Annotated in this window: 47 protein-coding genes, 1 tRNA gene and 3 pseudogenes (1 of these 51 only partly in view); 18 read left to right on the top strand and 33 right to left on the bottom strand. The window is 71.2% G+C overall.

Annotated elements, in window-relative coordinates:
- The 7 genes in view from rplV to rpsJ are tightly spaced (at most 50 nt apart) and all read right to left on the bottom strand, a layout consistent with a single transcriptional unit that may run on beyond the window.
- Positions 1-327, bottom strand: partial view of a 50S ribosomal protein L22 gene (gene rplV / locus V5O46_RS16990; RefSeq protein WP_006130776.1) — the 5' portion only. It extends 21 nt beyond the left edge of the window; only the first 327 of its 348 coding nucleotides appear in the window; its start codon is at positions 325-327; the stop codon falls past the left edge of the window.
- Between the two features lie 44 nt (positions 328-371).
- A complete protein-coding gene (gene rpsS, locus V5O46_RS16985) occupies positions 372-653 on the bottom strand; it encodes a 30S ribosomal protein S19 (protein WP_053759516.1) in 282 nt (93 codons plus the stop codon).
- Between the two features lie 12 nt (positions 654-665).
- Positions 666-1,502 carry a 50S ribosomal protein L2 gene (gene rplB / locus V5O46_RS16980; protein WP_018543909.1) on the bottom strand — a complete coding sequence of 279 codons (837 nt, stop codon included), beginning with the start codon at positions 1,500-1,502 and terminating at the stop codon, positions 666-668.
- 50 nt (positions 1,503-1,552) lie between these two features.
- Positions 1,553-1,972 carry a 50S ribosomal protein L23 gene (rplW, locus tag V5O46_RS16975; protein ID WP_332885449.1) on the bottom strand — a complete coding sequence of 140 codons (420 nt, stop codon included), beginning with the start codon at positions 1,970-1,972 and terminating at the stop codon, positions 1,553-1,555.
- Complete coding sequence (rplD, locus tag V5O46_RS16970) at positions 1,972-2,628, bottom strand: 50S ribosomal protein L4 (RefSeq protein WP_332885448.1); 657 nt, start codon at positions 2,626-2,628, stop codon at positions 1,972-1,974. Before rplD ends, rplW begins: the two co-directional genes overlap by 1 nt.
- An 8-nt stretch (positions 2,629-2,636) precedes the next feature.
- Positions 2,637-3,281: a 50S ribosomal protein L3 gene (gene rplC / locus V5O46_RS16965; protein WP_332885447.1), complete on the bottom strand. Its 645-nt coding sequence runs from the start codon at positions 3,279-3,281 to the stop codon at positions 2,637-2,639.
- 17 nt (positions 3,282-3,298) lie between these two features.
- Positions 3,299-3,607 (bottom strand): 30S ribosomal protein S10, encoded by a 309-nt coding sequence (rpsJ, locus tag V5O46_RS16960; protein ID WP_003948644.1) that lies wholly within the window; start codon positions 3,605-3,607, stop codon positions 3,299-3,301.
- A 642-nt stretch (positions 3,608-4,249) separates the two neighbouring features.
- Between rpsJ and V5O46_RS31950 the strand changes: the two are divergent.
- A pseudogene (locus tag V5O46_RS31950) lies at positions 4,250-4,351 on the top strand (zinc-binding dehydrogenase); the annotation flags it as partial.
- 61 nt (positions 4,352-4,412) lie between these two features.
- On the opposite strand, the pseudogene V5O46_RS16955 reads toward V5O46_RS31950, so the two are convergent.
- Positions 4,413-4,926: pseudogene (locus tag V5O46_RS16955) on the bottom strand (hypothetical protein).
- A 125-nt stretch (positions 4,927-5,051) separates the two neighbouring features.
- Positions 5,052-6,437 carry an NADP-specific glutamate dehydrogenase gene (gene gdhA, locus V5O46_RS16950; protein ID WP_408649009.1) on the bottom strand — a complete coding sequence of 462 codons (1,386 nt, stop codon included), beginning with the start codon at positions 6,435-6,437 and terminating at the stop codon, positions 5,052-5,054.
- Between the two features lie 430 nt (positions 6,438-6,867).
- On the opposite strand from gdhA, the gene V5O46_RS16945 reads away from it, so the two are divergent.
- The 3 genes from V5O46_RS16945 to V5O46_RS16935 all read left to right on the top strand — a co-directional run bounded on the left by V5O46_RS16945 (position 6,868) and on the right by V5O46_RS16935 (position 11,498).
- Complete coding sequence (locus V5O46_RS16945; RefSeq protein ID WP_332885446.1) at positions 6,868-8,670, top strand: NlpC/P60 family protein; 1,803 nt, start codon at positions 6,868-6,870, stop codon at positions 8,668-8,670.
- Between the two features lie 90 nt (positions 8,671-8,760).
- The gene (locus V5O46_RS16940) at positions 8,761-9,708 is read left to right on the top strand and encodes a LysR family transcriptional regulator (RefSeq protein WP_332885445.1); all 948 of its coding nucleotides are present in this window, start codon (positions 8,761-8,763) and stop codon (positions 9,706-9,708) included.
- Between the two features lie 383 nt (positions 9,709-10,091).
- Positions 10,092-11,498 (top strand): carbohydrate-binding protein, encoded by a 1,407-nt coding sequence (locus V5O46_RS16935; RefSeq protein ID WP_332885444.1) that lies wholly within the window; start codon positions 10,092-10,094, stop codon positions 11,496-11,498.
- A 115-nt stretch (positions 11,499-11,613) separates the two neighbouring features.
- Here the strand turns inward: V5O46_RS16935 and V5O46_RS16930 are convergent, their stop codons facing one another.
- The gene (locus V5O46_RS16930) at positions 11,614-11,847 is read right to left on the bottom strand and encodes a hypothetical protein (RefSeq protein WP_332885443.1); all 234 of its coding nucleotides are present in this window, start codon (positions 11,845-11,847) and stop codon (positions 11,614-11,616) included.
- A 35-nt stretch (positions 11,848-11,882) separates the two neighbouring features.
- Here V5O46_RS16930 and V5O46_RS31945 point away from each other — a divergent pair, with 35 nt between their 5' ends.
- Entirely contained in the window at positions 11,883-12,161 is a 279-nt protein-coding gene (locus V5O46_RS31945) for a DUF5959 family protein (RefSeq protein ID WP_408649008.1), read from the top strand.
- Here V5O46_RS31945 and V5O46_RS16925 read toward each other — a convergent pair.
- Positions 12,128-12,700, bottom strand: a complete 573-nt coding sequence (locus V5O46_RS16925; RefSeq protein ID WP_332885442.1) for a YcxB family protein — start codon at positions 12,698-12,700, stop codon at positions 12,128-12,130. The genes V5O46_RS31945 and V5O46_RS16925 overlap by 34 nt on opposite strands.
- A gap of 389 nt (positions 12,701-13,089) precedes the next feature.
- Between V5O46_RS16925 and V5O46_RS16920 the strand changes: the two genes are divergently transcribed.
- Together V5O46_RS16920 and V5O46_RS16915 are read left to right on the top strand one after the other, a co-directional pair.
- Positions 13,090-13,362 (top strand): hypothetical protein, encoded by a 273-nt coding sequence (locus tag V5O46_RS16920; protein WP_332885441.1) that lies wholly within the window; start codon positions 13,090-13,092, stop codon positions 13,360-13,362.
- Positions 13,363-13,590: 228 nt separating this feature from the next.
- Entirely contained in the window at positions 13,591-14,490 is a 900-nt protein-coding gene (locus tag V5O46_RS16915) for an NAD-dependent protein deacetylase (protein WP_332885440.1), read from the top strand.
- 94 nt (positions 14,491-14,584) lie between these two features.
- On the opposite strand, the gene V5O46_RS16910 is transcribed toward V5O46_RS16915, so the two are convergent.
- The 4 genes from V5O46_RS16910 to V5O46_RS16895 all read right to left on the bottom strand — a co-directional run bounded on the left by V5O46_RS16910 (position 14,585) and on the right by V5O46_RS16895 (position 21,666).
- Entirely contained in the window at positions 14,585-16,867 is a 2,283-nt protein-coding gene (locus V5O46_RS16910) for a bifunctional serine/threonine-protein kinase/ABC transporter substrate-binding protein (RefSeq protein ID WP_332885439.1), read from the bottom strand.
- Entirely contained in the window at positions 16,867-19,344 is a 2,478-nt protein-coding gene (locus V5O46_RS16905; RefSeq protein ID WP_332885438.1) for a bifunctional serine/threonine-protein kinase/ABC transporter substrate-binding protein, read from the bottom strand. The genes V5O46_RS16910 and V5O46_RS16905 overlap by 1 nt, the downstream gene beginning before the upstream one ends.
- Entirely contained in the window at positions 19,344-20,189 is an 846-nt protein-coding gene (locus V5O46_RS16900) for a hypothetical protein (RefSeq protein ID WP_332885437.1), read from the bottom strand. The genes V5O46_RS16905 and V5O46_RS16900 overlap by 1 nt, the downstream gene beginning before the upstream one ends.
- Before the next feature lie 235 nt (positions 20,190-20,424).
- Complete coding sequence (locus tag V5O46_RS16895) at positions 20,425-21,666, bottom strand: hypothetical protein (protein ID WP_332885436.1); 1,242 nt, start codon at positions 21,664-21,666, stop codon at positions 20,425-20,427.
- A 263-nt stretch (positions 21,667-21,929) separates the two neighbouring features.
- On the opposite strand from V5O46_RS16895, the gene V5O46_RS16890 reads away from it, so the two are divergent.
- Positions 21,930-22,244: an FG-GAP repeat protein gene (locus tag V5O46_RS16890; RefSeq protein ID WP_332885435.1), complete on the top strand. Its 315-nt coding sequence runs from the start codon at positions 21,930-21,932 to the stop codon at positions 22,242-22,244.
- A 208-nt stretch (positions 22,245-22,452) separates the two neighbouring features.
- Here V5O46_RS16890 and V5O46_RS16885 read toward each other — a convergent pair.
- The 5 genes and pseudogenes from V5O46_RS16885 to rpsL form a co-directional block, all read right to left on the bottom strand.
- Positions 22,453-23,086: pseudogene (locus V5O46_RS16885) on the bottom strand (hypothetical protein).
- 177 nt (positions 23,087-23,263) lie between these two features.
- Positions 23,264-24,457, bottom strand: a complete 1,194-nt coding sequence (tuf, locus tag V5O46_RS16880; protein WP_332885434.1) for an elongation factor Tu — start codon at positions 24,455-24,457, stop codon at positions 23,264-23,266.
- 158 nt (positions 24,458-24,615) lie between these two features.
- The gene (fusA, locus tag V5O46_RS16875) at positions 24,616-26,742 is read right to left on the bottom strand and encodes an elongation factor G (RefSeq protein WP_332885433.1); all 2,127 of its coding nucleotides are present in this window, start codon (positions 26,740-26,742) and stop codon (positions 24,616-24,618) included.
- 39 nt (positions 26,743-26,781) lie between these two features.
- On the bottom strand, positions 26,782-27,252 hold the full coding sequence (rpsG, locus tag V5O46_RS16870) for a 30S ribosomal protein S7 (RefSeq protein WP_003998848.1): 471 nt from the start codon (positions 27,250-27,252) through the stop codon (positions 26,782-26,784).
- A 2-nt stretch (positions 27,253-27,254) separates the two neighbouring features.
- On the bottom strand, positions 27,255-27,626 hold the full coding sequence (gene rpsL, locus V5O46_RS16865) for a 30S ribosomal protein S12 (protein WP_003948652.1): 372 nt from the start codon (positions 27,624-27,626) through the stop codon (positions 27,255-27,257).
- 441 nt (positions 27,627-28,067) lie between these two features.
- On the opposite strand from rpsL, the gene V5O46_RS16860 reads away from it, so the two are divergent.
- The 7 genes from V5O46_RS16860 (at position 28,068) to V5O46_RS16830 (ending at position 37,778) form a co-directional block, all read left to right on the top strand.
- A complete protein-coding gene (locus V5O46_RS16860; RefSeq protein ID WP_332885432.1) occupies positions 28,068-28,826 on the top strand; it encodes a Crp/Fnr family transcriptional regulator in 759 nt (252 codons plus the stop codon).
- 296 nt (positions 28,827-29,122) lie between these two features.
- Positions 29,123-30,019: a hypothetical protein gene (locus V5O46_RS16855; protein ID WP_408649007.1), complete on the top strand. Its 897-nt coding sequence runs from the start codon at positions 29,123-29,125 to the stop codon at positions 30,017-30,019.
- On the top strand, positions 30,016-32,280 hold the full coding sequence (locus tag V5O46_RS16850; protein WP_332885430.1) for a hypothetical protein: 2,265 nt from the start codon (positions 30,016-30,018) through the stop codon (positions 32,278-32,280). Before V5O46_RS16855 ends, V5O46_RS16850 begins: the two co-directional genes overlap by 4 nt.
- Before the next feature lie 24 nt (positions 32,281-32,304).
- The gene (locus tag V5O46_RS16845) at positions 32,305-34,497 is read left to right on the top strand and encodes a DUF4670 domain-containing protein (protein WP_332885429.1); all 2,193 of its coding nucleotides are present in this window, start codon (positions 32,305-32,307) and stop codon (positions 34,495-34,497) included.
- Positions 34,494-35,039: a Pycsar system effector family protein gene (locus tag V5O46_RS16840; RefSeq protein WP_332885428.1), complete on the top strand. Its 546-nt coding sequence runs from the start codon at positions 34,494-34,496 to the stop codon at positions 35,037-35,039. The genes V5O46_RS16845 and V5O46_RS16840 overlap by 4 nt, the downstream gene beginning before the upstream one ends.
- 49 nt (positions 35,040-35,088) lie before the next feature.
- Complete coding sequence (locus V5O46_RS16835) at positions 35,089-36,633, top strand: M48 family metalloprotease (RefSeq protein ID WP_332885427.1); 1,545 nt, start codon at positions 35,089-35,091, stop codon at positions 36,631-36,633.
- Positions 36,634-36,773: 140 nt separating this feature from the next.
- On the top strand, positions 36,774-37,778 hold the full coding sequence (locus V5O46_RS16830; RefSeq protein WP_332885426.1) for a hypothetical protein: 1,005 nt from the start codon (positions 36,774-36,776) through the stop codon (positions 37,776-37,778).
- A 43-nt stretch (positions 37,779-37,821) separates the two neighbouring features.
- Here the strand turns inward: V5O46_RS16830 and V5O46_RS16825 are convergent, their stop codons facing one another.
- The 11 genes from V5O46_RS16825 to V5O46_RS16775 all read right to left on the bottom strand — a co-directional run bounded on the left by V5O46_RS16825 (position 37,822) and on the right by V5O46_RS16775 (position 51,767).
- Positions 37,822-38,343: a DUF1707 and DUF4190 domain-containing protein gene (locus V5O46_RS16825; RefSeq protein WP_408649006.1), complete on the bottom strand. Its 522-nt coding sequence runs from the start codon at positions 38,341-38,343 to the stop codon at positions 37,822-37,824.
- A gap of 98 nt (positions 38,344-38,441) precedes the next feature.
- A complete protein-coding gene (locus V5O46_RS16820; RefSeq protein ID WP_332885425.1) occupies positions 38,442-42,356 on the bottom strand; it encodes a DNA-directed RNA polymerase subunit beta' in 3,915 nt (1,304 codons plus the stop codon).
- A gap of 93 nt (positions 42,357-42,449) precedes the next feature.
- On the bottom strand, positions 42,450-45,935 hold the full coding sequence (gene rpoB / locus V5O46_RS16815; RefSeq protein WP_332885424.1) for a DNA-directed RNA polymerase subunit beta: 3,486 nt from the start codon (positions 45,933-45,935) through the stop codon (positions 42,450-42,452).
- Between the two features lie 616 nt (positions 45,936-46,551).
- The gene (rplL, locus tag V5O46_RS16810; RefSeq protein ID WP_332885423.1) at positions 46,552-46,938 is read right to left on the bottom strand and encodes a 50S ribosomal protein L7/L12; all 387 of its coding nucleotides are present in this window, start codon (positions 46,936-46,938) and stop codon (positions 46,552-46,554) included.
- Between the two features lie 116 nt (positions 46,939-47,054).
- Positions 47,055-47,585, bottom strand: coding sequence for a 50S ribosomal protein L10 (gene rplJ, locus V5O46_RS16805; protein ID WP_332885422.1), 531 nt, complete (start codon positions 47,583-47,585; stop codon positions 47,055-47,057).
- Between the two features lie 305 nt (positions 47,586-47,890).
- The gene (locus V5O46_RS16800; RefSeq protein WP_332885421.1) at positions 47,891-48,730 is read right to left on the bottom strand and encodes a LolA-like protein; all 840 of its coding nucleotides are present in this window, start codon (positions 48,728-48,730) and stop codon (positions 47,891-47,893) included.
- 185 nt (positions 48,731-48,915) lie between these two features.
- A complete protein-coding gene (gene rplA / locus V5O46_RS16795) occupies positions 48,916-49,641 on the bottom strand; it encodes a 50S ribosomal protein L1 (RefSeq protein WP_332885420.1) in 726 nt (241 codons plus the stop codon).
- Positions 49,642-49,745: 104 nt separating this feature from the next.
- Positions 49,746-50,180, bottom strand: a complete 435-nt coding sequence (gene rplK, locus V5O46_RS16790) for a 50S ribosomal protein L11 (protein WP_006130605.1) — start codon at positions 50,178-50,180, stop codon at positions 49,746-49,748.
- A gap of 180 nt (positions 50,181-50,360) precedes the next feature.
- Positions 50,361-51,218, bottom strand: a complete 858-nt coding sequence (nusG, locus tag V5O46_RS16785; RefSeq protein WP_332885419.1) for a transcription termination/antitermination protein NusG — start codon at positions 51,216-51,218, stop codon at positions 50,361-50,363.
- 80 nt (positions 51,219-51,298) lie between these two features.
- Positions 51,299-51,586 carry a preprotein translocase subunit SecE gene (secE, locus tag V5O46_RS16780; protein WP_332885418.1) on the bottom strand — a complete coding sequence of 96 codons (288 nt, stop codon included), beginning with the start codon at positions 51,584-51,586 and terminating at the stop codon, positions 51,299-51,301.
- A 108-nt stretch (positions 51,587-51,694) separates the two neighbouring features.
- A tRNA-Trp gene (locus tag V5O46_RS16775) sits at positions 51,695-51,767 on the bottom strand.
- Between the two features lie 291 nt (positions 51,768-52,058).
- Between V5O46_RS16775 and V5O46_RS16770 the strand changes: the two genes are divergently transcribed.
- Both V5O46_RS16770 and V5O46_RS16765 read left to right on the top strand, forming a co-directional pair.
- Positions 52,059-53,285: a pyridoxal phosphate-dependent aminotransferase gene (locus V5O46_RS16770; protein ID WP_332885417.1), complete on the top strand. Its 1,227-nt coding sequence runs from the start codon at positions 52,059-52,061 to the stop codon at positions 53,283-53,285.
- A gap of 219 nt (positions 53,286-53,504) precedes the next feature.
- Positions 53,505-54,545, top strand: coding sequence for an adenosine deaminase (locus tag V5O46_RS16765; protein WP_332885416.1), 1,041 nt, complete (start codon positions 53,505-53,507; stop codon positions 54,543-54,545).
- Positions 54,546-54,927: 382 nt separating this feature from the next.
- On the opposite strand, the gene V5O46_RS16760 is transcribed toward V5O46_RS16765, so the two are convergent.
- Complete coding sequence (locus V5O46_RS16760; RefSeq protein WP_332885415.1) at positions 54,928-55,527, bottom strand: TetR/AcrR family transcriptional regulator; 600 nt, start codon at positions 55,525-55,527, stop codon at positions 54,928-54,930.
- A gap of 102 nt (positions 55,528-55,629) precedes the next feature.
- On the opposite strand from V5O46_RS16760, the gene V5O46_RS16755 reads away from it, so the two are divergent.
- The gene (locus V5O46_RS16755) at positions 55,630-56,262 is read left to right on the top strand and encodes an NAD(P)-dependent oxidoreductase (RefSeq protein ID WP_332885414.1); all 633 of its coding nucleotides are present in this window, start codon (positions 55,630-55,632) and stop codon (positions 56,260-56,262) included.
- Positions 56,263-56,289: 27 nt separating this feature from the next.
- On the opposite strand, the gene V5O46_RS16750 is transcribed toward V5O46_RS16755, so the two are convergent.
- Entirely contained in the window at positions 56,290-57,345 is a 1,056-nt protein-coding gene (locus tag V5O46_RS16750) for a UDP-N-acetylmuramate dehydrogenase (RefSeq protein WP_332885413.1), read from the bottom strand.
- Between the last annotated feature and the right edge of the window lie 54 nt (positions 57,346-57,399).

Here is a 57,399-nt window from a genome sequence, read left to right as displayed (position 1 = left end):
GCTGACGACCACGGTGATGTGGCTGGTCCGCTTGCGGATCCGGTAGGCGCGGCCCTGGGCACGCGGACGGAACCGCTTCAGGGTCGGGCCCTCGTCGACGTAGGCCTCGGAGATGAAGAGGCTGTCGACATCGGTGTGGTCGTAGTTGTGCGCGGCGTTGGCGATGGCGCTGTCCAGCACCTTGCCGACCGGCACGCTCGCGGCCTGCGGGGCGAAACGCAGGACCGCCTGAGCCTCCGTGGCGTCCATGCCACGGATGAGGTCCACCACGCGGCGGGCCTTCATGGGCGTGACGCGGATGTACCGCGCCTGGGCCCTGGCTTCCATGGTCGTCCCTTCGATGTTTGTCATGGTCATTCGCACCCCGCCGACTAGCGGCGCTTCGACTTCCGGTCGTCCTTGACGTGGCCCCGGAAAGTGCGGGTCGGCGAGAACTCGCCGAGCTTGTGGCCGACCATCGACTCGGTGACAAACACCGGGATGTGGGTCTTGCCGTTGTGCACCGCGAGCGTGTGGCCGAGCATGGCCGGCACGATCATGGAGCGTCGGGACCAGGTCTTGATGACGTTCTTGGTGCCGGCTTCGTTCTGTGCGTCCACCTTCTTCATCAGGTGGTCGTCGACGAAGGGCCCCTTCTTCAAGCTACGAGGCATCTCAACCCGTCCTTAGCGCTTCTTGTTCGTCTTGCGGCGGCGGACGATGTACTTGTTCGACGCCTTCTTGGGCGAACGAGTACGGCCTTCCTTCTTGCCCCACGGGGACACGGGGTGGCGGCCACCGGAGGTCCGGCCCTCACCACCGCCGTGCGGGTGGTCGACCGGGTTCATGACCACACCACGGACGGTCGGGCGAACGCCCAGCCACCGCTTGCGGCCCGCCTTGCCCCAGTTGATGTTGCTCTGCTCGGCGTTGCCGACCTCGCCGACGGTGGCGCGGCAGCGGACGTCGACCAGACGGATCTCGCCGGACGGCATGCGCAGGTGGGCGTAGGCGCCCTCCTTCGCGAGCAGCTGCACGGAGGCACCGGCGGACCGGGCGAACTTGGCACCGCCACCGGGACGGAGCTCGATCGCGTGGATCGTGGTACCGACCGGGATGTTGCGGAGGGCCAGGTTGTTGCCCGGCTTGATGTCGGCCCCGGGACCGTTCTCGACGCGGTCGCCCTGCTGCAGGTTGCGCGGGGCGAGGATGTAGCGCTTCTCGCCGTCGGCGTAGTGCAGCAGCGCGATGCGCGCGGTGCGGTTGGGGTCGTACTCGATGTGCGCGACCTTCGCCGGCACGCCGTCCTTGTCGTGACGACGGAAGTCGATCACTCGGTAGGCGCGCTTGTGTCCGCCACCCTGGTGGCGAACGGTCACACGACCGGCGTTGTTACGGCCGCCCTTGCTGTGCAGCGGGCGAACCAGCGACTTCTCCGGCGTGGACCGCGTGACCTCGACGAAGTCGGCGACGCTGGCGCCACGACGGCCCGGCGTAGTCGGCTTGTACTTGCGGATTCCCATTGTCTCTCAGTCCTCGGAAATTACCCGATTATCTGGACGCTCCGACCCGCTTACGCGGTCGGACCGCCGAAGATGTCGATACGGTCGCCCTCGGCGAGGGTCACGATCGCGCGCTTGGTGGCGGCACGCTGGCCGAAGCCCGTGCGGGTCCGCTTGCGCTTGCCCTGGCGGTTGATCGTGTTGACCCCGGTGACCTTGACCGAGAAGACCGCCTGCACGGCCTCCTTGATCTGGGTCTTGTTGGCCCGCGGGTCGACGACGAACGTGTACTTGTTCTCGTCGAGCAGCGCGTAGCTCTTCTCGGACACGACCGGCTTCAGCAGCACGTCACGGGGGTCCGTGTACGCCTTGCTGGCCGGGGTGACGACGGTGTTCTTGCCCTCGGCGGCGTGACGGCGCGCCTTGGCGACGCGCGCGGCCTTGGCGGCCTTCGCGGCCTTGGAGGCGATAGCGGGGTGACGGATGGCCATCAGACCTCGCTCCCTTCGGTGTCTTCAGCCTTCGGGCCGGACACGAAGGACTCGAAGGCGGCCTTGGTGAAGACCACGTCGTCCGAGACGAGAACGTCGTACGTGTTCAGCTGGCCCGGCTCCAGGATGTGGACCTGGGGCAGGTTGCGGGCGGACAGCCACGCGGCCTCGTCGGCGCGGTCGACGACCAGGAGCAGGTTCTTGCGCTCACTGATCTTGCCGAACAGCGTCCTGGCGGCCTTCGTCGACGGGTTCTCACCCTCGACGACGCCGGAGACGACGTGGATGCGGTTGTGACGCGCCCGGTCGGTGAGGGCGTGCCGCAGGGCGGCGGCCTTCATCTTCTTCGGGGTGCGCTGCGAGTAGTCGCGCGGCACGGGACCGTGCACGACGCCACCACCGGCGAACTGCGGCGCGCGGGTCGAACCCTGACGGGCGCGGCCGGTGCCCTTCTGGCGGTACGGCTTCTTGCCACCGCCGCGGACCTCGCCGCGCGTCTTGGTCTTGTGGGTGCCCTGGCGGGCAGCGGCCAGCTGCGCGACGACGACCTGGTGGATCAGCGGGACGCTGACCTTCTCGACGTCGAAGATCTCCGCGGGGAGCTCGACGGTACCGGCCTTGTCGCCTGCCGGCGAAAGGATGTCAACAGTGCTCATCGGTTACCTCAGGCCCCCTTGGCCGCGGTGCGGACCAGGACGAGGCCGCCGTTCGGACCGGGAACCGCGCCCTTGATGAGCAGCAGACCCTTCTCCGCGTCAACGGCGTGGACGGTCAGGTTCTGGGTGGTGACCCGCTCGTTGCCCATGCGACCCGCCATGCGGAGGCCCTTGAACACACGGCCCGGGGTGGCGCAGCCGCCGATGGAACCGGGCGAGCGGTGCTTGCGCTGGGTACCGTGCCCGGCGCCGAGGCCACCGAAGTTGTGGCGCTTCATGACACCGGCGAAGCCCTTGCCCTTGCTCTTGCCGGTGACGTCGACCTTCACGCCGGCCTCGAACACCTCGGCGGTGACTTCCTGGCCCAGCGTGTACTCGGAGGCGTCCGACGTGCGGATCTCGACGAGGTGACGACGGGGGGTGACGTCGGCCTTGGCGAAGTGACCCTTGAGGGGCTTGTTCACCTTGCGCGGGTCGATCTCGCCGAAGGCGATCTGGACGGACTCGTAGCCGTCGACGTCGTTGGTACGGACCTGGGTCACGACATTGGGCCCGGCCTTGACGACGGTGACCGGAACAACGCGGTTGTTCTCGTCCCACACCTGCGTCATGCCGAGCTTCTCGCCCAGGATGCCCTTGATCTGCTTGGTCATCTCTCAGATCACCGGCCTCAGAGCTTGATCTCGATGTCGACGCCGGCCGGGAGGTCGAGTCGCATCAGAGAGTCAACGGTCTTGGGGGTCGGGTCGAGGATGTCGATCAGGCGCTTGTGCGTACGCATCTCGAAGTGCTCGCGCGAGTCCTTGTACTTGTGCGGCGACTTGATGACGCAGTACACGTTCTTCTCAGTGGGCAGCGGCACCGGGCCCGCGACCGACGCACCAGTGCGGGTCACCGTCTCGACGATCTTCTTCGCCGAGGAGTCGATGACCTCGTGGTCGTAGGCCTTGAGCCGGATGCGGATCTTCTGTCCCGCCATGGCTACTTCGTAGTCCTGTCTCTCTAACGCTCTGGGACCCGGCGTTCACTGCCCCTGTCCTCCGACCCACGCGGTCGGGCGTGTCGCACTCTCGCTGACACGGATGCCCCTTGTTCGAACATCCCTGCGGTGGGAGTGCGGGCCCTTCCGGAACCGCGGACCGGGGGCGAGAGGCCCACCGGGCGCCTGGCCGGTGCCGCGCTCACGCTTCCCGGAAGATTCCCGTACGTCCGCCCCTGAGCAGGGACGACGAGTACTGTGGGACTCGCTTCCGGTCCTCCCGGCGGGAGGCGCGCAGCATCAACACTCGACCGAGCAACTCGGACAGTCTGCCATAGGGGGCGGCGGGGGCGCCAATCGGGCGGAAGAGATTACCCGAGGGTGGTACGGGTGAAAACGAGCACCCGTCACGGAAGCCCCCGGAAAGCGCCGACAGCAGTCAGTCCCGAAGATGTGACAGTGCGAAGTCGATCAAGTCGTCGATCTCCGGTCTCCCCTGGTTGGCCGTCCTGCCCGACCCACTCGGCGATGTACGGGACTCCGTGCCACTCGACACGCCACACCTCGCCGTGCCGGTTCTCGAACTCGACGAAGCTCCCCGAGCCGCCCTCCAGCGAGCGGAACCCCTCGATCAGCCGCTTCCGCTCCGTGACCGACGGCACGTTCCCGCTCGCGGAGGCCCGAGCGGCGCACGAACGCGCCTCCCGAGGGCACGTCCGGGGCGAGATCGTGCTCACCGTCGCACGGCCGGTACTACGGAGACCACGGGGCGTGTCCCCCGACGACGGCCGGAGGGCCGTTCCCCTCAGCCCGTGAAGCGGAACGTCGACGCGATGGCGTCGAAGACGTCGATGGCGTCGAAGAAGGACTCCGCCAGGTCCAGCACCTGGCTGCTGCCCGCCACCGGGCGACCCTGCCCTCCTGGCCGGGGACCGGGACGCAGGTCTGCATCAGGACCGCGAGCGGCCGGCGACGGCGGCCGGGTCGGTCGCCAGCGGCTCGCCGGCGGCGGTACGCCCGCCCACCGGGGAGACGGTCACCGAGCCGGTGACCGGGGTGTCGCCGCCGAAGTTCTCGGCCATGCAGCCGCAGTACAGCGCACCCGGCTTCCGGACGTCGGCCGCGGCCTTCCGGAGGAAGGAGACCTACGCGTCCCGGTGCCGGGGCAGTTCCGGGTGCTACCGCACCCGCTCGTCCACCACGCGCCGGATCGAGTCGTCCCGCGACTCCGGCCGCACGTCGGACTCCCACCACGCCTGGGGCTCCTTGATCCGGAAGCCGCCGCGGTCGACGGTCGACGTCCCGGGGTAGCGGGCCATGGCGTCCGCGGCCTCCCTGTTCGATCGGTCAGGTGTTCCGCCATGGTGCCGTCCCGCCGCGCGCACGCCCCGGGCCGCCGTCCCGCCGTGCCCACGCCCCGGGCCGCCGTCCCGTCGGCCGAAGCTCAGATGACCCCCTGCGCCAGCATCGCCTCCGCCACCCGTTCGAAGCCCGCGATGTTCGCGCCCGTGACGTAGTCGCCGGGGGTGCCGTAGCGGGCGGCGGTCTCGCGGCAGGTGGTGTGGATGTCGGTCATCACGCGGGCGAGTTCGTCCTCGACGCGGGTGGCCGGCCAGGCGGTGCGGGAGGCGTTCTGGGTCATCTCCAGGGCGCTGACCGCGACGCCGCCCGCGTTGGCCGCCTTCGCCGGACCGAAGGCGACCCCCGCCTGCTGGAACAGGTGCACGGCGGCCGGGGTGGTCGGCATGTTCGCGCCCTCGGAGACCGCCTTCACGCCGTTGCGGATCAGGGCGGCGGCGTCGTTCTCGTCGAGTTCGTTCTGCGTCGCGGACGGCAGCGCGATGTCGGCCGGGACCTCCCAGACCCGGCCGCCCGGCACGAAGCGGGCCGAGCCGCCGCGCCGTTCTGCGTATGTGCCGACCCGCCCCCGCTCCACCTCCTTGACCTGCCTCAGCAGCTCCAGGTCGATGCCCTTCTCGTCGATCACATAGCCGGAGGAGTCCGAGCAGGTCAGGGCGTTCGCACCGAGCGCGGTCAGCTTCTCGACGGTGTGGATCGCCACGTTCCCGGCGCCCGACACCACGGCCGTCTGCCCCTCCAGGTCCTCCCCGCGCTCCCGCAGCATCGCCGCCGTGAAGAGGACGTTGCCGTACCCCGTCGCCTCCGGGCGGATCAGCGAGCCGCCCCAGCCCTGCCCCTTGCCGGTGAGTACGCCCGCCTCCCAGCGGTTGGTGATCCGGCGGTACTGGCCGAAGAGGTAGCCGATCTCCCGGCCGCCGACGCCGATGTCACCCGCCGGTACGTCGGTGTGCTCGCCGATGTGGCGGTGCAGTTCCGTCATGAAGGACTGGCAGAAGCGCATGACCTCCGCGTCGCTGCGCCCCCGCGGGTCGAAGTCGCTGCCGCCCTTGCCGCCGCCGATGCCGAGGCCGGTCAGCGCGTTCTTGAAGACCTGCTCGAAGCCCAGGAACTTCACGATCCCGAGGTTCACCGACGGGTGGAAGCGCAGGCCGCCCTTGTACGGGCCGAGCGCGCTGTTGAACTCGACGCGGAAGCCCCGGTTGACGTGCACCGTCCCCCGGTCGTCCTGCCACGGCACCCGGAAGATGATCTGCCGCTCCGGCTCGCAGAGCCGCTCGATCAGCCCCGGCTCCGCGTACTCCGGCCGCGCCGCCAGCACCGGCCCCAGCGTGTCCAGCACCTCGGCCACCGCCTGGTGGAACTCCGGCTGTGCGGGGTTGCGCTGCTCGATCTCCGTGCGGAGCTGCTCCAGGCGGCCGGGGTCGGCGGTCGGTGCGGGCTGCGCGGTCGTCTCGGTTCGCGTCGTCACAGGCTCGGACTCCCTCTCGTCTGGCACGACTGCAGGTACGGCCGACCCCCCACGGGTGTTCAGGATCCCGGCCGGCGAGTCGGTCGGTGCGAGGCTCGCCCGCACACCGTAACCAGCAGACGTACGGGACGAACGTCTCGCCCCACCGCCGAACCGTCCGGGAACTCCAGCACCTCGATCCCGCTGTCCCGGCCGGGATGCGCCTCACACCACCGCAACCCACGTTCTGACGTTGCGGTGCCGTCGGTGCCTCACCAAGGAAAGAACCCGGGGAGAAGAGAACCGCACCGAGCCCCGTCCCTCCCGCCCGAGGCCTGCCGTCACCCGGGCAGGTGAACATCAGAGGCTCGGCTGGACTTTCGAGTCCCCACCCCTCAGAGGGTCCGACCCGGCTTCCCGGCCGGTCCGGGCAGGCCTGATCATGACAGGCATGTCCAACACCTCCCGGCGCAGCCTGCTCGCCGTCCTCGCGGCCTCGGCCGCCACGATCCCGCTCGGCGGCGGTACGGCCGCCGCCTCGCCCGCGCGCGGCACCGCATCCGCGGCGCAGGGCGCCGCACGGGCCGCCGTCACCCCGGCGGGCGCCTCGGTCGCCCCGCTGCCGCCCCCGGCCGCCGGGATGAGCACGGCGCGCTCCGCCGTGACGCTCGCGCCGCTGAACGCCGATCACTTCAGCGGCCTGACGCTGACGTCCCCGCTCACGGCCACCGTGCTGCCGGGCACACCCGACCGTACCGAGATAACCTCCGGCGGCAGACGGGTCGCGCTGCTGACGCACGGGGCACGGACCGTGCTGCTGCCCGGGCCGGCGCGGACGTTCACGGAGAACAAGAAGCCCTTCGTGGACGACTTCCAGCGCACCCTGCCCGATCCGTCACTGCCTGCCGACGAGCGCAAGTACTGGGGAACCTCCCCGGGTGGCGGCAGCTGGTCGACACTGGGGCCGGTGGACACCGACTACTCGGTGGAGCCGGGCACCGGGATCATCAACCTCACCACCGACTACGCCAGTCGGCACGCCAGTGTGCGGGACGGTGAGATCACCGACGTCGATGTGCGGTCGGTGGCGCGGTTCGACAAGGTGCCGACGGGCGACGCCTGTTCCTACGGCCTCAGTTTCGGCTACCAGAACACGCACAACAACTACCGGGCCCGGCTGTCCTTCACGACCTCCGGCTCGGTGCAGTTCCGCGTGGAGAAGGAGGTCGACGACAAGGTCACCCAGCTCGACACGGCCGTCACCCTCGCCGACGACGTGCCCGCGGGCACCGACTGGACGATCCGGGTGCGCCGGGAGGGGACGCGGATCCGGGCCAAGGCCTGGCGGTCCGCGGACACCGAGCCGTCCGGGTGGGCCTTCGACGTCACCGACACCACCTTCGGCAAGGGCCGGGTCGGGCTGCGCGCGCTCGCCAACAGCGGCTGCAGCAACCTGCCGGTCAAGCTGAGCGTCAGCCGCTTCCAGGTGGACGCGGGCAACTGGGCCGAGCCGCCGGCCGTCACCCACTCCGACTGGGTAAGGGTGCTGCCCGAGCCCTTCGACGGCACCTGGACGCCGGAACTGGAGGGCATCGTCCGCGGCTGGGCCGGTTCCACCTCCCCGGACGTCCTCGCGTACGCCGCGATGTTCCTCGGCGGGGCGGCGCCGGTGGTCGCCGGATCCGGACCGGCCGAGGGCAAGCAGGTCATGGGCGAGGCGGGGTACGGCTACCTGAACCCCGAGGGCTACCGCTACGAGGGCGCCGACTTCCACGAGTACATGCACACCGGCTGGACCTTCCCGGACGGCGACCACACCGGGCCGTCCAGCAAGCAGGTCGGCAACCTGGACTGCTCGGGCTACACCCGCATGGTGTACGGCTACCACATGGGCGTTCCGCTCGCCGCGGGCGAGGACACCTCCGGGACGGTGCTGCCGCGCAGGTCCCGGGACATGGCCGAGTACGCACCGGGCGTGCGCATCGACCGCACCGACGGCACCGCGCCGCCCGCCGCGGCACAGCTCCAGCCCGGTGACCTGGTCCTGTTCAACGCCGACTCGGGCGACGACCAGGAGACGGCCACGGTGGACCACGTCGGCATCTACCTCGGCCGGGACGGCGACGGACTGCGCCGGTTCCTGTCCAGCCGCAAGACCGTCAACGGGCCGACCATGTCCGACCTGGGGGGCAACTCGCTGCTCGACGGCACCGGCACCTACGCGCGGACGCTGCACACGGTGCACCGGATCTGAGACCGGCGGGGGCGGGAGCAGCCGTACGTCGTCCGCACTGGTCTGTACCAACCTCTTGCCCCCGTCCCTCCCCCGCCGCAAGCTCGGCTCATGGAGCTGGAGTTGCGGCATCTCAGGACGGTCCGGGCCATCGCCGACGCCGGGAGTCTCACCAGGGCGGCGACGGCGCTCGGACTTGCACAGCCCGCGTTGAGCGCACAGCTCAAGCGGATCGAACGGGCCCTGGGGGGTGAGTTGTTCGAGCGCGGACGGCACGGGGTACGGGCAACGGCACTCGGCGAGCTGGTACTGGAGCGCACCCGGATCGTGCTGCCCGCGGTGACCGAACTGCAGCAGGAGGCGGTGCGGTTCGCCCGCTCCCCGGGGGCCACCGCCTCCCTGCGGCTGGGCGGCACCCACGGTCCGCTGCTGGGCGCCCTGGTGGACCGGCTGGCGGACGTGGCGCCCGAGGTCCGGGTGACGACCTGCACCTCCTGGTCCGAGCGGCAGCTGGCCGGCCTGCTCGCCGAGGGCCGGCTGGACTTCGCCCTCGCCGGGACCTGCGGGTCGGCGGCCCCGCCCGGCGCGGAGGGGCTGGTCTGGCGCGAGGTCGCGGTGGACCCGGTGTTCGTGATGCTGCCGGAGGGGCATGCGCTGGCCGACGCCCACGAGATCGGACTGACCGAGCTGGCGGAGGAGGAGTGGGCGTGCGTACCCGGGGACGGGTGCTTCGGGGACTGCTTCGCCGCCTCGTGCGCCCGTGCCGGGTTCACACCGCGCCGCATGTACGAGACGGACGTGACGTCGCTGGTGCATCTGGTGCAGGTGGGGCGTGCGGTCGGGCTGTGCCGGGCTACGTACCCGACCACCCCGGGGATCGTCAGCCGGCCGCTGCGGGGCACACCGCTGTCCTGGCGGCATCTGCTGGGCCGGCACGCGGTTTCGCAGGACGCGGACACTTCCGCCACAGTGTTGGCGCAGGCCCGCATGGCGCACGCGGGCGTGGCGGCGCGCAGCGACAGCTACACCGAGTGGCTGGCGGCGCGGCGGGTTCCCTGAGGCGGGTTCCGGGGGCGGCGCGTCCCCGGACGGACGGGATGCCATGTCGGCGCGTCCCCGGACGGAGGGCTCCGGGACGGGCGCGGCTCCGGAACGGGCACGGCTCCGGGACGGGCGCGGCTCCGGGACAGACCGGATCCTGTGACGGACGCGGAACCAGGACGGACGGGTCCGGGATGGACGGGTCCGGGGCAGACGCGGATCCGGGGCAGACGCGGATCCAGGACGGACGCGGATCCAGGACGGACGCAGGCCCAGGACGGCGCGCGTTCCATAACACCGGCCAGAGGGCCAACCGACGTCTTATGCACGCCCGTTGATCCTCCCTACGGTTTCGGCACTCCCCACCGGGCGAGACCAGACCGAGACCGAGGAGATCCCCCATGCTCCCCAAGCTCCCCAAGTTCCCCGTGCTCCAACGGCACAGCCGGGCCAGAGCCGCGGGTGCTGCCGCCGCGGCAAGCGCCGCCCTGCTCGTGGCCGGGCTCAGCGGCTCCGCGAGCGCCGGGACCGCCGTCGCCCCCGCCCCCTCCACCCCCCTTTCCGCCGCCGAGACGCTCCGCACCGACGCCGCTCCCCCGGCCCTGCTCCGCGCCATGGAGCGTGATCTCGGCCTGGACCGGCGGCAGGCCGAACGCCGCCTGGCCAACGAGGCGGAGGCCGGGGCCACCGCGGGCCGCCTGAGCACCGCGCTCGGCGGCGACTACGCGGGCGCCTGGGTGCGCGGCGCCGACTCCGGCACCCTCACCGTGGCGACCACGGACGCCGCAGACGTACGCACCATCGAGGCGCGGGGCGCGAAGGCCGCGGTCGTCCGCCACTCCCTCGCCGACCTGGACGCCGCCAAGGCCCGCCTGGACCGGGCGGCGCAGCGGCAGGGCGCCACCGACGCGCCCGTCTGGTACGTCGACGTGCGCAGCAACTCCATCGTCATGCAGGCGATACGCCCGTCCGCCGCCCGCACCCTGCTGGACGCGGCCGGAGTCGACGCTGCCCTCACCCGGATCGAGAAGACCACCGAGCGACCGCGGGCGCTGTACGACCTGCGCGGCGGCGAGGCGTACTACATCAACAACAGCGGGCGCTGCTCGATCGGCTTCCCCGTCACCCGCGGCAGCCAGCAGGGCTACGCCACCGCCGGGCACTGCGGCCGGACCGGGGCGAGCACCAGCGGCGCCAACCGTGTCGCCCAGGGCACCTTCCAGGGCTCGATCTTCCCGGGCCGCGACATGGCCTGGGTGGCGACCAACTCCCAGTGGACGGCGACTCCGTACGTCCGTGGCGCGGGCGGGCAGAACGTCCAGGTCACCGGGTCCACCCAGGCGCCGGTCGGGTCGTCCGTGTGCCGGTCCGGCTCCACCACCGGCTGGCACTGCGGCACCATCCAGCAGCACAACACCAGTGTCACCTACCCCGAGGGCACCATCACCGGCGTCACCCGCACCACGGTGTGCGCCGAGCCGGGTGACTCCGGCGGCTCGTACATCTCCGGCAGCCAGGCGCAGGGCGTCACCTCGGGCGGCTCGGGCAACTGCAGCAGTGGCGGCACGACGTTCTACCAGCCGATCAATCCGCTGCTCCAGAACTACGGCCTCACCCTGAAGACCACCACGGACCCGGGCGACCCGGGCGACCCCGGTGACCCGGGCGGCACCTGGGCGGCCGGCACCGTCTACCAGGCGGGCGACACGGTGACGTACGGCGGCGCCACCTACCGCTGCATCCAGGGCCACCAGGCCCAGACCGGCTGGGAGCCCCCGAACGTCCCGGCCCTGTGGCAGCGGATGTGAGCAACTGACTGCTGACCTACTGAGCTACTGACCTACTGAGTCTGACCTACGGGGGTCGTGGGAGCGGGTCCGGGTGCCGAGCGGGGCACCCGGGCCCGCGCACGTCGTCCCCGGATCAGGCGTGGTCCCGGCTCGCGTACGCGCGGAACACCCGCTCCTCGTGCGGCCCGAAGGCGAGGTCGTAGACGAGCAGGACGCCGGTGCGGCGGTCCCGGCCCTCCGCCGCGTCCCTCAGCTGGACGTCGATACGCCGGTCCCGGAGGGTTCCGACGACCGCGGGAACCACCGCGACAGCGAGCACGGCGAGAGCGATGACGACCTGGGCGACTGTGTCAAGGGTGCTGTTCATGCACTCAGAGTCGCCGCGCGCCGCCCCGCACGGCAGTGGCAGGACCGACACGCCACATCAAATTCCTGCCAGCTCCAGCCCTCAGCTCCCAGCCCTCAGCTCCCAGCCCGCGGATCGCCGTCACACCCGCGGAGATCAGCGACAGCGGATGCACGGGAGTGAGCGTCCAGGACGTCACCGCCTCGCAGGTCTACGTCACCGTGCCGGTTGCCGCACCCGCCGACTGGATCGAGCGCCACCGTGCGCTCCTCACCGCGGTCGGAAGCCGCTTCCTCCTGCGTCACCCCGCGACTGAGCCCGCCCGTCCGGAATGAGAGCGGGGGTCAATGTGCCGCGCGACCACCGTGCGCAGTCCGTCGACATCGGCCCCGTCGCGCAGCCCGCGTTTCGGCAGCAGGGCCATGCCGCCCACCGTTTCGTCGACGACCAGGACGAAGAGGTTGTCCGTCTCGATGCAGTGGCGGAACGACGTCCAGGGCATCCGGGTCTCGGCGACCGCCGTGGCGCCGTGTACGCCGTCGCCGTCCGCCCGCATGAGGTACTCGCCCTGGGAACGCGCGTGCCTGGTCATCTGCCGCACCCGGTACAGCTGGTGCACACACCCACCCACGAGGATCCCCAGCACCGGGCACAGGCACGCCACCACCAGCACGCTCACGCCCCTGGGCGCGTCGAGCACCAGGAGGGCCGCGAGAACGGCGGCGAGGACCAGCCCGGCGATCAGGGGGAGACGCCACCAGGGCGCACCCATGCGGGCACGTCCGCGCAGGGCCTCCGCGATGTCGGCCCGGGTCGGCACATAGGCCAGCTCGACGGCGGCTGGTCCCGGCGCCGGGCGCTCCTCGTTCTCCATGGGGCGGGATCGTAGTGGCGCACGGTGGGTCCACCGGAAGGGGGTGGTCGAACGCATTCCCATCTGTTGCCATGACGTGTCCTGCCAGATCTGGGGCCCGGCGAGAGGTTCACGGCCATGACGGGTCCGCTGCCGGTGACGCGGCTCGTGCAGCCAGCGGCTCGCCGTGCTGGAGTGCGCGGCCCGGTCGTCCGGGACCGCCACCAGGGTGCGGGACCCGCGGGTGGACGGACGGTTCTGGTACCCGCGCTTCCCTCACCTGCCGCGCGTCGTCCCGCACCAGGTCGTGCCGGCGTGGCCGGAGTTCCGCCTCGACGGCCTGTCCGCGTCCGACCATCCGACTGCGCCCTGGCTGACCGTGTCGGAGCCCCTTCGACGGCCTGGCGAGGATGGGCGGCGGCAGCGGCGGCGGCTTCACCAACGCCGACGGGGAGACCCTCCCCGAGGCGCTTTCCGGGACCGCGATCGACTGGGACGGCGCCACGGCCTGCCCGGCCACGGGCGGCGCCCCGTGCGACCTCTCGGCATACGTTCTTGCGGACCTCGGACATTTCGACTCGCACGACGAACACGTCCCTCGGCACGGCCAGACGCTCTGCGGGACGGGGCGGCCCGTCGCCGAGCCGTTCCCGGGGCGGCGGTCGGCAGGCGCCAAGGCCTGATCGGGCGGCGGGCGGACAGGCGGAGCGGTTGGCAGGGCAGCAGCCGATGCGGACGGCGGGCCGACGGGCGATGCAGGCAGGACCGACGGGCGATGCGGTCGGCGGGCCGACGGGCGATGCAGGCGGCGAAGCGGAAGTCGATGCAGCGGCGAGGCCGTCCGGACGCGCACCGGGACGGCCGACCGGCGCGCACGACGACGGGCCCGCCCCGGCCCGTACCCTGACGGCATGCGCATGCGCCCCACGCTGAGCTGGACGCCCGCCGAGGACCTGCCGCCGGGCAGCACGGACCCGGAGCCGGTCGCCGCCGCGCTGAGGACCGGCGGCGTGCTGGTGCTCAGCGGAGCGGGCATCTCCACGGAATCGGGCATCCCCGACTACCGGGGCGAGGGCGGGAGCCTGGGCCGGCACACCCCGATGACCTACCAGGACTTCATCGCCGACGCTCAGGCCCGCCGTCGGTACTGGGCGCGCAGCCACCTCGGCTGGCGCACCTTCGGCCGTGCCCGTCCCAACTCCGGGCACCGGGCCGTGGCGGCGTTCGGGCGGCACGGGCTGCTCTCGGGCGTGATCACCCAGAACGTGGACGGCCTGCATCAGGCCGGCGGCAGCAGGGACGTCGTGGAACTGCACGGGAGCCTGGAGCGGGTCGTGTGCCTCTCCTGCGGCGCCCTGAGCCCGCGCCGCACACTCGCACTGCGGCTGGCTGAGGCCAACTCGGGCTTCGCGCCGGTCGCCGCGGGGATCAACCCGGACGGGGACGCCGACCTCACCGATGCGCAGGTCGGGGACTTCCGCGTGCTGCCCTGCACGGACTGCGGGGGCGCGCTCAAACCGGATGTGGTGTTCTTCGGCGAAGCCGTACCGCCGCAGCGGGTCGCGCACTGCCGAGAACTGGTCCACGCGGCGACGTCGCTGCTGGTGCTGGGGTCCTCGCTCACGGTGATGTCCGGGCTCCGGTTCGTCCGCCTGGCGGCTCAGCTCGGCAGACCGGTGCTCATCGTCAACCGGGACCCGACCCGCGGCGACACCCTCGCCGCCACCCGGGTCGCGCTGCCCCTGGGAGCCGCCCTCACCACCGTGGCCGACCGTCTCGGCGTCCCGGTCGACGGCCGGGCGGAGGCCTGAGCGGCGCCGACGGGGCCGCGGTCCGCTGCCCCGGACGTGCGAGGTCACCCGGACGAACCGGTCACCGACGAGCCGGTCACCCCGGACGGGATAGTCACCCCGCGCTCCCCACCGCCCGCCCCCTGTAGACGAAGGCCCCCCTGTCCATCGCGAACAGGTACAGCCCGTCCGTGTTGTAGGCCGCCACCCCGGCGTCGTAGCCCAGCGACTTGGTGATGCCCTCGTACCGGGACTCCCTCAACTGCCGGACGAGGCCGCCGCGTTCGACTCCCGCTCCGCCGCCCAGGTCCGTGACGGCCTGTGCGAGGAACAGCGCGGCGTCGTAGGCCTCGGCCGCGTACCAGGGCGGGTCGGCGCCGTCGAAGCGTTCGCGGTGGGCCGCGGTGAAGGCAGCCGTGGAGTCCTCGCCCAGCGGGTCCAGGAACGGCGTCGCGAACACCCAGCCCTGCGCGTCCTGCCCGGCCAGCTCCGGGAAGGCGGGCGCCATGGCGTGGTGGGTGCCCAGCCGGGCTCCCGTGAAACCGCCCGAGCCGAGGGCACGGGCCAGGTGCGCCGTACGCTCCGTGCCGCCGACGAAAACCACCGCGTCCGCGCCACTGTCCACGACCCGCTCGGCGAGGGCGGCGAAGCCCCGGGCATCGGTGTCCGCCGCGACGGTCCGCACCTCCGTGCGGACCCGCTCGCCCAGCGCCCTGGCCGTACCTCTGCACATGGACCAGCCGGCGTCGCCCTGCGCGGCGTCGGCGAGCAGCACCGTGTGCCGGGTCCGCACGGTGCGGGACAGGTGGGCGGTGAGCGGAGCGGCGAGGGCGTCGTCGACGGGGCGCGTGGCCACGAACACGCGATGGGTGTGCAGGGTCCGTGCCGGAGAGCGCCCCAGGGACACCGACACCATGGCGAGCAGGGCCTGCTGATACCGGTCGACCACGGCCGCCGCGCAGTCGTCGTCGCTGGGCCCGAGCACGGCGAGTACCCGGTCGTCGGCAGCGAGCTCGGCCGCGACGGCCCGCGCACGGTCCGGTTCACCACCGTCGTCGCGGACCAGCAGATCGAGCTGGAAGCTCCACGAGGTACCGGAGTTGATCTCGTCCACCGCGATGCGGGTGCCCCGCTCCTGAGCTCTGCCGAGCGTTCCGCGGTCGCCGGAGAGGTCGGCGTGCAGCGCCACGGTGAACCGCTCCCGACGGGCGCCCGGGGAGGTCGCCGGCGGGTTCCGCCGCTCCCGGACCCACCATGCCGTACCACCCCCTGCCGCTGCGAGGGCGGCAGCCGCCGACGCCCAGCGGAGCAGATGCCGCCGGGAGGGCCCGGGGAGCGGTCCCGAGCCCGCTGCCGTCAGCGTCACGGCGCCGTCCTCCGGACCGGGGCCGGGCACCCGAGAACCGGTGCCGGACACCTCAGGAGCCGTGCCGCCGGACACCTCAGGAGCCGTGCCGCCGGACGCCGGGGCCCTGGGGCCGGAGCCGGCCGCGTCCAGCTCCGTCGGCTGGGCGGCGGGGATGGCCAGGGCCGCCGCCGAGCGTTGGGCGATCAGGCGCACCACGGCCTCGGGCACCCAGTCCGCCGTCCGCGGTGTCCCGTCGAGGGCGGCGCCCACCTCGGCCGCGTCGGGTCGGCCCTCCGGGTCCTTGTCCAGGCAGGCGCGGAGCAGCTCCACGAGACTCGCGGGAACACCCGTCAGGTCTGGCTCCTCGTACGCGGTGCGCACCAGGACCGCGGCCGGGGAGCCGTCACCGAACGGCCGGTTGCCGGTGACGGCGAAGGCGAGCAGGCATCCCAGCGAGAACACGTCGCTGGGCGGCCCGATCTCCGCCCCTGTGCCCCGCGCCTGCTCCGGGGAGAGGAAGCCCGGCGAACCGACGACGGTGCCCGTTCCGGTGAGCGCGGTGTCCGCCGGTTCGCGGGCGATGCCGAAGTCGATGAGGCGGGGGCCGTCCAGAGCGAGCAGCACGTTGCCGGGCTTGACGTCGCGGTGGACCAGCCCTGCGGCGTGGACCGCGTCCAGGGCTTCGGCGAGCCGCACGCCGAGCACCGCCGCCGACGCCCGCGGCAGCGGGCCGCACGACTCCACCGCCTCGGCGACGGACGGCCCGGGGACGTACGCGGTGGCCAGCCACGGCGTTCGCTCCTCGGTCCCGGCGCCGAGCAGCGGCGCCACCCACGGGCTGCGCACCCGGTCCGCCGCCCGGACCTCGCGCCGGAAGCGGGCCCGGAACGCGGCGTCGCCGGCGTGGGCGGCGCGGACGACCTTGACGGCCGCCAGGGCTCCCCCGGAGGTGCGCCCCAGGTAGACCACTCCCATGCCGCCGGCTCCGAGCCGGCACAGCAGCCGGTGGGGGCCGACCCGGGACGGGTCGGAAGGGAGCAGCGGCTGCATCAGCCCGACACCACGTGCTCAGCGGGCCCGGTGTAGCGGAAGCGCCCGTCCTCGACCCTCCACAGGTGCACGCCCTTGCCGTCGACGGTGCGCGCCCCGTTCTCCCTCGAGAAGCTCATGGTCTGCGTGATGCCCTGGTAGGTGGCGGCGCGGAGCGCGGTCGTGAGGTTCTTGCGGTTCCTGCGGCGGTCCGGCAGTCCTGTGAGGGCGTGCAGGACGAGTCCGGCCGCGTCGTACGCCTCCGCCGCGAACGGGTCCGGCGCGGCGTCGAACCGGGCAGTGTGAGCGGCGGCGAACTTCCTCGCGCCCGGGTGGGCAGCCGCGTCGAGCACGGGTGCCGCGATCACCCAGCCTTCGGCCGCCTCCCCCGCGGCGTCCAGGAACCGGGGGTCGAGCAGCCCGTGAGCGCCCGCCCTGGCACCGGTGAAGCCGCGGCCGTGCAGGGTGCGGGCGAGGCCGGCGCCACGCTCGGGGGGCCCGGCGAAGACCACGGAGTCGGCGCCGCCACCGAGCAGGGCGTCGACCGTCGGTCCGAAGTCCTCGCGCAGGGCGCTCATCACCTCGGGCACGTAGGGGTGGCCGTCCTGGTTGAGGATCCTGCTCAGGGTGCCGGCGATCTCCCAGGCGTGGTCCCCCGCGGCCCGGTCGTTGACGATGCCGATGGAACGGGAGCGCGCCGTGCCGCGCAGGTGGGCGCTCAGGAAGAACGGCAGAAGGGAGTCGTGCGGTCTGGCCTGTACGAGGGAACGGGATCCGAGGCCGAGGAGTTTGACGGCGCCCGCCGAGACCGTGACCAGCGGCATCAGGGCACTGTCGTGCACCGGCAGCGCTGCCTCGGCCGTGGCGTCGGTGGTGGGTCCGAGCACCGCGACGACATCGGGATCGGCGACGAGTTCCCTGGCCGCCTTCGCGGCCCGCTGCGGGTCGCCGCCGTCGTCGCGGACGTCCAGCGAGAGGGTGAAGGGGGCGTCCCGGCGGGCGTTGAACTCCTCGACGGCCAGCCGCACGCCCCGCTCCTGGGCGACTCCGATCCGCTTCGCTTCCCCCGACAGGTCCGCCTGCAGGCCGATCGCGCGGGTGGGACCGGCGTCACCGCCCGGTGTCCGGCTCGACGAGTCGTCACCCCACCACCAGGCCGCGGAGACGGCTCCACCGGCCGCGAGGGCGGCCACGCCCCCGGCCAGCAGCAGGAACCGGCGGCGCCCCGGCAGCCCACCAGACGCCTCCTTCGGGCGCTCGTCCTCCGGGCCCGGTGTTTCGTCCTCCGGGCCCGGTACTTCGCGACCTCTGCCCGGAACCTCGCCATCCGCGGCCGGTACCTCGTCACCCCTGCCCGGTGCTTCACCGCCCATTCCCGGCACTTCGCCGCCCGCGCCCGGTGCTCCACCATCCGGGCCCGTTGTATCGTCCTGCGCCGTGGCGTCGCCGTCCCGTGCCGCGCCCGCGGGGCCGGGCTGCCGCGCCCGCACGGCTGCGTCGGCATCGAGTCGGGTCGGTTCGATGTCCGGCAGCACCGCCCCCTCCACCGACCGGGCCGCGACCAGCCGGGTCACCGCATCGGGCAGCCAGGACGGACCGACCCGCGCCGCGGGGTCCGCCGCACCGCCCGCGCCCGGGGCGGACATGCCGTCCGCGCGCGGGCCGGAACCGCCCTCGTCGCCGGCCTCCGATGCCACGCCCGGCATCCGCACCAGATCCGCGGCCGAGGGGCGGAGCGCCGGATCCTTCTCCAGGCACGATCGGAGCAGCGGTGCGAGTTCCTCCGGTACGCCGTCGAGGTCGGCACTCTCGTGCACGGCGCGGAACAGCAGGGCGTCCACCGGCCCGGTGCCGAAGGGCGGTCGCCCCGTGAGGGCGTACGCCAGGACGCAGCCCAGCGCGAAGACGTCGCTCGGCGGCCCGACCGAGGTCCGGTCGACGCCCTCGACCTGCTCGGGAGCGAGGAATCCCGGGGTCCCGACCACCACGCCCGTCGCGGTGAGCGCGGTGTCCCCGGGCTCGCGGGCGATGCCGAAGTCGATGAGACGGGGGCCGTCCAGAGCGAGCAGCACATTGCCGGGCTTGACGTCCCGGTGCACCAGTCCGGCGGCGTGCACGTCCCGCAACGCCTCGGCGAGCCGGCGACCCAGCACACGCGCCGAGCGAGCGGGCAGCGGCCCGTGCACGGCGACGGCCTCCGCGAGGGACGGACCGGCGACGAAAGCAGTGGCCAGCCAGGGAGCCGGGGCCTCCGGGTCCGCGGCCACGAGCGGCACCACCCACGGGTTGTCGACCCGGCGCAGCGTGTCCACCTCACGGCGGAAGCGCTCCCGGAAGCCGGGTTCCTGCGCGTACTCGGCGTGCACCACCTTGAGTGCCACCAGCGCTCCCCCGGTGGAGCGCGCCAGATGGACCACGCCCATACCGCCCGCGCCGAGGCGGCCGAGAAGCCGGTGACCCGCGATCGACGACGGATCGGTGGGGTGCAGAGGCTCCATCAGCTCTCGCCCTCCAGGCGGTCGATGACCCGCGTGCGCATGCCCACGGTGCCGCGTGTCGAGACGGTGGTCGGATCCGGCGCGTCCGCACCCTGGGCTCCCCGGACCGAGACCGCCACCGTCACCGTCCCGTACCGGTCCATCAGCCACTGGTAGGGGTACTCGAGGACGGTCTCGCCGCGCTGCCTGACGTAGGTGCCCATCTCGAAGACGGAGTCGTCCGCGTATCTCTGGTCGCCGCCGGCCGGGCGGCCCACCGAGTTCAGGTCGGTGATCCGCTCACCCGTGCGGATCTCCTGCTGCGGGCAGCGCATCACCTCCTCCAGGGTGGTGTTCAGCCGGTCGTCGGCACTCTCCTGCGTCGCATGGACGGTGACGACGGCGGTCACTCGCAGGGTGTCCCCGCCCTCCCCTACCGGGAGCTCGCTGTAGCGGGAGACGGCCGCGAGCACACCGCCCGGCAGCGGCTCCCTGGTCCAGCTGCAGGTGCTGTCCAGCACGGCCCAGGTGTCCGGAGCGCTCTCGGCGGGGTCCTGGGCGACGAATCCGTCCCCCCAGTCACGGGGCAGGAAGGCGACCGCGCGGGCCAGACTCAGCGCCTCCGCCCGGGTACGCGGGACCTTGTCCGGATCGGGCTCGAACGTGGACGGCCCCGAAGAGGCGAGCGCGGTCGCGGCGGGCGACGGCGATGCCGACGGCGGGGCGCCCCCGGCGGAAGAGCGTCCTCCGGCGCGTCCGTCCTCTTGCGCGCCCCCCTGCGGCGCGGTCGAACATCCCGCCGTCAGCAGGCAGGCCGCGAGCAGCGCCACCACGCGGCGCCGCCCCCTGATACAAGTCCTGGCCACCCTGCATCCCCCAATGCTGGTGTCGTCCCCACCGCCCCACGGGACGGCCGGCGCACCACCGGCCGTCCCCGGGGACATTACCGGCGGTGCGCGAGGCAGCGCGCGGCGTTGTGGAAAACCGGGTCCGGGAAGGGGGACGGGCTCACCCGGACGGACGGTTCCGCACCGGCCCGGCCGACTGGCCGGCTGACAGGCTGACCGGCCGGGCCCGACAGGCTGACCGGCCGCTCGCCGGCTAGGTCCGCGTGACCTTCCCGCACCCTTGGTGCTCCACGTCCGCGAGCGACTGCCTGCGGTCGTACGGGTCCTTGGCCGGGCCGGTGGGCGGGGCACCGGTCGGGTCCGCGCCGGGGAAGACGGGGTGCAGATAGCCGTCGTAGACGTCGCACTCGTTGTTGAACGTGTCGACCACGTACTCCTCGACGATCAGCTTGCCCTGCGTGGCGATCCACTTGCGCGGGTCGGCCAGGGTCAGCGTCAGGCCACGGCGGACGACGGTGCGCGCCACCCGGTCGTCGTCTCCGCCGGCCCGCACCAGCGGATAGACGAAGGAGTAGTCCGCGTGCACCTTCACCTCGCCCGGCCGGCCCGCCGCGAAGCTCATGTGGCCACGCACTCTGACCACGTCGCCCGCGAGCTGCACCTGCTTCGGGTCGAAGCGGCTGAACAGCCCCACGGGATCGTCGTTCCGGGTCGGATCGCGCAGCGACCGGCGCAACTGGGTCAGCATGGCCGGCGCCTTGGGGTCGAGAAGCTCCAGCGCCCGGTCCGGCTGTCCGCCGCCGATCACCTCGGGGTCCAGGTTGGCGGCGACCAGGAACTCCTTCGTCCGGCGCAGCGCCAACTTCACGTCCGCCTCGGTCAGCCCGGCGACCGCCTTCGCCTCCGGCAGCTCGATGGCGTCGGCGCCGTCGGCCCAACGCGCGGCGGGCGAACCGCGGAACGGGTGAGCAAGGGTGGGCAGCACCGCGTCGACCTCGCCGGGGGCGGCCGTGGGCAGCGCGGTCTCGGCGGGCAGCGGCGATGCGCCGTCGGCGGCAGCCTCCGTCTCCGGGCCGGGTATCCGGTCCAGCAGCAGCGAGGGGCGTACGGCGACCACGGCCAACGCCAGGGCCAGCGACACCCCGACGACCGCACCGATCCGGCGGCGGCGGGAGGCGGTGCCGTTCATCTCCTGCCACGCCGGGCCGGTCCGCCATCCCGGTGGAGTGCCGGGCGGAGGCCCCTGCGCCTTCCGCTTCCGCCGCGGCCACCTGCCAGGACTCCGGGAACCCTGCGCGCGCCGCGCCGCCTCGTCCTGCTCCCGCAGCCGCGCCGCCACCATCCGGGCGCGCGCCGAGGGCTCCTTGGGCGCCGGGGCGCCCCCGCCTCCGGTGGACTCCCGGAGAAAGGCGTCCAGCTGCTCGTCGGATATCGAGGAGGACGCCTCACGGGACGCGTCGTCATCAGGGCGCTCGGGCGGCGGGACGGTACTCACGCTCTCACTCTCTTCGACGGTCCGCGACTCTCGGCGCCCAGTGTTTCCTTCGCCCTGTGGCGGCGCACAGCACCGTTCGCGATTCGTGATCGAACCGCTGCGGCCTCGAGGCACCGGCACCGGCACCGGCACCGGCACCGCAGGTCCGAGCCGTTCCGTCGGCGCGCGGGCGTGGACGGTCGGCGACGCACTGGGCGAAACCGCCGATCCGGCAGACCCGGGGCGGCACGTCACCCGAGACGGGTGCCGCCGGGTGGGAGACCGTGCCCGGCAACACCGTGGCCGAACGCGCCGGGGCCGGCGCGGTCTTCGTGGCCGACGGCACCTCGACCGGTCCGGCGAGCAGCTCGGTCCCGACCGGCCGGGAGGCGCCTGCGTCGGACGCGCCCGAGGCCGACGACGGCTTCGGCCGGTCCGTCACCTCCGGCGACTTCGACCGGGACGGCTTCGCCGACCTCGCGGTCACCGCCTCCGCCGAGGCCATCGGCGACACCAGGAGCACAGGGCTGCCGAGCGTGCACCACGGACGCTCAGCCGGCATCCACGGGGCGGTCGACGAGACCGCGTCGGGCCGCTGACCGGCGCCCCGGGCAATGCGGCCGGCAGGTCACCGTCCCCGAGCCCATCCCCGGCACCCTGGAGTCCGCCCGGCCCCGGCGAGACCGAACTCGCCCGGTCCCGCGGGCGGCTACGGCGACGCCGGCGGCAACGCCCCCGCCGCCCTGAGCGCGCTCAGCGGACTCGGCGGACTCGGCGGACTCGGCGGACTCGGCGGACTCGGCGGACTCAGTGAGTCTCGCCGTCGAAGACCTCGGCCGCGGAGGCCGCGGTGACGGCCCGGGTGAACCAGACGCCCAGCATCTCGAGATCGCTACAGCCGACGATCCGTTCCCGCTCCCCGTCGGACACCTCGACGCCTCGCCGCTCCAGCAGCAGCAGGATGTCCTCCGCACGGCCCTCCGCACGGCCCTCCGCCCGCAAGGTCTGCGCGGTGTGCGACTGGAAGAAAGACAGGTCCGCGGCCATGAGGTGCCTCCAAAGATCTGCGGCCGGCGTCTTGCCGAGGCCTTGTTCCGTGAGCTCGATGAAGATGCCTGCGGTGCTCTCGTCGGCGGCGAGCACGCCCTTCAGTGCCGTCGCCAGCGCTTTCAGGGTAATACGCCCAGCTCGCCGGCTTGTCGGGGTCCCGCTTGCCCTGGGACTCGACCGCCAGGACGAAGCTGCCGTTGTCGACGGTGTCCATGCGCAGCAGCGTGTCCACTCGCCGTTCCACCGGACGGTTCTCGGTGAGGTCGGTGGGGAGCGGGGAGGCCGAGACGGAGGTGGCGAAGAAGAGGCCGAGGCCCTTGACCGCCCGGCTGAAGAGGCCTGGGTCCTGCTGGAAGATCCGATGCAGGGCCTCGTGGGATGAACTGACCATGTGGCGAAGGTAGGGCTCCGCCGTCGACCGCATCTCGAATATGCCTATGACCCATGCCAAAGTGTGGTGTCGCGGCGCGGTGCTGACGGATCCGGCACAGCGAAGGGGCCCGCACGACCGAAGTCGTGCGGGCCCCTTCGAGCCACTCAGGTCAGGCGACCCGCAAGCAAGCGGAGCTTACTTGTTGATCTTGGTGACCTGGCCGGCGCCCACGGTCCGGCCACCCTCACGGATGGCGAACTTCAGGCCCTCCTCCATGGCGACGGGCTGGATGAGCTCCACCTTCATCTCGGTGTTGTCACCCGGCATGACCATCTCGGTGCCCTCGGGGAGGGTCACGACGCCGGTCACGTCCGTCGTACGGAAGTAGAACTGCGGGCGGTAGTTGTTGAAGAACGGCGTGTGGCGGCCACCCTCGTCCTTGGACAGGATGTAGGCCTGGGCCTCGAACTCCGTGTGCGGGGTGACGGTGCCCGGCTTGATGATGACCTGGCCGCGCTCGACGTCCTCGCGCTTGATACCGCGGAGCAGCAGACCGACGTTCTCACCGGCCTGACCCTCGTCCAGCAGCTTACGGAACATCTCGATGCCCGTAACCGTGGTCTTGGTCTTCTCTTCCTTGATGCCGATGATCTCGACTTCCTCGTTCACCTTGAGGATGCCGCGCTCGATACGACCGGTGACGACCGTACCGCGACCGGTGATCGTGAAGACGTCCTCGATCGGCATGAGGAACGGCTTGTCGACGTCGCGCTCCGGCTCCGGGATCGACTCGTCGACGGCCTTCATCAGGTTGAGGACGGAGTCCACCCACTCCTTCTCGCCCTCGAGGGCCTTCAGAGCGGAGACCTTGACGACCGGGACGTCGTCGCCGGGGAACTCGTACTCGGAGAGGAGCTCACGCACCTCGAGCTCGACGAGCTCCAGGATCTCCTCGTCGTCCACCATGTCGGCCTTGTTCAGGGCGACGACGATGTACGGAACGCCGACCTGGCGGGCCAGGAGCACGTGCTCCTTGGTCTGCGGCATCGGGCCGTCGGTCGCGGCGACCACCAGGATCGCGCCGTCCATCTGGGCGGCACCGGTGATCATGTTCTTGATGTAGTCCGCGTGACCCGGGCAGTCGACGTGGGCGTAGTGACGCGCCTCGGTCTGGTACTCGACGTGCGCGATGGAGATCGTGATACCGCGCTGGCGCTCCTCGGGAGCCTTGTCGATGTTGTCGAACGGGGTGGCCTCGTTCAGTTCCGGGTACGCCTCGTGCAGCACCTTGGTAATGGCCGCCGTCAGGGTGGTCTTACCGTGGTCGATGTGACCGATGGTGCCGATGTTGACGTGCGGCTTAGTCCGCTCGAACTTCGCCTTCGCCACTGGGGTCCTCCTGTGGAGTGGTTCTGTACGCCTTACTTCATCGGCGCCAGGATGATCTTTGCTGTCAAAGCCCGGGCCCCCGGGGCAAACATCCGCATGTGCGGGTGTTTGCCCCTCAAGGCTCCGGAGTCAAGCCTACGGCGTGGACGCGAGGTCCGTTACTCGCCCTTGGCCTTCGCGATGATCTCCTCGGCGACGTTCCGCGGAACCTCGGCGTAGGAGTCGAACTGCATCGAGTAGCTTGCGCGACCCGACGTCTTGCTGCGGAGGTCGCCGACGTAGCCGAACATCTCCGACAGGGGCACGAGGCCCTTCACGAGACGGGCACCCGCCCGCTCCTCCATGGCCTGGATCTGGCCACGGCGGGAGTTGATGTCACCGATCACGTCACCCATGTAGTCCTCGGGCGTGGTGACCTCGACGGCCATCATCGGCTCAAGGAGCACGGGGGACGCCTTGCGCGCGGCCTCCTTGAAGGCCTGCGAACCGGCGATCTTGAACGCGAGCTCGGAGGAGTCGACCTCGTGGTAGGCACCGTCGAGCAGCGTGACGCGGACGCCCGTCATCTCGTAGCCCGCGAGGATGCCGAACTGCATGGCCTCCTGGCAGCCGGCGTCGACCGAAGGGATGTACTCCTTCGGGATACGGCCACCGGTGACCTGGTTGACGAACTCGTACGAGGCGTCGCCGCCCTCGATCGGCTCGACCGAGATGATGACCCTACCGAACTGACCGGTACCACCGGTCTGCTTCTTGTGGGTGAACTCGACCTTCTCGACCGACTTGCGGATCGTCTCGCGGTACGCGACCTGCGGCTTGCCGACGTTGGCCTCGACCTTGAACTCGCGCTTCATGCGGTCCACGAGCACCTCGAGGTGCAGCTCGCCCATACCGCCGATGACGGTCTGGCCGGTCTCCTCGTTGGTGTGGACCTGGAAGGACGGGTCCTCCTCGGCCAGGCGCTGGATCGCGACGCCCAGCTTCTCCTGGTCGCCCTTGGACTTCGGCTCGATCGCGACCTCGATGACCGGCGCCGGGAAGTCCATGGACTCCAGGATCACCGGGTTCTTGTCGTCGCAGAGCGTCTCGCCGGTGGTGGTCTGCTTCAGACCCATGACGGCGACGATGTCGCCGGCGCCCACCGACTCGATCTCCTCACGCTTGTTGGCGTGCATGCGGTAGATCTTGCCGATGCGCTCCTTGCGGCCCTTGACCGAGTTCTGCACGGCGGTGCCGGAGACCAGGCGGCCGGAGTACACGCGGACGAAGGTGAGCTTGCCGAGATGCGGGTCGCTCATGATCTTGAACGCCAGCGCCGACAGCGGCTCGTCGTCGGACGGCTTGCGCTTGATGACCTGCTCGGCGTCCTTGACGTCGTGGCCCTCGATGGCCTCGATGTCGACCGGCGACGGCAGGTAGCGCACGACCGCGTCGAGCAGCGGCTGGACACCCTTGTTCTTGAACGCGGTGCCGCAGAACACCGGGGTGACCGTGGTGCCCGAGCCCTTGCCGGAGGCGATGGTGATGCGGCGGACCGCCGCGTACAGCTGCTCCACCGAGGGCTCCTGGCCCTCGAGGTACAGCTCCATCATCTCCTCGTCGTTCTCGGCGATGGCCTCGAGCAGCTTGCCGCGGTACTCCTCGGCAGCCTCGGTGTGGGTGTCCGGGATGTCGACGGTGTCGTACATCTCGCCCTTGGTGGCCTCGGCGGACCAGACCAGGGCCTTCATCGTCACGAGGTCGATGACGCCCTTGAAGTCGGCCTCCGCGCCGATCGGCAGCTGCATGACCAGCGGCTGCGCGCCCAGGCGGTCGGTGATCATGTCGACGCAGCGGTGGAACTCCGCACCGGTGCGGTCGAGCTTGTTGACGAAGCAGATACGCGGAACGCCGTAACGGTCCGCCTGACGCCACACCGTCTCGGACTGCGGCTCGACGCCGGCGACGCCGTCGAACACCGTCACGGCACCGTCGAGCACGCGCAGGGAGCGCTCCACCTCGACGGTGAAGTCGACGTGCCCCGGGGTGTCGATGATGTTGATGGTGTGGTCGACATCTTCCAGCGGCCAGTGGCAGGTGGTGGCAGCAGAGGTGATCGTGATGCCACGCTCCTGCTCCTGCTCCATCCAGTCCATGGTGGCAGCGCCGTCGTGGACCTCACCGATCTTGTAGGACACACCGGTGTAGAACAGGATCCGCTCGGTGGTGGTCGTCTTGCCCGCGTCGATGTGGGCCATGATGCCGATATTGCGCACCTTGGCCAGGTCAAGCGAAGTGGTAGCCATAAGGCTTCAGTCTTCTCTCGGTTCTCGATGGGGTAGCGACTACCAGCGGTAGTGCGCGAAGGCCTTGTTGGACTCGGCCATCTTGTGCGTGTCCTCGCGCTTCTTCACAGCGGCACCCAGGCCGTTGCTGGCGTCGAGGAGCTCGTTGAGCAGACGCTCGGTCATGGTCTTCTCGCGACGGGCGCGGGAGTAACCGACGAGCCAGCGCAGCGCCAGGGTGTTGGCACGGCCGGGCTTGACCTCGACCGGAACCTGGTAGGTGGCGCCACCGACACGGCGGGACTTGACCTCGAGGGTCGGCTTGATGTTCTCCAGAGCGCGCTTGAGCGTGATGACCGGGTCGTTGCCGGTCTTCTCGCGCAGGCCCTCCATGGCGCCGTAGACGATGCGCTCGGCGGTGGAGCGCTTGCCGTTCAGCAGCACCTTGTTGATCAGGGAGGTCACCAGAGGGGAGCCGTAGACCGGGTCGATGATGACCGGACGCTTCGGGGCGGGGCCCTTACGAGGCATTCTTACTTCTCCTTCTTGGCGCCGTAACGGCTGCGGGCCTGCTTGCGGTTCTTGACACCCTGGGTGTCGAGGGAGCCGCGGATGATCTTGTAGCGAACACCCGGCAGGTCCTTCACACGGCCGCCGCGCACGAGCACGATGGAGTGCTCCTGCAGGTTGTGTCCCTCACCCGGAATGTAAGCGGTGACCTCGATCCCGCTGGTCAGACGCACACGCGCGACCTTACGCAGGGCCGAGTTCGGCTTCTTCGGGGTGGTCGTGAACACACGCGTGCAGACGCCGCGACGCTGCGGGGAACCCTCGAGCGCGGGCGTCTTGTTCTTCTCGACCTTGTCCTGCCGGCCCTTGCGGACCAGCTGCTGGATCGTAGGCACTACTTCTCCGGTTTCTGTGTGCCGATGGGTACAGCTAACCTGGAACGTCGCCGACCCACGCGGTCGGGTGTGTCGAATCCCGCAGACTCCCGCCGCAAGGCGAAAAGGGCGCAGATTACGGTGGCCGCAGTCGGCCCCTGTGCGGCTGAGGACACGCACGAAGGCCAGGGCACACCCCAGGCACAAGGTCTGAGCGTACCTACCTCACGGAGTTCGGTCAAAACAAATGGAGCGCGGCCCGACACGCCGGACTTGCCACCTCTGTCCTTGTCAGTCCCGGCGCGGACCGACGGGTGCTGCGCCGCGCGCGGGAAGGGTCGCCCGGCAGGTCGGAACGCCCGGCGACGGCCCGTGTGCCGGGTTGGCCGGATCGCGCCCTTTACACATGCGGTGCTCAGTACTTTGATCCGTCCGCCGCAGCGTAACGGGGGGATCAGCCTGATGAAGCCGGCGCCGTACGGACCGGACGACGGGGGCCTGGAGGACCGGGTCCCCTTCCTGGCGCGCCTGGAGAGGGCGGACCGCACGGCGCTGCTCTCGCTCGGCCGCGAGCTGCGCTTCGCAGCCCGCATCGCCCTGCTCCACCAGCGTGAACCGTCCTCGCACGTGCTGTTCCTGGTGCAGGGCTGGACGAAGGTCACGGCCGCGGCGGCCAACGGCTACGAGGCTCTGCTGGCGCTGCGCGGCCCCGGCGACGTGGTCGGCGAGTCGGCGGCGCTGACCGGGCGGCCGCGCTCGGCGACGGTGACCGCGCTGGAGCCGGTGCGGGCGGTGGCGGTGGAGCACGAGCTTTTCAAGGAGTTCCTGGGCCGCTCCCCCTCGGTGTCGTTCGCGCTGCTGGGTCTCACCGCGGACCGCACCCGGGCGGCCGACCGGCGGCGCCTGGAGTTCGCCTCGATGAACGTCCGGCAGCGCTTCGCGGTCCTCCTGCTGGACCTGGCCCGCAGCCACGGCCGGCGCACCGGCGAGGGCATCGAGCTCGCCGTGCCGCTCAGCAAGCAGGAGCTGGCGGGCTCGGTGGGCGCCTCCCGGGAGATGGTCCAGCGGCTGCTGCGCGAGCTGCGGGAGAAGGACGCGGTCGCCACGGGGCGCCGCACGCTGATGATCCTCCGGCCGGATGTGCTGCGCCGGATCGCGGCGACGGATCATCCGGCACCCGGGATGCCGCCCCGCGGGCACGCCAGCCCCTCCGGCGTCTGAGGAGCCCGGGGTCCGGGGGGCGGAACCCCCGGGGCTGGAAGGGCCTGGACGGGACTGGGCGGGACTGGACGCGTAGCGGCGGCGAGGGCGGGGGCGAAAGCCCTCTCGTGGCGGAGACCGACGTGCACACCGGTCCGCAGCAGACCGCCCGTTCTGTGTACGCGTTCACACTTCGACTGCGTCATCCGCCCTCACGCCCCAGGCCCCGCTCCCGCCACTCTGCTGATCCGCTGCTCCGCCCGGCGCCCCGTCGCCGGTCACCCCCCATCGTTCGAAGGGCGACCATGACCGATCCCGTGAGCCGCACGATCCTGTTGCTGGACATCGAGAGGTTCAGCGACCGTGACGACGTGGAGCAGGCGTACCTGCGGCGCATGCTCTACGACATCACCGACCGCGCGCTGGAGACCGCGGGCATCGACGAGACGCTGCGCCTGCGGGCCGACCGCGGTGACTCCGTGATGGAGCTGATCGACGCCAACGCCCCGGTCACGGCGCTGCTCCGGGCCCTGCTCGCCGAGGTCCCGGCCCAGCTCCGCGCGGTCAACCGCATGGCGTCCCGCTCGGCGCAGATCCGGCTGCGGGGTGTCGTCGCCACCGGCTATGTCGCCGTCGACCGGCACGACGGCTGGGTCGGCTCCGACCTCAACCACGCCTGCCGGCTGCTGGACGCCGGGCTGCTGCGCGCGGCCCTGCGCGAGCGTGCCGACGACTTCGCGCTCTGCATCTCGGACGCCCTGCACTCCGGCGTCGTACGCCACGACCACCCGGGTGTTCCGGCCGCCGACTTCCACCGGGTGACGGTGGACAGCAAGAACGGCCCGCTGACGGCGTGGCTGCACGGGCCGGTACCCGCCCCCGACCGCACCGCCGGCACCGGCACCGGCACCGGCACCGGCACCGGAACGGTGGCCGCACAGGACCACGGTGAGCGGGGGGAGGGGGAGGCGCCGGGCGGTTCGGGGGACCGCCCGGCGCCGGCCGAGCCCCCTCGGGACGGCCCCCGCGGGAGCAGCCCGGCGCCGGCCGGATCACGGGGAGCCCCGGCGCCGGGCCCGGTGCTGGACATCAACGGCGGCTCGGTCACCTTCGGCGGCGGATATGTCGCCGGCGACCAGCACGGCGTCTCCGGCGGCCGGGTCACCGGCGATGTCGTCATGGGCAGCAAGACCCGGCGGGGTGGGCAACCGTGACCGGGCAGGACGCGCAGGCGGCATCGGCGGGAGGCGTCCCGGCGGCACCGCCCGGCGGCAGCGGCGGCAGCGGCGGCTCCGCCGACGGGCCGGGCGACGGCGCCCCCGACGAGGCCCGCGGGGACGGCGCCGCCGAGGAGTCCGACGAGCGGGACCAGCCGCAGGACGCCTGGGCGGCCCGGCGCGACCTGGTCGACCACAGCCCGCGCACCATGCGGATCGGGGCCCGCACCAGCTTCGGCGGCGGGTACACCGCCGGGGACCAGCACGGCGTCTCCGGCGGCCGGGTCACCGGCGATGTCGTCATGGGCAGCAAGAAGGAGATCCACCACTGGACCCTGCCCGGCCTGTCCGCGTCGGCCGCGTCCGGCGAGGTCCCGCGCGCCACCCTGGAGCGGCTCGCCGCCTCCTTCGTCGCCACCGGCGACACCGTCGACGCGCTGCTGGACCGGCTGCGCCGCGACCGCGTGCTGGTACTGACCGGCGCCCGCTTCACCGGCCGCCGCACCGCCGCGCTGATGCTGCTGCACCGGCTCGGCGCCACGCCCGTGCACGCACTGGACCGGGACACCACCCCCGCCGCACTCGCCGACCGGATCACCCCGGCCGCCGACGGGGACGAGAGCGGGGACGGCGCCGAGGGCGCCCGCGGATACGTCCTGTGCGACCCGGCGACCCGCCGCGGCAGCGCCCTGCGCGAGACACATCTGCTCGCCGCCCGGGACCGGCTCGCCGAACAGGACGCCTACCTGGTGATCACCGTCGGCCCCTCCGCGGTGCTCGAGGACGACGTCTCCCCCGTCCGCTGGGAGCCGCCCGCCCCCGCCGACGTCCTCGCCGCACACCTGAGCACCCGTACCGACCGCGAGACCGCCGAACGCCTGCTGGGCCTGCCGGACGCCAAGGAGTTCCTGGGGCGCGGCCACCAGCTGCGCGAGGTCGCCGCGTTCGCCCAGGTGCTCGGCCGGTACGCCGCCGGGGAGGCGGGTGAGCAGGAGGTCGCCGGCTTCTCCCTGGCCTCCCTGGAGAACCAGGTCCAGGAGTGGTTCGAGGAGGACGAGACCGCCGTCCACCTGCGCGACAAGGCGTTCCTCATCGCCCTCGCGGCCTTCGACGACGGTCCCTACGCACTCACCGCCGAACTCAGTGACCTGCTCTACCGCTTTCTGCTGCAGACGGAGAACCCCTCGCGCGTCCCCGAGGTGCCGGTGTTCGGCACCCATGTCGGCAAGCGGCTCCAGCTCGCCCGGGCCCGGCGCTACGAGGACGACGAGCACACCGAGTGGGGCCCGGTGACACAGACGAAGGCGGCGTTCGCGGACGAGCGGGCGGCACTGGTGCTGCTGCGCGAGGTGTGGACCGGGCACCCGTCGGCCCGGCCCGCACTGATCGGGTGGCTGCGCCGGCTCGCCGACGACGGCCGACCGCTGGTTCGCACCCGGGCCGCGGCCACCGTCGCCGTCCTGGCCCGCACCGATCTGCCCTCGGCGATGGCGCTGGTCATCGAGGTCTGGGCGACCTCCAGCCGGTTCCGGCACCGGCTCGTCGCGGTCAACGCGCTCACCCTGGCCCATCACATCGACACGCCCAACATCCCGCGCATCCTCGACGACTGGTCCCGCGCCGAGGACCGGCGGCTGCGCTGGGTGGCGGTCCGGGCGTACGCGCTGATCGGCCCGGAACGGCCGCGGCAGGCGCTGGCCGCGCTGCGGGACGCCACCCGCGAGCTGTACCGGAACTCCGCCGACCCCGACGCGTTCGACCTGGAGACGGCGCAGGAGCTCGCCGAGGCGGTGGAGCTGCTGCTGCTGTCGTCCGCCGCCACCGAGGTCCTCGCCGAGCTGCGCGCCCACCTCGACGACGATAGGGCCGTGCACGACCTTGCGCTGGGCGGTTTCGTCAACGCCTGTCGCCGCACCGAGGGCGGCGAACGGTACGGCAGCCCGCTGGTCCTCGACTGGTACGCACGCGCCGCGACCGACGACGAGACCGCCGCGCAGGGCATCGCCCACCTGTGGCGGGCGGCGCTGGGCGACCGGCACTCCACCCGGCACGCCCTGGACGTGCTGCGCCAGTGGGTGCTGATCGCCGACCGTGTCACGGCCACGGAGTGGGCGCTCGCCGCGCTGCTGCCGAGGCTCGTCACCACCCCGACCGAGTACCGGCGGCTGAGCCATCTGCTGCGGACCATGCCCGGCGAGGACGGCAATCCCCCGCCGCTGGTGGCCGCCCGGTTGCTGAGCACGCTCCCTCCCCGCTGACGTCCCGCCGACGAAAGACGTGTGATGCCCTCCTTCCACCGCCCTCCCGAGTGGCAGCAGCCTGCCGACCGGCACACCCGGCTGATCGACCCGGTGCTCACCGTGCGGCAGCTGTCCCGTTTCGAGCTGTCGATCAAGCATGTGGTCCGCATCGACCATGCGCTGGTCTTCTCCACCCCCAAGGGCGGGTACGAGGCGTATCCGCCGCCCAGACGTCCGACGCGCAGCGAGATCGCCGCCCGCCGGTACACCGCCGTGTACGAGGTGGACATGGGCGTCCACCCGTTCACCGAAACGCTGGCACTGCCCAGCGACAACGACGCCTTCGAGTTCACGGCGGACGTGGACGTCTCCTGGCAGGTGCTGGACCCGGCGCGGTTCGTGGCGAGCGGCATCCGGGACGTGCCCGCGCTGCTCCTCGGCGAACTGCAGCAGGCCGCCCGGCCGGTCACCCGCCGCTTCGCCATCACCGACAGCGCGGATGCCGAGGCGGAGCTGCTGCGCGCGGTCGGTGTCGTCGTGCCGCTCGGGGCGCCCGCCGGGCTCCAGGTCACCTGGAGCCTGCGGGTCCGCCGCGACCGGGCCGACATCGACCACCAGCAGCGGCTCCGGGCCATCGACCACTCCGCCGCCGAGCAGATCCGCGTGGCGCAGCAGGGCATGCAGGTCGACGTCGAGACGGACCAGCGGTACCGGCAGCAGGACGCGCTCCAGCTGGGGCGGTCCATGGAGTACGGGCAGCAGCAGCACGAGCTGACTCTGCAGCAGCAGCGGCAGCAGCACGAGCTGGCGATGCTCCAGGGGCAGCAGATGCTGGAGCTGCAGCGGATCGAGGCGCAGAAGATCGAGTTCTACCAGTGGCATCTGTCGCAGGGCGGGGTGCAGTCCTGGGCGCTGCACCTTGCCCAGCACCCGGAGGACTCCCGGCTCGTCATGGAGAGCATGCGCGCGGACCAGCTCCGCATGATCCAGGCGCAGATGGATCTGGTGAAGGAGCTGCTCGGCGGCGAGAGCGCGGAGAAGTTCGAGCTGGACGAGCCCAAGCAGCTGGCCCTGCGCACGGTCAGCGACATCCTCAACCAGCGCCTCCCGGGGGTGACCCACACCCCGCCCATGCTGCCCACCCCGGACCACCCCGACGCCCCCGGCACCCCGGGCACCACCACCCCCCACGGCGCCCACGGCGGCACACCGGGTTCCCCGGACACACCGGGTTTCCCCGGCACACCGGGTTTCCCTGGCGCTCCCAGCTCTCCCGGCTTCCCCGACGCCCACGGCTCCCCCGGCGCGCACGGCACGCCCGGCAGCCCGAGTGGCCCGAGTGGCCCGAGTGGCCCGAGCTCCCCAGGCGTACCCCACTCTCCAAACGCCCCCGGCACCCCAGGCGTACCCCACTCTCCGAGCGCCCCCGCCACCCCCGGCCCGCACAACTCCCCTGGTATCCCCGGCACCCATGATGCCCATGGCGCCCACAACGTCCGGAGTGGTCCCGGTTCCGCCGACGCGCCCGGCACCTACGGCATCCCGGGAGGCCCCAGCGCACCCGGCGTCCCCGGCACCCACGGCATCCCGGGAGGCCCCAGCGCACCCGGGGTCCCGAGTGGCCCCGGCGCGCCCGGGGTCACCGGCGTATCTGGTGGCCACGGGTCCCGCCGCGTGCCCGGTGCGCAGGCGTACGCCGGGGTGCCGTCGGCTCAGGCGGCGGGGGCGTACGGCGGTTCGGGCGGGGCACAGGCGTCGGGCCGGTACCACTCCGGTGGTCCGTACGGCACCGCCCCGGCCGCTGACCCGGCGGCGTCCCGGCCGGTACCGCCCGAGCGTCCGGCGGCCGACGGAACAGGTCAGGGCGCCCCGACGTCCGCTGCAGAGGGCCATCCTCCGGCCGCGGGCCCGGCCGCGGGCCCGGCCGCGGGCGGCACCCCGTACCCGCCGTCGGCCGCGCCTCCGCAACCCGCGCCGACCGGGCCCCCGACGCCCCAGCCGTCACCGGGCACGTACGCGCCGCGCTCCGCGCCTCCCGCCCCCGCATGGCAGCCGCCGCCCGGCTACGGCACCAACCCGACCGCACCGCCGGACCCGGCGCCGGCCGCGGGTCCGGAGGCCGCCGCGGGTCCGGAGGCCGCCGCCGGTCCGGAGGCCGCCGCCGGTCCGGAGGCCGCCGGGAGCGCCGAACGGACGGGCCCCCGCGGCCCCGGACAGGAGGAGCCGACTCCATGACGACCGCCGACCCGGTACCCGCGCCCGCCCGTACTACGGCTCCCCCGAGCCCGCGCCGCGCGGAGCTGTGCGAGCGGCTCCTCGCCGATCTGCGCACCGAGATCGCGCGGGCCGACAGCAAGGCGGCCGTCCTGGTCGCCGCGCTCGGCATGACCGCGGGCGTGGGCAGCGGGCTGCTCGCCGGGCGGGGCTGGTCCCCGGACGACCTCTCGACCACCGGCACCGCAGTGTGGTGGGCCGGGACGGTCTCCCTCGCCCTGTCGCTGTTCGCGCTGCTGCTGGCCGTGCTGCCCCGCTACCGCACCGGAACCTGGGCGCCGGGCAGGCCCCTGTCGTACTTCGGCGACATCCAGCGGGCCGTGCGGGCGGGCCGGCTGGAGGCCGCGCTCGCCGACACCGAGGCCGATCCCACGGCCGCCCTGACCGCGGCGCTCACCGAGACGAGCCGGATCGCCTGGCGCAAGCACCAGTGGATCCGTGCCGGGCTGATCGCGTTCTGCGCAGGCACCCTTTTGCTCCCCGCCTCCCTGCTGACCGGCTGACCTCCCGCCCGGGCCGCGCCCACTGCTCACGTCAAGCAAAGGAATCACGATGACCCAGCCCCCGCCGATCCCCCCGGAGTACCCCGAGCCGACCGCCGCGCAGTCCCAGCCGACCCCGCCCCAGCCCGCGCATCCGTCGCAGTCCCCTCAGCCGTCGCAGTCCCCCCAGCCTCCGCAGCCGCAGGCGCCGCCCCCGTACCCGCAGGCCCAGCCACCGCAGCCACAGGTCCCTCCGCAGTACCCCACGGCCCAGCCGGTCCGGCCGACCCAGCCCCAGATTCCCCAGCAACACCTGCAGGCCCAGCCGCCTCAGCCGCCCCAGCCGCAAGCGCCACCGCCCTACCCGCAGACCGAGCCGCTCCGGCCCCATGTCCCCCAGCAGTACCTGCCGCAGCACCCCCCGCAGTACCCGCAGCAGGCTCCGGCCGCGTCCCAGCCGCCCCCGTACCCCGGTACCCCGGCCGCCGCCCAGCCCCCGGCGTACCCCGCCACCCCCGCCGGCGCCCCACCCCAGTACCCGTACGCGTACCAGCAGCAGCCCCCGTACCCCGGGGCGGGCCCCGCAGGGACCCCACCGGGCGCACCGGTCCAGCCGTCCGCCGCGCCCGCCGCCCCCGCCATACCCCCGCCGGACGATCCGTCGCACCCTCACCACATCAGTACCGACCGCGGACGCGTCCACATCTCCGGGCACCAGCGCCGCACCGACGCCACGGCCGTCGGCAATCTCCTGCTCCACCTGCCGAACTTCCTGTGCAGCCTGCTCGTCGTCGGCCTGGTCTCGCTGCTCTTCGGCGAACTCGGCATCATCGTCGTCCTGCTCTGGCTCGCCAGCGGCGCACTCGTGTTCCACCGGCCCACCGAAAGCGCCCTCGCGCGCCATCTGCTCCGGCTGCGCTACCCCACCCCGCAGGAACGAGCCAAACTCGAACCCGTCTGGCGCGAGGTCACCGCCCGCGCCGGAGTCGACGGCCGGAACTACGAACTGTGGGTCGAGGACAGCGACGGACTCAACGCGGTCGCCGCGGCCGGCCACATCGTCGGCGTCACCCGCTTCGCGATGAACCAGCTGCCCAACGGCGAGCTCGCCGCCGTCCTGGCGCACGAGCTGGGCCACCACGTCGGCGGCCACGCCTGGTCCGGGCTGCTCGGCTACTGGTACGCCCTGCCGGGCCGGATCGCCTGGCGGGTGCTGCGCGCCGTCACCGGGTTCATGTTCCGGGTGTCCCGGGTCTTCTCCTGTTTCGGTGTGCTGTTCTTCGGGCTCGTCGTCGGCAGCATCGCCCTGGCCACCATCAGCACGCTGTACGGTCTGCCGCTGCTGATCCTCGCCATGCCGTACGCGCTCGCCGCCGTGGGCCGCCGCGCCGAGCTGCGCGCCGACCAGCACGCCGCCGCGCTCGGCTTCGCCCCGATGCTGGCCGCCGTCCTGGACAAGCTGCACCAGGCGGAACAGCAGCAGGTCGCCGCGGCGACCGCCGCGAACGGCGGCGTGCCGCCGACCGGCACCCCGGTGAGCAGACTGCTGAGCTCGCACCCGGACCACCACACCCGGCTGCACCACCTGCAGCCTTACCTCCAGCCCAGGCACTGACCCCGGGCGCCGCGGGAGAACAGCCTGCCGACTGCCGCATCCCGGCAGCCTCCGCCCCGCAAATCAGCCGAGTACCGCACCTGCGCGCCCGGACCCCGCTCCCGCACCCTGAGACCGAGGCGAGGGGGAGGGAGACACCCATGGACCGCACCCGGCGTTGGCCGAAGGCCCTTCTGCACGGCTGGCTCAGCGGCACCCTCACGTTCCTGGTCCTGCTGATCGTCGTCGGCGCGCTGCCGACCGGCGCGTGGGCGGCGGGCCTGGCGCTCTACGCGGGGCTGGTGCTGCCGCCCGCGGTCGTGTCGTATCGGGTGCGGGGGCGCCCGGCCGGCCCCCGCGAGCTCCCCCGGCCGCAGCGGAGCACACCTCCGATGACCGCCGAGGTCACGGCCCAGGCCGAGCGGGCCATCACCCGGTACGGCGAGCTGCTGCACGCCCACCCGTACTCCCCCGGCGAGGCGGCCGGCAGCGACGAGCTGACCGACTACTCGGCGGCGCTGGACGCGTACGAGCAGGCGAAACGCGCCGCCCCGGGCCAGGTCCCGGCGATCCTGGCCGAGGGCCGAGCGGCGCTCGACCGGCTCGCCGCCGTCCCCCGCGCCACCTCCGGCCTCACCTGGAGCAAGGGGGAAGGCACCATGAAGCTGGCCGTGCCCAGGCCCGCCCCGGGCGTGCCCGCCGTGCTGGTCTTCGAGACGGATGTGGCCCAGCGGTTCTCGGTGCACACCCGTTCGGGGCCGCGCGGGCGCCGGGAGCTGCTGCTGGACGGTGTGCTGGGGCCCACCAGCGCCCAGGTGGGCGTGGCTCCGCAGGACGCCGAGTCGCTCTTCGTCGAGGTGAGCGCCTGCGGACCCTGGCGGCTCGCGCTGCGCCCCATCAGCGAGGCGAGGCGGCTGGCCGACGGCGGGCTGCTGCGCGGCCACGGTGCGGAGACCGTACTCAAGCGCGGTGCGTCCAGGACGGTGGAGTTCGAGCACCTCGGCGACGCGCCGTTCGCCGTCCGGCAGCTCACCCGCTCGTTCCGCCCGGCGGGTCTGCTCGCGGAGGGCCGGGGCAGCGCACGGCTCACCGTGTCGGTGCCGGGCCGCGGCGTGCTGCGCGTCGACACCACCGGCGAGTGGCGGCTCGTCGACCCCGGCGCGTGACCGGCGCTTCGACCGGCCGGCCGTGCCGGTCAGCCCGAGCCGGTCAGCCCGAGCCGGCCAGCAGGGCGACCAGCCCGAACATGATTATCACCAGTGCCCAGCCGGCCACGGACAGCCAGCCGAGCACCAGCCCGGTCAGGGCCAGCCCGTCGCCGCCCTCTCCGGTGCGACGCATCTCGGACTGCGCCATATGGCCGAGGATCACCGCCGGAAGACCGGTCAGCCCGCCGGTGGCCAGGCAGAGGATGCCGCAGACCATCGAGGCGACCGCCTTGCCGTTCGTGCTGGGCCGCGGCCGGGCCAGGAAGGTGCCCGGCACCGGCCCGCCGACCGCGAGGGGCTGGGGCGCGGGGCCCTGGGGCAGATCGGCGACCAGCAGGGCCAGCTCGCCCACCGTGCGGGCCCCGTAGGCCCGGGCGACGCGCTTCTCGAACTCGGAGTGGTCCAGCCGGCCCTCCCCGTAGCCGGCCCGCAGCACGTCCACCGCCCGCTCGCGGTCGGCGTGGGAGGCCAGCATCGACGGCGTGTTCTGGCCGGACCAGGGCTGCCATGCGGGGTACGACACCGACGAGCACCTCCCAGAGAAGGGTTCATTTTCCATGATGCGCCGAAAGGCGGCCCTCCGTGGGGGAGAGCCGCCCTTCAGTGCGTCAGACGTATGCCTTACTGGTTGTACGGACCGTAGTCGTAGTCCTCCAGCGGCACGGCCTGGCCGGAGCCGGTGCCGAACGGCGAGTAGTCGATGTCGTCGTAGCCGACGGCCGAGTACATCGCGGCCTTGGCCTCCTCGGTCGGCTCGACCCGGATGTTGCGGTAGCGGGACAGGCCCGTACCGGCCGGGATGAGCTTACCGATGATGACGTTCTCCTTGAGGCCGATCAGGGAGTCGGACTTGGCGTTGATCGCCGCGTCCGTGAGGACCCTGGTCGTCTCCTGGAAGGACGCCGCCGACAGCCAGGACTCGGTCGCCAGCGAGGCCTTGGTGATACCCATGAGCTGCGGACGACCGGAGGCCGGGTGACCGCCCTCCTGGACCACACGACGGTTCTCGGACTCGAACTTCGAGCGCTCGACCAGCTCGCCGGGCAGCAGCTCGGCGTCGCCGGACTCGATGATCGTCACGCGGCGGAGCATCTGCCGGATGATGATCTCGATGTGCTTGTCGTGGATCGACACACCCTGCGAGTTGTACACCTTCTGGACCTCGCCGACCAGGTGGACCTGGACGGCGCGCTGGCCCAGGATGCGCAGCACGTCGTGCGGGTTGGTGGCACCCACGGTGAGCTTCTGGCCCACCTCGACGTGCTCGCCCTCGCTGACCAGGAGACGGGCGCGCTTCGAGATCGGGTAGGCCGTCTCGTCGCTGCCGTCGTCCGGGGTGACGACGATCTTCTTGGTCTTCTCGGTCTCCTCGATCCGCACCCGGCCGGAGGCCTCGGAGATCGGGGCGACACCCTTCGGGGTACGGGCCTCGAAGAGCTCGACGACACGCGGCAGACCCTGGGTGATGTCGTCACCGGCCACACCGCCGGTGTGGAAGGTACGCATCGTCAGCTGGGTACCGGGCTCACCGATGGACTGCGCGGCGATGATGCCGACCGCCTCGCCGATGTCGACCAGCTTGCCGGTGGCCAGCGAGCGGCCGTAGCACATGGCGCAGGTGCCGACGGCGGACTCACAGGTCAGGACCGAGCGGGTCTTGACCTCCGCGACGCCGTGCTTGACCAGCTCGTCGATGAGGACGTCGCCCAGGTCGGTGCCGGCCGGGGCCAGCACCTTGCCGTCGACCACGATGTCCTCGGCGAGGCAGCGCGCGTACACGGACGTCTCGACGTCCTCCGCCTTGAGCAGGGTGCCTTCGGCGTTGCGCTCGGCGATCTGCAGCCGCAGGCCGCGGTCGGTGCCGCAGTCCTCCTCGCGGATGATGACGTCCTGGGAGACGTCGACCAGACGACGGGTGAGGTAACCCGAGTCGGCGGTACGCAGAGCGGTGTCCGCCAGACCCTTACGGGCACCGTGCGTGGAGATGAAGTACTCCAGCACGGACAGACCCTCACGGAACGAGGCCTTGATGGGCCGCGGGATCGTCTCGTTCTTCGCGTTCGACACCAGACCACGCATACCGGCGATCTGACGCATCTGCATCATGTTGCCTCGTGCACCCGAGTTCACCATCATGAAGATCGGGTTGGTCTTCGGGAAGTTGTCGTTCATCGCCTCGGCGACCTCGTTGGTCGCCTTGGTCCAGATCGCGATGAGCTCCTGGGTGCGCTCGTCCTTGGTGATCAGACCGCGCTCGTACTGCTTCTGGACCTTCTCGTCCTGCGCCTCGTAGCCGCGGACGATCTCCTTCTTCGCCTCGGGGACGACGACGTCGGAGATGGCCACGGTGACGCCGGAACGGGTGGCCCAGTAGAAGCCGGCCGCCTTCAGGTTGTCGAGCGTCGCCGCCACGATGACCTTCGGGTAGCGCTCGGCGAGGTCGTTGACGATCTCCGAGAGCTGCTTCTTGCCGACCTCGAAGTCGACGAACGGGTAGTCCTCGGGCAGCAGCTCGTTGAAGAGCGCACGGCCCAGCGTGGTCCTCAGGGTGAAGGTGTCGCCCTGCTGCCACGCCCTCTCCCCGACGCCGTCGTCCCCTTCCTCACGGGCGGGCGGAGTCCAGCCGCGCGGCGGGATGGTGCCCACCGGGAAGCGGACGTCGATCTTCGACTGGAGCGACAGCTCGCCCGCGTCGAAGGCCATGATCGCCTCGGCGACCGAGGCGAAGGCCCGGTCCTCGCCCTTGAGGTCGCGCATCTCGCCGTCGGTGGTGAGGAAGAACAGACCGAGGACCATGTCCTGGGTCGGCATCGTCACCGGACGGCCGTCGGCGGGCTTGAGGATGTTGTTCGAGGACAGCATCAGGATGCGGGCCTCGGCCTGCGCCTCCGCGGACAGCGGCAGGTGCACGGCCATCTGGTCACCGTCGAAGTCCGCGTTGAACGCGGTGCAGACGAGCGGGTGGATCTGGATGGCCTTGCCCTCGACCAGCTGCGGCTCGAAGGCCTGGATGCCGAGGCGGTGCAGGGTGGGCGCACGGTTCAGCAGCACCGGGTGCTCGGCGATGACCTCTTCGAGGACGTCGTACACCACGGTCCGGCCGCGCTCGACCATGCGCTTGGCGCTCTTGATGTTCTGCGCGTGGTTCAGGTCGACCAGGCGCTTCATCACGAACGGCTTGAACAGCTCCAGCGCCATCGCCTTCGGCAGACCGCACTGGTGCAGCTTCAGCTGCGGACCGACGACGATCACGGAACGCGCGGAGTAGTCCACACGCTTGCCGAGCAGGTTCTGGCGGAAGCGGCCCTGCTTGCCCTTGAGCATGTCGGACAGCGACTTCAGCGGGCGGTTGCCCGGGCCGGTGACCGGACGGCCGCGGCGGCCGTTGTCGAACAGCGCGTCGACGGCCTCCTGCAGCATGCGCTTCTCGTTGTTCACGATGATCTCGGGCGCACCGAGGTCGAGAAGCCGCTTCAGGCGGTTGTTGCGGTTGATGACGCGGCGGTACAGGTCGTTCAGGTCGGAGGTGGCGAAGCGGCCACCGTCCAGCTGCACCATCGGACGCAGGTCCGGCGGAATGACCGGGACGCAGTCCAGGACCATGCCCTTGGGGCTGTTGGAGGTCTGCAGGAACGCGGAGACGACCTTCAGCCGCTTCAGGGCGCGGGTCTTCTTCTGGCCCTTGCCGGTACGGATGATCTCGCGGAGCTTCTCGGCCTCCTCGTCGAGGTCGAAGGACTCCAGCCGCTTCTGCAGCGCGGCGGCGCCCATCGAGCCGTCGAAGTAGGTGCCGAAACGGTCGCGCAGCTCGCGGTAGAGCAGCTCGTCGCCCTCCAGGTCCTGGACCTTGAGGCTCTTGAACCGGTTCCACACCTCGTCGAGGCGGTCGATCTCGCGCTGCGCACGGTCGCGCAGCTGCTTCATCTCGCGCTCGGCACCCTCGCGCACCTTGCGGCGCACGTCGGCCTTGGCGCCCTCGGCCTCCAGCTCGGCCAGGTCGGTCTCGAGCTTCTTGGCGCGGGCCTCCAGGTCGGCGTCGCGACGCTGCTCGATCTGCTGGCGCTCGACGGAGACGTGCGCCTCCAGCGAGGGCAGGTCGCGGGTGCGGCGCTCCTCGTCGACGTACGTGATCATGTACGCCGCGAAGTAGATGACCTTCTCCAGGTCCTTCGGGGCGAGGTCGAGCAGGTAGCCGAGCCGGCTCGGGACGCCCTTGAAGTACCAGATGTGGGTGACGGGCGCGGCCAGCTCGATGTGGCCCATCCGCTCACGGCGCACCTTGGCGCGGGTGACCTCGACGCCACAGCGCTCGCAGATGATGCCCTTGAAACGGACGCGCTTGTACTTGCCGCAGTAGCACTCCCAGTCCCGGGTGGGGCCGAAGATCTTCTCGCAGAAGAGCCCGTCCTTTTCCGGCTTGAGGGTGCGGTAGTTGATGGTCTCGGGCTTCTTGACCTCGCCGTGGCTCCACTGGCGGATGTCGTCAGCGGTGGCCAGGCCGATCCGGAGCTCGTCGAAGAAGTTGACGTCGAGCACTATGCGTCAATCCCTCTCAGGGTCGTGAGTCTTGGGGTCTGAAACGGGGGTCCTGGGGCCGGGGGCCTGCGGTGGCAGGTCCCCGGACTCCCGTCAGACCTCTTCGACGCTGCTCGGCTCGCGCCGGGACAGGTCGATGCCGAGCTCCTCCGCAGCGCGGAAGACGTCCTCGTCGGTGTCACGCATCTCGATGGACATACCGTCGCTGGACAGCACCTCCACGTTCAGGCAGAGCGACTGCATCTCCTTGATGAGCACCTTGAAGGACTCGGGGATGCCGGGCTCGGGGATGTTCTCGCCCTTGACGATGGCCTCGTAGACCTTCACGCGGCCGGTGACGTCGTCGGACTTGATGGTCAGCAGCTCCTGGAGGGCGTAGGCGGCGCCGTACGCCTCCAGTGCCCACACCTCCATCTCGCCGAACCGCTGGCCACCGAACTGGGCCTTACCACCCAGCGGCTGCTGGGTGATCATCGAGTACGGGCCGGTCGAGCGGGCGTGCAGCTTGTCGTCGACCAAGTGGTGCAGCTTCAGGATGTACATGTACCCGACCGAGATCGGGTCCGGGAACGGCTCCCCGGAGCGGCCGTCGAACAGCCGCGCCTTGCCGGACGGCAGCACCATGCGGTCGCCGTCGCGGTTGGGGATGGTGTGCTCCAGCAGACCGGCGAGCTCGTCCTCACGGGCGCCGTCGAAGACGGGGGTCGCCACGTTGGTACGGGGCTCGACGCGGTCGGCGCTGATCGCCTGCAGTCGCTGGGCCCATTCGTCGGCGAGGCCGGAGACGTCCCAGCCCTGGCTGGCGAGCCAGCCGAGGTGGATCTCCAGGACCTGTCCCGGGTTCATCCGGGACGGGACACCCAGCGGGTTGAGGATGATGTCGACCGGGGTGCCGTCCTCCAGGAACGGCATGTCCTCGATCGGAAGGATCTTGGAGATGACGCCCTTGTTGCCGTGGCGGCCAGCGAGCTTGTCACCGTCGGTGATCTTGCGCTTCTGCGCGACGTAGACGCGGACCAGCTGGTTCACGCCCGGCGGCAGCTCGTCGCCCTCCTCGCGGTCGAAGACGCGGACGCCGATGACCTTGCCGGTCTCGCCGTGCGGCACCTTCAGCGAGGTGTCACGGACCTCACGGGCCTTCTCACCGAAGATCGCGCGCAGCAGGCGCTCCTCGGGGGTCAGCTCGGTCTCGCCCTTCGGGGTGACCTTGCCGACGAGGATGTCACCGGCGATGACCTCGGCGCCGATGCGGATGATGCCGCGCTCGTCGAGGTCGGCGAGGACCTCCTCGGAGACGTTCGGGATGTCCCGGGTGATCTCCTCGGGGCCGAGCTTGGTGTCACGGGCGTCGACCTCGTGCTCCTCGATGTGGATCGAGGAGAGGACGTCGTCCTGGACGAGGCGCTGCGACAGGATGATCGCGTCCTCGTAGTTGTGACCCTCCCACGGCATGAACGCGACCAGCAGGTTCTTGCCGAGCGCCATCTCGCCCTGCTGGGTGGCCGGACCGTCGGCCAGGACCTGGCCCTCGATGATCCGGTCGCCCTCGGCGACGATGACCTTCTGGTTGACCGAGGTGCCCTGGTTGGAGCGGGCGAACTTGGCCAGGCGGTACGTGATGTACGTGCCGTCGTCGTTGGCGGTGGTGATGTAGTCCGCGGAGACCTCCTGGACCACACCGGGCTTCTCGGCCTTGACGACGTCGCCGGCGTCGACCGCGGAGCGGTACTCCATGCCGGTGCCGACGAGCGGGGACTCCGCCTTGATGAGCGGCACGGCCTGGCGCATCATGTTCGCGCCCATGAGGGCACGGTTGGCGTCGTCGTGCTCGAGGAAGGGGATCATGGCGGTCGCGACCGACACCATCTGGCGCGGCGAGACGTCCATGTAGTCCACGTCCTCGCCACCGACGTAGTCGACCTCGCCGCCACGGCGGCGGACCAGCACGCGGGCCTCGGCGAAGCGGAGGTCGTCCGTCAGCGGCGCGTTGGCCTGCGCGATGACGAAGCGGTCCTCCTCGTCGGCGGTGAGGTAGTCGACCTGGTCGGTGACCTGGCCCTCGAAGACCTTGCGGTACGGGGTCTCGACGAAGCCGAAGGCGTTGACCCGGCCGTAGGTGGCGAGCGAGCCGATCAGACCGATGTTCGGGCCTTCCGGCGTCTCGATCGGGCACATGCGGCCGTAGTGCGAGGGGTGCACGTCACGGACCTCGAAGCCGGCCCGCTCACGGGAGAGACCACCCGGGCCGAGCGCGGACAGACGCCGCTTGTGCGTCAGCCCGGACAGCGGGTTGTTCTGGTCCATGAACTGGGACAGCTGGCTGGTGCCGAAGAACTCCTTGATGGAGGCGACGACCGGCCGGATGTTGATCAGGGTCTGCGGCGTGATCGCCTCGACGTCCTGGGTCGTCATGCGCTCACGCACGACGCGCTCCATCCGGGCCAGGCCGGTGCGGACCTGGTTCTGGATGAGCTCGCCGACGCTGCGCAGGCGGCGGTTGCCGAAGTGGTCGATGTCGTCCGTCTCGACGACGACCGTCTCGCCGCTGTCGCCCACCGTCTCGGTCTCGCCGGCGTGCAGCTTCACCAGGTACTTGATCGAGGCGATGACGTCCTCGACGGTGAGGATGCCGGCGTCCAGCGGTGCGTCCGCGCCCAGCTTCTTGTTGACCTTGTAGCGGCCGACCTTGGCGAGGTCGTAGCGCTTGGGGTTGAAGTACAGGTTCTCGAGCAGCGTCTGCGCGGCCTCGCGCGTGGGGGGCTCGCCCGGGCGCAGCTTGCGGTAGATGTCGAGCAGCGCGTCGTCCTGGCCCTGGGTGTGGTCCTTCTCCAGGGTGGCGCGCATGGACTCGTACTCACCGAACTCCTCGAGGATCTGCTCGGTGGTCCAGCCGAGCGCCTTCAGGAGGACGGTGACGGACTGCTTGCGCTTGCGGTCGATGCGGACGCCGACCATGTCGCGCTTGTCGATCTCCATCTCCAGCCAGGCACCCCGGGACGGGATGATCTTGGCGGAGAAGATGTCCTTGTCGGACGTCTTGTCGATGCTGGAGTCGAAGTAGACACCCGGCGAACGCACGAGCTGGGAGACGACGACACGCTCGGTGCCGTTGATGACGAAGGTGCCCTTGTTCGTCATGAGCGGGAAGTCACCCATGAAGACGGTCTGGGACTTGATCTCGCCGGTCTCGTTGTTGGTGAACTCGGCGGTGACGAAGAGCGGCGCGGCGTAGGTGAAGTCGCGCTCCTTGCACTCGTCGATCGAGTTCTTCGGCGGCTCGAAGCGGTGGTCGCGGAAGGTCAGCGACATCGACCCGCTGAAGTCCTCGATCGGGGAGATCTCCTCGAAGATCTCCTCGAGCCCGGACTTGGTGGGGACGTCCTGACCGTTGTCCAGAGCCTCCTCGACGCGAGCCTTCCACGCGTCGTTGCCGAGCAGCCAGTCGAAGCTCTCGGTTTGCAGCGCGAGAAGGTTCGGAACCTCGAGGGGCTCCTTGATCTTTGCAAAGGAGATGCGCAGCGGGGCGGTGCTGGCGCCGTTGTTCGTATTCGCGGTCGAGGCAGTGCGCGAGGCGGCCAAGAGGGGGTCCTTCCGAGGGCTCGGACTCACTACGCGCGTACCGGCCCCTCACCGGTGCATCGGGACAGACTCCGCCAAACTGGTCAAAAGGCCAGGTCGGAGACGGTCTGGTCGTCGGTGCTCGAGCGAGGGCATGCCCCTGGTGACGGGCAGGGAGCAGCTAACAGGCAGCGCAAAGGGTCAGTGTAGCCACTTGGCACACTGATGTCCAGTCCCGGTTTGCTCCCCGGCTGCGGGGACCCTCGTTGTTGTCAACGCCTGCGGCATGCCTGCCCTCAACGCACCCTGCCCTCAACGCACGTTGATACTGCCCTGTTCGTCGTCGATCCATGCCTCGGACCCCGGATCTGTGTGACGACGCGTCCTGAGAATTGCGCGCTGCGTGCGGTTCGTCAAGGCCCCCCTTGCCCGAACCGGGACGCTCCGAGACACGACGAAGATCACCATACCCCGCGCGAACACCGGTGCAAGGTAACCGCGGCCGGGGCCCCGGGAACGCCGAAGAGCGACCACCCGGATGGATGATCGCTCCTCGGTGCGTTCGCGTTACAGCCCCAGGGGGACCGATTCGGCGGCCGCGAAGATCTGGCTCGGCGGCTGGGCCGAACCGGAGGTCTTACTTGACCTCGACGGAGGCGCCGGCGCCCTCGAGGGACTCCTTGGCCTTGTCCGCGGCCTCCTTGTTGACCTTCTCCAGGACCGGCTTCGGGGTGCCGTCGACCAGGTCCTTGGCCTCCTTCAGGCCCAGGGAGGTCAGCTCACGCACGACCTTGATGACCTGGATCTTCTTGTCACCGGCGCCGGTGAGGATGACGTCGAACTCGTCCTTCTCCTCGACGGCCTCGGCGGCCGGGGCACCCGGGCCACCGGCGACCATGACCGGCGCGGCGGCGGCGGCGGTGACGTCGAACTTCTCCTCGAACGCCTTCACGAACTCGGAGAGCTCGATGAGGGTCATCTCCTCGAACTGCGCGAGCAGGTCTTCCTGGCTGAGCTTCGCCATGATGGGCGATCCTTCCACTTGTTCGGCTGGTGCCGGATGTACATGACTGGCGGGCGTACGCTGGCCCGCTGCGACCCCGGCCGCGTCAGGCGGCCCGGATCAATGCGCGAGCCGAGTTACTCGGCACCGCCCTGCTCGTCCTGCTTGGCGCGCAGCGCGTCCACGGTGCGGACGAGCTTCGACGGCAGCGCCTGGAAGACGGAGGCAGCCTGGGACTGCTTCGCCTTGAAGGCACCGGCCAGCTTGGAGAGCAGAACCTCGCGGGACTCGAGGTCCGCAAGCTTCTTGATGTCGTCGGCGGACAGCGCCTTGCCGTCAAGGACACCGCCCTTGATGACGAGATTCGGGTTGTCCTTGGCGAAGTCACGGAGACCCTTCGCCGCCTCGACCGGGTCACCGGTCACGAAGGCGACGGCCGACGAACCCGCGAAGAGGTCGTCGAGCGAGTTGATCCCGGCCTCGTTGGCCGCAATCTTGGTCAGCGTGTTCTTCGCCACACGGTACTGAGCGTTCTCACCGAGTGAACGACGCAGCTGCTGGAGCTGCGCAACGGTGAGACCGGTGTACGCGGTGACGACTGCGCCGTTGGAGTTGCGGAACTTGTCCCGCATCTCCACGACGGCATCGACCTTGTCAGGCCTCGCCATGAGCCTCGGCCTCCTTCCGGGTGATTCGGACCGCGCGGACCCGAAGGAGGACTGGGGAAAACGAAACGCCCCGGCGCAGGCGCACGGGGCGTAGCTCGACCGGATGGTCGCGGAGCATGCACAGGGCATGCGATCCGGAGATCCGGGAGCTTTCCACAGTCACCTGCGCGGGCCGTCCGCCGTTCAGCGGATCCTTCGGCCACCGCGCCCTCGTCCGAGCACGCGGCAACGACCAGCGGTCTTTGGCTTCTGCAGAAGAGTACGGGAACGGGGCGCCGTCGAGCAAATCGCCCGAAGGGCCGGGCTCAGCCCTGGGCGGCTTCCTCCAACATCTCCGCCAGGTCCATGGTGTCCTCGGCCGGCGGAGCCGCCACGTCCACCGGCTCGTTGATGCCGAGGAAGGTGACGGTGAGGTCGAGCGGGCCCTTGTCGGCGGCACCCTGCATGCGGAACTGCTTGGTGCGGTCGTCGCCGTCGATCCACATGTCCATGGTGAGCTTGTCGACGCCCATCTGCTCGTACTGCTCGATGGACTTCTCCCGCCTCTCGCGGGTCTCCTCGTCCTCGTCCTTGAGGGACTCACGCAGGTCGTCGAGGGTGAGCGTGCCGGTGTAGCGGGTGGTGTCGACACCGTCGACGGTCTCGCCGCCGACCCTCTTCACGTCCTTGGCGCCGGTGAGGAAGGTGGACTCCGTGGCCGGGTTCTTGTCCGCCTGGGAGGCGCCGCCGGGCTGGTTCAGCTCCTGCTCGGCGTCCGTTCCGGACAGGTCGAACTTGATCCAGCTCTTGCCGTCCATCTCCTTGGCGGCCTCGGCTCCGCCGCCGATATACAGGGCCTTGTCGACCAGCCGGATCTCCGCGGTGCCGTCGGGGCCCTGGTCGAGCGCCGTCATCTTCATGCTCAACGCGACGGTGGGCTTCATCCGCATCCGGGCGTCGGCCTCGATCCGCCCCTCCTCCGGCGCCCGGCCGGTCATGCGGTAGCGGAGCGACGTGATGTCCTCCGAGTTCTTCGCCGCCTTGGCCACGGCCGCGGCCGGCGCCAGATCGGGCGACTCCTCGCCCTTGCCGCAGCCCGCGGCTCCGGCGGCGAGCAGCAGCGCGGCAAAGCCGGTTCCGGTGGCCCTGCGTACAGATGTCCTCATGGCTTCCCCCCACGGAATGCATGATCGTCATACCTCAGAGGGGAGCCTACTGGGGAACATCCGTGCAGTCTCCCGGTTTCCGGGACCGGGCCCGGCCCCTCTCCCACACGGACACGGGTGAACGGGAACGGGCCCCGTACCTGTCGTAGGTACGGGGCCCGTGACCGTCAGAGTGAGCCGTGGACTCAGACCGCGGCCGGGTCCTCCTCGACGAGGAGGTTGCGGGTGCGGTTCGGGTCGACCGGAACGCCGGGGCCCATCGTGGTGGTGATGGCGGCCTTCTTGATGTAGCGACCCTTGGCGGCGGACGGCTTCAGACGGAGGATCTCCTCGATCGCCGCGCCGTAGTTCTCCACCAGCTTGGCGTCGTCGAAGGACGCCTTGCCGATGATGAAGTGCAGGTTCGCGTGCTTGTCGACACGGAACTCGATCTTGCCGCCCTTGATCTCGGTGACGGCCTTGGCGACGTCCGGGGTCACGGTGCCGGTCTTCGGGTTCGGCATCAGACCACGGGGACCGAGCACGCGGCCGAGGCGGCCGACCTTGCCCATGAGGTCCGGGGTGGCGACGACGGCGTCGAAGTCCAGACGGCCCTTCGACACCTCGTCGATCAGCTCGTCGGCGCCGACGATGTCGGCGCCCGCGGCACGCGCGGCCTCAGCACGGTCGCCGGTCGCGAAGACCAGGACCCGGGCGGTCTTACCGGTGCCGTGCGGGAGGTTCACGGTGCCACGGACCATCTGGTCGGCCTTGCGCGGGTCGACACCCAGACGCAGGGCGACCTCGACGGTGCCGTCGAACTTGGTCGTGGAGGTCTCCTTGGCGAGACGGACGGCCTCGAGCGGGGCGTAGAGCTTCTCCCGGTCGATCTTGGCGTCCGCAGCGCGGAGAGACTTGCTGCGCTTGCTCACTACTGCTCCTGTTGCTTCTTAGGAGTCGTGGTCCGGGCCGAGCAGGCCCCGCCACACTGTGTCCTGTGTGCGGCTACCGCCGCGTGGCTGCTGGAAGGTCGGGGTCAGCCCTCGACCGTGACGCCCATGGAACGGGCGGTGCCGGCGATGATCTTCTCGGCGGCGTCCAGGTCGTTGGCGTTGAGGTCGGGCATCTTGGTGGTGGCGATCTCACGGACCTGGTCACGCGTGATCTTCGCGACCTTGGTCTTGTGCGGCTCGCCGGAGCCCTTCTCCACGCCCGCGGCCTTGAGGATCATCTTCGCGGCCGGCGGCGTCTTGGTGATGAAGGTGAAGGAGCGGTCCTCGTAGACCGTGATCTCCACCGGGATGACCCAACCGCGCTGCGACTCGGTCGCGGCGTTGTAGGCCTTGCAGAACTCCATGATGTTGACGCCGTGCTGACCCAGCGCGGGGCCGACCGGCGGAGCCGGGTTGGCGGCACCGGCCTGGATCTGGAGCTTGATGAGCCCCGTGACCTTCTTCTTCTTGGGAGGCATTGCTCTCCGGGTCCTTTCGATTCGGGTCTACCTCCGGCCGAGTCGCTCTCCCGGCAGAAGGCATACCGCACAACGATAACGGGTATGGATGTGCGGCCAAAAACCGAGCAGGTCAGGCGGCTGCCGCGGCACTCGCCTGACCTGCTCGGACGCTGTGGGACGCTGGTGACCCCAGAAGGGCTAGTTCTTCTGGATCTGGTCGAAGGACAGCTCGACCGGCGTCTCGCGGCCGAAGATCTCCACCAGGCCCTTGACCTTCTTGGAGTCGGCGTTGATCTCGTTGATGGTGGCCTGGAGCGTGGCGAAGGGGCCGTCGGTGACGGTGACCGAGTCGCCGACCTCGAAGTCCAGCACCTGGACCTCGACCTTGCGCTGCGGGGACGGCTTGCCCTCGGCCTCGGCGGCCTCGCGGGCGGCCTTCTCCTCCGCCTCCGGGGCGAGCATCTTGACGATCTCGTCCAGGGTCAGCGGGTACGGGTCGTAGGCGTTGCCGACGAAGCCGGTGACGCCGGGGGTGTTGCGGACGACACCCCAGGACTCGTTGGTCAGGTCCATGCGGACCAGGACGTAGCCCGGCAGCTTGTTCTGCTTGATCGTCTTGCGGTCGCCGTTCTTGATCTGGACGACCTCTTCCTGCGGCACCTCGGCCTGGAAGATGTAGTCCTCGACGTTCAGCGAGACGGCGCGCTGCTCCAGGTTGGTCTTCACGCGGTTCTCGTAGCCGGCGTAGGTGTGGATGACGTACCACTCGCCGGGCAGGACGCGCAGCTCCTGGCGGAGCTTCTCGATCGGGTCGAGCTCGGGCTCGGCCGCTTCCTCGGCCTCCGCCCCGGCGACGGCGTCCTCGGCGGTCTCCTCCGCACCGGACTCGTCGGCACCGGACTCGTCGGCACCGGACTCGTCGGCGGCAGCCTCGACCTCGGGGGAGGTCTCGGTGTCCTCGTGGTCCGCGCCCTCGACGGCGTCGAGCTGGTCCTCGGCGGACTCGGCCCCTTCGCCGCGAGGCTCGACGGCGTCGTTCACGTTCGGGTCAGACACGGTGGCTGCTTCTTCCTGGATACATGGGGGTGGAACACGCGAAAGGAGCGCCGGGTACCTCGGCGCTCTTCGCTCACGGCTCAGCCGAAGACGTACTTGGCGGCGTTGCTGAGTCCATAGTCGATCACGGTGACCAGGCCGATCATGATGGTGACGAAAATGATCACCACGGTGGTGTACGTCGTCAGCTGCTTGCGGCTGGGCCATACGACCTTGCGGAGCTCCGCGACGATCTGACGGTAGAACAGCGCCAGACGCTTCAGCGGGCCCTTCTTGCCGCGCTTGCCGCCCTTGCGCTGCTTCTTCTTCGACTCCGGAGTCTCGTCCTGGGCATCAGGCATGTCGATGGAGCCCACGGCGTCCGTCACTCGTCCTCACCTGATTCCGGGTCGTGGCCGTGCCGCGCCCGGTCTGAGCCGCACGGCGGTGCATTGCTGTACGTACATGCGCACACATCCTGAGCAAGGTGTGTGTAGCAGGGCCGGAGGGACTTGAACCCCCAACCGCTGGTTTTGGAGACCAGTGCTCTACCAATTGAGCTACGACCCTTTGCGTTCCCCCAACGTACCGCATCCGCCCGGCTGCGTGGTGTGCACCCGAGAGGCGCGGCCCGGTGAAGGCCAACGAGGTGAGAGTGTACGTGCTCGTGGCCCGGTCGTCGAACAGAAAGGGCCCGTGGGGGGTTTCGCCGGTCGCCGACGGCGGAAGATCGCCTGGCCGAGGACGGTGCGGCTGAGGGACGAGTACGGCCTACGGACTGTTGTTCACCCCTTTGCCCGTACCTGTTCAGTCCGTGAAACCCGCGTACCGCTCGTGTTTCCGGTCTGGAACGATGGCCTCATGAGCGCTGCAACCCCACCCACCGAGCGCCGGGTCTCCGCCCGAGTCGGCGCGATCTCCGAGTCCGCCACCCTCGCCGTGGACGCCAAGGCCAAGGCTCTCAAGGCCGCCGGGCGTCCGGTGATCGGCTTCGGCGCCGGCGAGCCCGACTTCCCGACTCCGGACTACATCGTCGAGGCGGCCGTCGAGGCCTGCAGGAACCCGAAGTACCACCGCTACACCCCGGCCGGCGGGCTGCCCGAGCTGAAGGCCGCGATCGCCGCGAAGACCCTGCGCGACTCCGGTTACGAGGTCGACGCCTCCCAGATCCTGGTCACCAACGGCGGCAAGCAGGCCATCTACGAGGCCTTCGCCGCGATCCTCGACCCGGGCGACGAGGTCATCGTCCCCGCGCCGTACTGGACGACGTACCCGGAGTCGATCCGGCTGGCCGGCGGTGTCCCGGTCGAGGTCGTCGCCGACGAGACGACCGGCTACCGGGTCAGCGTGGAACAGCTGGAGGCGGCCCGCACCGAGAAGACGAAGGTCGTGCTCTTCGTCTCCCCGTCCAACCCGACCGGTGCGGTCTACTCCGAGGCCGAGACCGAGGCCATCGGCCACTGGGCCGCCGAGCACGGCCTGTGGGTGCTGACCGACGAGATCTACGAGCACCTGGTCTACGGCGGCGCCTCCTCCGTGTCGCTGCCCGCCGTCCTGCCCGAGCTGCGCGACAAGTGCATCGTGGTCAACGGCGTCGCCAAGACGTACGCCATGACGGGCTGGCGGGTGGGCTGGATCATCGGCCCCAAGGACGTGGTCAAGGCCGCGACCAACCTGCAGTCGCACGCCACGTCCAACGTCTCGAACGTGGCGCAGGCCGCCGCGATCGCCGCCGTCTCCGGCGACCTGGACGCGGTCGCGAAGATGCGCGAGGCGTTCGACCGGCGGCGTAAGACCATCGTGCGGATGCTGAACGAGATCGACGGAGTCCTCTGCCCGGAGCCCGAGGGTGCGTTCTACGCCTACCCGTCGGTGAAGGCGCTGATCGGCAAGGAGATCCGCGGCAAGCGCCCGCAGGACACGGTGGAGCTGGCGGCGCTGATCCTGGAGGAGGCCGAGGTCGCGGTCGTGCCGGGTGAGGCCTTCGGCACGCCGGGCTATCTGCGGCTGTCGTACGCACTGGGCGACGAGGACCTCGTCGAGGGCGTCAGCCGGATCCAGAAGCTGCTGGCGGAGGCGCGGGGCTGATCCGTCCCTTCCAAGGCCGGGGCCACACCTCAACGTTGATGTGTGGCCCCGGTTCGGTTCCTGCGTTCGGTTTCTTGCGCTGAGTTCTTGGTGTGCGTGGGTTGTGGTGTGCGTGGGTTGTGGTGCGTTCGGTTTGTGGTGTGCGTTCGCGCGTGCGAGCAAGACCACGTACGGGGAAAGCGCTACCGGGGCGGGCAGGACGTGTAGCAGGATCCTGGGATGGAGCGTGTACGTGATGTCTCTGAGCTGCCGAAGGCCCATCTGCACCTGCACTTCACCGGGTCGATGCGGCCCGCCACCCTGCTGGAACTGGCCGACAAGTACGGCGTGCGCCTGCCCGAGGCGCTGACCGACGCCCTGACCGGCGGGGAACCGCCGAGACTGCGGGCGACGGACGAGCGGGGGTGGTTCCGCTTCCAGCGCCTGTACGACGCTGCGCGCTCGTGTCTGCGGGAGCCGGAGGACATCCGGCGGCTGGTGCGGGAGGCGGCCGAGGAGGATCTGCGCGACGGCTCCGGATGGCTGGAGATCCAGGTGGACCCGACGTCGTACGCACCGCGGCTGGGCGGGCTCATCCCGGCGCTGGAGATCATCCTGGACGCGGTGGACACCACGGTGCGGGAGACCGGGATCGGGATGCGGGTGCTGGTGGCCGCCAACCGGGTGAAGCACCCGCTGGACGCCCGTACGCTGGCCCGGCTCGCGGTGCGGTACGCGGACCGGGGCGTGGTCGGTTTCGGGCTCTCCAACGACGAGCGGCGGGGCATGGCGCGGGACTTCGACCGGGCGTTCTCCATCGCCCGGGACGGCGGGCTGCTGTCGGCGCCGCACGGCGGCGAGCTGACCGGCCCGGCGTCGGTGCGGGACTGCCTGGACGACCTGGATGCCGACCGGATCGGGCACGGTGTGCGGGCGGCGGAGGACCCGCGGCTGCTGAAGCGGCTGGCGGACCGGCAGGTGACGTGCGAGGTGTGCCCGACGTCCAATGTGGCGCTGGGAGTCTACGAGAAGCCGGAGGACGTGCCACTGCGGAGGCTGTTCGACGCCGGGGTTCCGATGGCCCTGGGCGCGGACGACCCGCTGCTGTTCGGCGCCCGGCTGGCGGCGCAGTACGAGATCGCCCGGGAGTACCACGCCTTCACGGACGCGGAGCTGGCGGAGCTGGCCCGGCAGTCGGTGCGCGGCTCGGCGGCGCCGGAGGACCGGAAGGACGAGCTGCTGTCGGGGATCGACGCCTGGCTCACCGCCCCGGCCGGCTGACGAACGGGGACGGGTTCCGGCTTCGCCCTCCGGCAGAGTGGACGGCGGCGCCACGAGTGCCGGGCTTCACCCCCCGGCAGAGTGCACGGTGACGCCACGAGTGCCGGGCTTCACCCCCCGGCAGAGTGCACGGTGACGCCACGAGTGCCTGCGGCGCCGCTGCGGCTTCGGCGGGAGTGCGCGTCGCGGCGCCCGTGGTGCGGGGGCGGGTCGGGGCCGCGCCGGGAGTGCCCGTCCTCGGGACGTCGCGGAATCGGCCTGCTGCCATGGTGCCCGCGTTGACGCGACAACCGTTGCGGGCGGCCACCCCCGGCACGTCCCCCTTGCCGCCGCGGGCGGGTGCCGGCAGTCCGGGGGCAGGTGTGCGGCCCGGGCCGCTGGTTCAGCGGATGCCAGTGAGCAGGGTGCGGGCCAGGCGGTGGGCGAAGTCGTCCAGCGGGGGGCGGCTGCCCTCGGGGGCCGCGTCGTAGGCGAAGGCCCGCTGCGCGCAGGCACCCAGCAGCAGGGATGCGGCGGCGAAGGTGTCGGCGTCGGGGCGGATGCGGCCGGCCGTCTGTTCGGCTCGCAGGTAGCGGTCGAGGCTCTCGATCGGCAGATGCGGCCCGGTGCCCATGGCACGCAGGGCGGCATCATGCCTTCGCTTGAGCTGGGTCTCGGCGTAGAGCGAGGCGGCGATCGGGAAGCTCTGTTCGTAGAAGAGGGCGGCCTGGCGGGCGACCTCGGTGAGGTTCCCCTCGACGGTCCCGCGGCCCGGCTCGGCGATGAGCCCCCGCAGCAGCGGGCTCAGTCGAGGGAGCCGCTCCGAGAACACGGCGATCAGGAGCTCCTCCTTGCTGGTGAAGTGCTTGTAGAGGGCTGCCTCGGAGCAGCCGGCTGCCCTGGCGATCTCCTTGGTGGTGGCGCGGGCGAGTCCGATGGTCAGCATCAGCTCGTGCGCGGCGTCGAGGATGCGTTCGCGGGCCGTCGGCTTGCCGGACTGCATGAGTGCTCCAAACAGGCTTGACGCATGGGTGAGTGATTACTCACCCTAGTGGACGAGTAGGTGAGTGAATATTTACTCACCTTGCCAGGAGGATGGTATGCCATGAAATTGACGGTTTTCGGCGCGACCGGCGGAGTCGGACAGGAGATCGTGCGGCAGGCACTGGGGGCGGGCCACCAGGTCACCGCGGTGGTACGGGACCCGGCGCGGCTGCCGGTGAGCGGTGCCGGCCTGGAGGTGTTCCGCGCCGACCTGACGGATCCGGAGGTGCTGCGGCCCGCGGTGGCCGGCCGGGACGCGGTGCTGTCCGGGCTCGGAGCGCGCAGCCGCAGGGACGCCGGGGTCGCCGGCCGGCTGACCCGGGTGGTGGTGGACGCCATGGCGGCGGAAGACGTGCGGCGGCTGCTGGTGGTGAGTGCGGCGCCCATCGGCCCCGCCCCGGAGGGCGAGGGGCGCCTCGACCGCGCCGCACGGGGCATCGTCTCGGCGGTCTTCCGGGACGTCTACGCCGATCTGCGGCAGATGGAGGCCGAGCTCGCCGGCAGTGCGCTGGCCTGGACGGTCGTACGGCCGCCACGGCTGCAGGACAAACCGGTCACCGGCCGGTACCGGACGGTCGTCGGTGGCTTTCCGCGCAAGGGGCGCTTCCTGGCGCGGGCCGACGTGGCGCACGCCATGCTGGCGCTGATCGACGACGCGGGGGCGATGAAGCAGGGGGTGGGGGTGGCCTACTGAGCGGTCCCGGACCTCGGGAGCGGTGGGTCAGAGGCTGACGCCGACCGTCACCGGTTCGTTGACCAGCGTGATGCCGAAGGCCTCCCGGACTCCGGCGACGACCTCGCGGGCCAGGGCGAGGAGGTCCTCGGTGGTCGCCTCGCCGCGGTTGGTGAGGGCGAGGGTGTGCTTGGTGGAGATGCGGGCGGGTCCGCTGCCGTAACCCTTGGTGAAGCCGGCCCTGTCGATCAGCCAGGCCGCGGACGTCTTGGTGTGCCCCTCCCCCGCCGGGTAGGCGGGCGGCTGCTCGCCGTCGCCGAGACGCTCGTGCACGCGCGCCCGGAAGGCGGCGAACTGAGCGTCGGTGAGAATCGGGTTGGTGAAGAAGGACCCGGCCGACCAGGTGTCGTGGTCCTCGGGGTCCAGCACCATGCCCTTGCCGGCCCGCAGCTTCAGCACGGTGTCGCGGGCGGCCGCCAGCGGCACCCGGTCGCCGGGCTCGACACCGAGGGCGCGGGCGGTCTCGGCGTATCTGACAGGCCCGGAGAGCCCGCCGGCGTCCTCCATCCGGAGGCGGACGCGCAGCACGACGTACCGCTCGGGGTGGGCCTTGAAGCGGCTGTGGCGGTACGAGAAAGCGCACTCCTCGTTGGTGAGCACGACCGTCTCGCCGGATCTGCGGTCGTACGCGATCACCTCGGTGATCGTGGCGGAGACCTCCTGGCCGTACGCACCCACGTTCTGGATCGGTGTCGCGCCCGCCGAGCCGGGGATGCCGGCCAGGCACTCGACACCGGCCAGCCCGGCCTCGACCGTGCGCGCCACGGCGTCGGCCCACACCTCGCCTGCCGCCAGCTCCAGCCGGGTGCCGTCGAGGGAGAAGCCGCGGGTGGCGATGTGCAGGGCGGTGCCGTCGAAGCCTTTGTCGCCGATGACGAGATTGGAGCCGCCGCCGATGAGCAGCAGGGGTGTGCCGGTGGCGTCGGCCTCACGGACGGCGGCGATCACCTCGGCGTCGGTGGCGGCCGTGACCAGGCGGGTCGCGGGGCCACCCAGCCGGAAGGTGGTCAGCGGGGCGAGGGGGGCGTCGTGGAGTTCCTGCACGCGCTCAAGACTACGAGACGGCACCGACAGCCCAGTCCCGGGGGGGGGGGGGGG

This window comes from Streptomyces poriticola (genome assembly GCF_036689765.1).
Lineage (GTDB): Bacteria > Actinomycetota > Actinomycetes > Streptomycetales > Streptomycetaceae > Streptomyces > Streptomyces poriticola.
This window is presented reverse-complemented; position numbering and strand designations above follow the sequence as displayed.

What these genes read in the sequence shown, in the direction of transcription:
- rpsS (WP_053759516.1), bottom strand. Translation starts at nt 653, where the DNA reads ATGCCTCGTAGCTTGAAGAAGGGGCCCTTCGTCGACGACCACCTGATG.
- rplB (WP_018543909.1), bottom strand. Translation starts at nt 1,502, where the DNA reads ATGGGAATCCGCAAGTACAAGCCGACTACGCCGGGCCGTCGTGGCGCC.
- rplW (WP_332885449.1), bottom strand. Translation starts at nt 1,972, where the DNA reads ATGGCCATCCGTCACCCCGCTATCGCCTCCAAGGCCGCGAAGGCCGCC.
- rplD (WP_332885448.1), bottom strand. Translation starts at nt 2,628, where the DNA reads ATGAGCACTGTTGACATCCTTTCGCCGGCAGGCGACAAGGCCGGTACC.
- rplC (WP_332885447.1), bottom strand. Translation starts at nt 3,281, where the DNA reads ATGACCAAGCAGATCAAGGGCATCCTGGGCGAGAAGCTCGGCATGACG.
- rpsJ (WP_003948644.1), bottom strand. Translation starts at nt 3,607, where the DNA reads ATGGCGGGACAGAAGATCCGCATCCGGCTCAAGGCCTACGACCACGAG.
- V5O46_RS16945 (WP_332885446.1), top strand. Translation starts at nt 6,868, where the DNA reads ATGTCCAACACCTCCCGGCGCAGCCTGCTCGCCGTCCTCGCGGCCTCG.
- V5O46_RS16940 (WP_332885445.1), top strand. Translation starts at nt 8,761, where the DNA reads ATGGAGCTGGAGTTGCGGCATCTCAGGACGGTCCGGGCCATCGCCGAC.
- V5O46_RS16935 (WP_332885444.1), top strand. Translation starts at nt 10,092, where the DNA reads ATGCTCCCCAAGCTCCCCAAGTTCCCCGTGCTCCAACGGCACAGCCGG.
- V5O46_RS16930 (WP_332885443.1), bottom strand. Translation starts at nt 11,847, where the DNA reads ATGAACAGCACCCTTGACACAGTCGCCCAGGTCGTCATCGCTCTCGCC.
- V5O46_RS16925 (WP_332885442.1), bottom strand. Translation starts at nt 12,700, where the DNA reads ATGGAGAACGAGGAGCGCCCGGCGCCGGGACCAGCCGCCGTCGAGCTG.
- V5O46_RS16920 (WP_332885441.1), top strand. Translation starts at nt 13,090, where the DNA reads ATGGGCGGCGGCAGCGGCGGCGGCTTCACCAACGCCGACGGGGAGACC.
- V5O46_RS16915 (WP_332885440.1), top strand. Translation starts at nt 13,591, where the DNA reads ATGCGCATGCGCCCCACGCTGAGCTGGACGCCCGCCGAGGACCTGCCG.
- V5O46_RS16910 (WP_332885439.1), bottom strand. Translation starts at nt 16,867, where the DNA reads ATGCAGCCGCTGCTCCCTTCCGACCCGTCCCGGGTCGGCCCCCACCGG.
- V5O46_RS16905 (WP_332885438.1), bottom strand. Translation starts at nt 19,344, where the DNA reads ATGGAGCCTCTGCACCCCACCGATCCGTCGTCGATCGCGGGTCACCGG.
- fusA (WP_332885433.1), bottom strand. Translation starts at nt 26,742, where the DNA reads ATGGCTACCACTTCGCTTGACCTGGCCAAGGTGCGCAATATCGGCATC.
- rpsG (WP_003998848.1), bottom strand. Translation starts at nt 27,252, where the DNA reads ATGCCTCGTAAGGGCCCCGCCCCGAAGCGTCCGGTCATCATCGACCCG.
- V5O46_RS16860 (WP_332885432.1), top strand. Translation starts at nt 28,068, where the DNA reads ATGAAGCCGGCGCCGTACGGACCGGACGACGGGGGCCTGGAGGACCGG.
- V5O46_RS16845 (WP_332885429.1), top strand. Translation starts at nt 32,305, where the DNA reads ATGCCCTCCTTCCACCGCCCTCCCGAGTGGCAGCAGCCTGCCGACCGG.
- V5O46_RS16840 (WP_332885428.1), top strand. Translation starts at nt 34,494, where the DNA reads ATGACGACCGCCGACCCGGTACCCGCGCCCGCCCGTACTACGGCTCCC.
- V5O46_RS16835 (WP_332885427.1), top strand. Translation starts at nt 35,089, where the DNA reads ATGACCCAGCCCCCGCCGATCCCCCCGGAGTACCCCGAGCCGACCGCC.
- V5O46_RS16830 (WP_332885426.1), top strand. Translation starts at nt 36,774, where the DNA reads ATGGACCGCACCCGGCGTTGGCCGAAGGCCCTTCTGCACGGCTGGCTC.
- rplL (WP_332885423.1), bottom strand. Translation starts at nt 46,938, where the DNA reads ATGGCGAAGCTCAGCCAGGAAGACCTGCTCGCGCAGTTCGAGGAGATG.
- rplJ (WP_332885422.1), bottom strand. Translation starts at nt 47,585, where the DNA reads ATGGCGAGGCCTGACAAGGTCGATGCCGTCGTGGAGATGCGGGACAAG.
- V5O46_RS16800 (WP_332885421.1), bottom strand. Translation starts at nt 48,730, where the DNA reads ATGAGGACATCTGTACGCAGGGCCACCGGAACCGGCTTTGCCGCGCTG.
- rplK (WP_006130605.1), bottom strand. Translation starts at nt 50,180, where the DNA reads ATGCCTCCCAAGAAGAAGAAGGTCACGGGGCTCATCAAGCTCCAGATC.
- V5O46_RS16770 (WP_332885417.1), top strand. Translation starts at nt 52,059, where the DNA reads ATGAGCGCTGCAACCCCACCCACCGAGCGCCGGGTCTCCGCCCGAGTC.
- V5O46_RS16765 (WP_332885416.1), top strand. Translation starts at nt 53,505, where the DNA reads ATGGAGCGTGTACGTGATGTCTCTGAGCTGCCGAAGGCCCATCTGCAC.
- V5O46_RS16760 (WP_332885415.1), bottom strand. Translation starts at nt 55,527, where the DNA reads ATGCAGTCCGGCAAGCCGACGGCCCGCGAACGCATCCTCGACGCCGCG.
- V5O46_RS16755 (WP_332885414.1), top strand. Translation starts at nt 55,630, where the DNA reads ATGAAATTGACGGTTTTCGGCGCGACCGGCGGAGTCGGACAGGAGATC.